Genomic DNA, 56185 nt, shown 5'->3' on the forward strand with positions numbered 1-56185 from the left:
TCCGCGGGGAAGACCTTCTCGATGTCGCGCTGGGCGATCAGGTTCCCCATGGTGGCCCGGCGGTCGCCGGCGAGGATCACCCCGCCGTCGAAGGTGACCGACACGATGGTGGTGCCGTGCGGGGCCTCCAGCGGCTGCAGCCCGGCCGGCAGCGTCCGGCGGCCCGGGAGCAGCTCGGGCTGATGGTCCGCCAGGAATTCGACGAAGGACGACGAACCCGGCGTCAAGAAGGCAGCCGGTAGACGCCCGGTGCCACGAGTGTTGGCTTCCACACGTTCCCTTCCAGATAGTCGGCCCCACGGCGGAGCAGGTCGGGCCGGTCCTTGAACTGCCCCAGTCCGCCATTGCAGTTGAAGCAGAGGATGGCTCGGACCCTACCCGTTTTGTGGTCGTGATCCACATGTTCCGGGCCCGGAGTCAGACAGATCGCACAGAAGCACGGTCGTGATGGGCATGCGCCCTCTAGACCTTGGATTCCATGGTCCTCGGGGTCACTCCCCGCCTTTTTGCACATACGAGCGTACGAAAGACTCGGCGTCGGACTCGAGGATCTCGTCGATGTCGTCGAGTACCGCGTCCACGTCGTCGTCGAGCTTCGCCTTGCGCTCCTTGAGGTCGGAGGCCTCGTTGGCCTCGACCTCGGTCTCTTCGACCTCCTCGGAGGAGCGGTTCGCCCGCTGCTGCCCACCGCCGGTGTCCTTGGTCGCCATGTCCCTCACACCCCGCTCGATCGTGTCCGGTACTGCTGGTCAGACCCTATACACGAGGGGTGACAACCGCCGCGTGTTTTCGATCTGTCACTACAACGACTGGTGCTGTCCCGATGATGCCCATACCGCGGTGCTTCACCCTTCGTAGCCCGCCGTCACCCTCCGGTTACGCCCGAAGCGGACAGATGTTCAATCCGGTCCGCCGCGGTCATCCCCCGGAGAGCACCCGGACCAGCTCCTCGGCCGTGCGGCAGCGGTCCAGCAGGGCCTTGACGTGCTTGCGGGTCCCCCGCAGCGGCTCCAGGGTGGGCACCCGCTGGAGCGAGTCACGGCCCGGGAGGTCGAAGATGACGGAGTCCCAGGAGGCGGCGGCCACATGGTCGGCGTACTGCTCCAGGCAGCGGCCGCGGAAGTAGGCGCGGGTGTCCTCCGGCGGCTTGTGGGCCGCCCGCAGCACGTCCGGCTCGGCCAGCAGCCGCTCCATCCGCCCGCGGTCCACCAGGCGGTTGTAGAGGCCCTTCTCGGCCCGCACGTCGGCGTACTGCAGGTCGACCAGGTGCAGCCGCGGGTTGTCCCAGTCCAGGCCGTCCCGCTGGCGGTAGCCCTCCAGGATCTCCCGCTTGGCGATCCAGTCCAGCTGCCGGGACAGGCTCATCGGGTCCCGCTCCAGCCGGCCCAGCACGTCCTCCCAGCGGTCCAGGATGTCCCGGGTCTGCTCGTCCGCGTCGGCGCCGAAGCGGTCCTCGACGTACTTGCGGGCCAGCTCGCAGTACTCCATCTGGAGCTGTACCGCCGTCAGTTTCCGCCCGCTGCGCAGCGAGAGCAGGTAGCCGAGGTCGGGGTCGTGGGAGACCCGGTGCAGGGTCCGCACCGGCTGGTCGACCACCAGGTCGACCCCGATGAAGCCGTCCTCGATCATCGACAGCACCAGCGCGGTGGTGCCCAGCTTGAGGTAGGTGGAGATCTCGGAGAGGTTGGCGTCGCCGATGATGACGTGCAGCCTGCGGTACTTCTCGGCGTCCGCGTGCGGCTCGTCGCGGGTGTTGATGATGGGCCGTTTGAGCGTGGTCTCCAGGCCGACCTCGACCTCGAAGTAGTCGGCGCGCTGGCTGATCTGGAAGCCGTCGGCCGAGCCGTCCTGGTTGATGCCGACCCGGCCCGCGCCGGTGACCACCTGTCGGGAGACGAAGAAGGGGGTGAGGTGCCTGACGATGTCGGCGAACGGGGTCGACCGCTTCATCAGGTAGTTCTCGTGGGTGCCGTAGGAGGCGCCCTTGTTGTCGGTGTTGTTCTTGTACAGGTGGATCGGGTGGGCGCCGGGGACCGCGAGGGCGCGGTTGGCGGCCTCCTCCATGATCCGCTCGCCGGCCTTGTCCCAGAGCACCGCGTCGCGCGGGTTGGTGACCTCGGGCGAGCTGTACTCGGGGTGCGCGTGGTCCACGTAGAAGCGGGCGCCGTTGGTGAGGATGATGTTGGCCAGGCCGATGTCCTCGTCGGTCAGCTGGCTGGCGTCGGCGTTGTCCCGGGCCAGGTCGAACCCGCGCGCGTCGCGCAGCGGGTTCTCCTCCTCGAAGTCCCACCGCGCCCGCCGGGCCCGGTGCATCGCCGCAGCGTAGGCGTTCACCACCTGCGACGAGGTGAGCATGGCATTGGCGTTGGGGTGCCCCGGGACGGAGATCCCGTACTCCGTCTCGATTCCCATTACGCGCCGTACAGTCATGCGGCCCTCCTTCGAACTGCCGCTGACGACTCACCGCCTGCGGTCGGCCCGGTTCGGTAACCCGAGCCTAGAACTGCTCACTGACAACCGGGAGATCACTCACCGAGGTTGTTCAAACAGGGTCCGGACGCGAACCGTCCGGCTACGGGTGGAGATACTCACCCGCAGCCGGACGGAGGCGGCCTTCGTCCTACAGGTACTGCCCGGTGTTGGCGACAGTGTCGATGGAGCGGCCGGAGTCGGCGCCCTGCTTCCCGGTGACCAGGGTGCGGATGAACACGATCCGCTCGCCCTTCTTGCCGGAGATGCGGGCCCAGTCGTCCGGGTTGGTGGTGTTCGGCAGGTCCTCGTTCTCCTTGAACTCGTCCACGCAGGCGGCGAGCAGGTGGGAGACGCGCAGACCGCGCTGTCCGTGGTCGAGGAAGTCCTTGATGGCCATCTTCTTCGACCGGTCGACGATGTTCTGGATCATCGCGCCGGAGTTGAAGTCCTTGAAGTACAGGACCTCCTTGTCACCGTTGGCGTAGGTGACCTCCAGGAAGCGGTTCTCCTCGGTCTCGGTGTACATCCGCTCGACGACGGCCTGGATCATGGCGTCGACGGTGGCGTCCACCGAGGAGCCGTGCTCCTTGACGTCGTCCGGGTGCAGCGGCAGGGAGCTCCTCAGGTACTTGCTGAAGATGTCCTTGGCCGCCTCGGCGTCCGGGCGCTCGATCTTGATCTTGACGTCGAGCCGTCCGGGCCGCAGGATCGCCGGGTCGATCATGTCCTCGCGGTTGGACGCCCCGATGACGATGACGTTCTCCAGCCCCTCCACGCCGTCGATCTCGGCGAGCAGCTGCGGGACGATAGTGTTCTCCACGTCCGAGCTGACACCGGATCCGCGGGTGCGGAACAGCGACTCCATCTCGTCGAAGAAGACGATGACCGGAGTGCCCTCGCTGGCCTTCTCCCGGGCCCGCTGGAAGACCAGGCGGATCTGCCGCTCGGTCTCGCCGACGTACTTGTTGAGCAGCTCGGGACCCTTGATGTTGAGGAAGTAGCTCTTCCCCTGCGGCTGTCCGGTGACCTCGGCCACCTTCTTGGCCAGGGAGTTGGCCACCGCCTTGGCGATCAGGGTCTTTCCGCAGCCGGGCGGGCCGTAGAGCAGGACGCCCTTGGGCGGGCGCAGCTCGTACTCCTTGAAGAGCTCGGCGTGCAGGTACGGGAGCTCGACGGCGTCGCGGATCATCTCGATCTGCTGGCCGAGGCCGCCGATCTGCTTGTAGTCGATGTCCGGGACCTCTTCGAGGACCAGGTCCTCGACCTCGCTCTTGGGCACGATCTCGTAGACGTAGCCGGAGCGCGGTTCGAGCAGCAGGGCGTCGCCGGGCCTGAGCTTGACGTCGCGCAGCGGTTCGGCGAGCCGGACCACCCGCTCCTCGTCGGTGTGCCCGGTGACCAGGGCGCGCTCGCCGTCCTCGAGGACCTCCTTGAGGGTGACGATGTCGCCGATGCTCTCGAACTCCATCGCGTCGACGATGTTGAGCGCCTCGTTGAGCATCACCTCCTGGCCGCGCGTGAGCTCGTCCAGGGGCAGGCTGGGGCTGACGTTCACCCGCAGCTTGCGGCCGCCGGTGAAGATGTCGGCGGTCCCGTCCTCGTTGGCGGACAGGAAGGTGCCGAAGCCGGCCGGCGGCTGGGCGAGCCGGTCCACCTCCTCCTTGAGGGCCACGATCTGGTCGCGGGCCTCCCTCAGGGTGGAGGCGAGCCGCTCGTTCTGAGCGGTGACTCCGGCCAGGTTGGTCTGCAGTTCGACGACACGCTCTTCGAGGATCCTCGTGTGGCGCGGCGATTCTGCGATCTTGCGGCGCAGGACAGCGATCTCCTGCTCGAGAAAGGAAACCTGACTGAGGGCTTCCTCAGAACCCCGTGCGGGCCTGCCGCCGCGGGTGTAGTCATCGTCGTGGGCTGCCACGGTCCTCACCTCCTCCGGGGGAGCTGAACGTGTCCCGACCCTACCCGGGCCGGGATGCGTTACAACCCCTAGATCAGAAACTCGGAAGGGGTGTGTCTGATCTTCACCCTTGCGCACGTCCCCTCGCTAGTGGGATACCCACTCGGCGACGCCCGGAAGCGACCAGTTGTATTGTCGAGCGGGTCAAGTTCGATCGCGTTGACCGGTCAGGGGTCCAGCTCTGTACCGATGGCGGGAATAACGGGCCGCGGGACCACGGCCCCGCGACCAGGAACGGCGGGCGGTATGTCCTCGCAGGACGAGCCACTTGAGGTGTGGATCGACCAGGATCTCTGCACCGGGGACGGTATCTGTGTGCAGTATGCGCCTGAGGTCTTCGAGCTCGACATCGACGGGCTGGCCTACGTCAAGGGCGAGGACCAGGAGCTGCAGGACGCGCCGGGGGCGACCGTGCCGGTGCCGCTGACGCTGCTTCAGGACGTGGTGGATTCGGCCAAGGAGTGCCCTGGCGACTGCATCCATGTGCGCCGCACCCGGGACCTGGTCGAGGTATACGGGCCTGACGCCGTGTGAGCTAGATCACGTCTGGGCGAGAGGGGTGCTGGCGGTGAGGACGTAGCCGCCGTCGCGGAGCGTCCAGGTGTCGGTGTCGTGCAGGTCGGCGCAGCAGCGGGGGACGTCCTCGGAGGAGTAGCCGTCGACGGTGGCGTGGATGCTGCCGTCGGCGCGGATGCCGGCGCTGCGGACGGTGAGGTTCTGGGTGGGTCTGATCAGCGTGGCGGTGATCCGGGGGCGGCCGTCCGGCCCGAAGCCGAGGACGTAGAGGCCGTCGGGCGGGGTGCCGTTCGGCGCGGCGCAGCGGGCGGCCACGACGGTGACGACGGTCCCGTGGCCGGTGGTGTCGGCGCTGAAGCGCTGGGTGATGCGGTCTGGCAGACCGTCACAGTCCAGCGGCAGCGCGATCCCTGCGGGGTTCGGCGCCTGCGCGGCGGGGACGCTGTGCGGGCCGTCCGCGGTGACCGTGCCGGCATCGGCAGGGCTCACCGCGACGGCGGCAGCGACGACTCCGCCGAGGGCTGCGGCGGTGGCGATCCAGTGGATCGCTGTGGAACGAGTGTGTTCAGCCACGCGCGAATGCTCCCACAACGTGGATCTTCCGATCGCACCGGGTCCATGCACGACCCAAGGGGCGCGGGGCCCGTGCACGAGGCGAGCCATGCACAACCTCAGGGGCGCGGGGCTCTGCTTGATTGACTGCGCGCGCGACCAGCCGTGCAGGAGGTGCATGGTTGGCAGCGCACGCTTTTCAATCAGCAGAGCCCCGCGCCCCTGAGGTCTGCGGTGGTTACTCGTCTGCCTCGTCGGCTGATTCTTCGGCCATTTTGAGGAAGCGGCCCGTCTTGGGGGCCACCGGCGCCTCGACCTCGCCGTAGGCGCCCTTCGCGGGGCGGCGCCGCCGCAGCGGGGGCTCGACGCCGTCGGCGAGGCGGCGGGAGGTCAGCAGGAAGCCGGTGTGGCCGATCATGCGGTGGTCCGGCCGGACGGCCAACCCCTCCACGTGCCAGTTGCGGACCATGGACTCCCAGGACTGCGGCTCGGTGAAGTTGCCGTGCTCCCGCAGCGCCTCCACGGTGCGCGACAGCTGCGTGGTGGTGGCCACGTAGCAGCAGATCACGCCGCCCGGCACGAGGGCCTTGGCGGCCACGTCCAGGCACTCCCAGGGGGCGAGCATGTCCAGGACCATGCGGTCCACCTCGGTCTCCACCAGGTTGTCCTGGAGGTCGCCGAGGGTGAGCTTCCAGGCCGGGTGCGGGCCGCCGAAGTAGCGTTCGACGTTGCCCCTGGCGATCTCGGCGAAGTCGTCGCGGCGCTCGTAGGAGGAGAGCGAGCCGCTGTCCCCCACCGCGCGCAGCAGCGAGCAGCTGAGCGCGCCGGAGCCGACGCCGGCCTCCACGACGCGAGCGCCGGGGAAGATGTCGGCCATGGTGACGATCTGCCCCGCGTCCTTGGGGTAGACCACCGCGGCGCCGCGCGGCATGGAGAGGACGTAGTCGGAGAGCAGGGGGCGCAGCGCGAGGTACTGGGTGTTCCCGGTGGTGCGCACCACGGAGCCCTCGGGGGCTCCGATCAGCTCGTCGTGCGGGAAGGCGCCCTTGTGGGTGTGGAACGCCTTGCCGGATTCGAGCGTGATGGTGTGGAGGCGTCCCTTGGGGTCGGTGAGCTGGACCTGGTCCCCGACCTGGAAGGGCCCGCGGCGGCGGGCGGCGCCGGTCGGTTCTGACATGCGGACCAGTCTAGAGGAGCCGACAGGGGCCGCCGACCATCCGAAGGGCTCAGGCGTTCGAGGGTTCGGGGACCGGTGAGCGGCCCGACATCGCCAGGGCGAACGCCTGCTCGACGTCGACCGCGGCCAGCACGCCCAGCATGGAGCCGTCGGCCTCGACGACCAGGTACTCCGGGGCCGGGTCGGCCCGCAGCCGGTCCAGCAGTTCCTCGCCGACCAGGTCGGCGGGGATCCGCAGGCCCGGTTCCAGCGCGCGGGCCAGGGCGCCCGCCGCGGTCCAGGGGCGGCGGTGCTCCGGGATGCCGCGGACGGCGTTCTCGCGGACCAGGGCGACCGGTTCGCCGGCCCCGTCGACGATCACCAGGCCGCGGGCGCCGACCAGCTCCAGCTGCCGCAGCGCCTCGGCGAGCGGGGTGTCCGCGGCGACCGCCACGGCCGGCCTGGCCAGGCTGCGGGCGCGCAGCTCGGGCAGGTGCTCGCGGAGCCGGGCGACCCGGACGCTGCTGCCCGCGCCGTTCCAGATGATGGCGGCCAGGACCGCGCCCAGCACCGCGTCGGTCAGCACCGAGGCGGTGCTCTCGGAGGCGCCGGTGCGGGAGGCCCAGGCGGGCATGCCGACCAGTACCAGTACGGCGAGCGCCCGGCCGGCCCAGGCGGCGGCGACGGTCCCGGTCATCGGGTTGCCGGTGAGCCGCCAGACCGCCGCCCGCAGTATCCGGCCGCCGTCCAGCGGCAGTCCCGGCAGCAGGTTGAAGACGGCCACCACGAAGTTGCTCAGCATCAGCGCGGCCAGCAGCACCCCGGGGACGGTGTCGGTGCGCACCGCCTGCAGGCCCAGCAGGAACACCCCGCCGAGCACCAGGGAGAGCAGCGGGCCGGCGAAGGCCAGCCAGAACTCGCGTCCGGCGGTCTCGGCCTCCTTCTCGATCTCGGACACCCCGCCGAAGAACTGCAGCTGGATCCGGCGCACCGGCAGCCCCAGCCGCAGCGCGACCACGGTGTGGGCGAGCTCGTGGATCAGCACCGAGGCGTAGAAGGCGACCGCGAAGAACAGGGCGACCAGGTAGCGGGCCCGGCCCAGGCCCGGCAGCACCAGGTCGATCTGTCCGCCGAAGATCCAGGTGATCAGGGCGGCGATGAGGAACCAGGTGGGGGTCACGTAGACCGGCACGCCGAAGGGCCGGCCCATCAGCAGGCCGCCCCTGGGGCGGTCGCCCTTGGCGTCACTCACGTCGGCCCCCTCGTGGTCGAGCATCCGTCCGCCCTCGCGGAGGCTTGTGCCACGCTACGCGGTCGACCCGCCGGAACCGCGCGCGGCATGCGGTCCCACCTCTACCTCTACCCAGTGTCACGTCGCTGTCAGTCCCTGCGCATAGGGTTCGGACATGCACCCGCCCGACTCCGAACCCCCCGCCCGCCCCGTCGTGGCACCGGTGGCCCTCTCGCCCTCGCGGGCGGGGGACTTCATGACCTGCCCGCTGCTGTACCGCCTGCGCGTGATCGACAAGGTCCCCGAGCCGCCGAGCGCCGCGGCGACCCGGGGCACGGTGGTGCACGCCGTGCTGGAGCGGCTGTTCGACGCCCCGGCCGCGCAGCGCACCCCGGAGGCCGCCAGGGCGCTGCTGCGGCCCGAGTGGGAGCGGCTGCTGGAGAAGCGCCCGGAGCTCGGCACCCTCTTCCCGGACGACGCGGACGGCAGTGAGCTGGCCGGCTGGCTGGCCGACGCCGAGAAGCTGGTGGACGGCTGGTTCCGGCTGGAGGACCCGACCCGGCTGGAGCCGGCCGAGCGCGAGCTCTACGTGGAGACCCAGCTGGAGTCCGGGCTGCGGCTGCGCGGCTACATCGACCGGGTGGACGTCGCGCCCACCGGCGAGGTCCGGGTGGTGGACTACAAGACCGGCCGGGCCCCCTCCCGCGACTTCGAGGGCAAGGCCATGTTCCAGATGAAGTTCTACGCCCTGGTGCTGTGGCGGCTGCGCGGGGTGGTGCCGCGCCGGCTGCAGCTGGTCTACCTGGGCGGCGGCGGCCAGGTGGTGACCTACGACCCGGACCCGGCCGACCTGCGGGCCGTGGAGCGCAAGCTGCTGGCGCTGTGGCAGGCCATCCAGCGGGCGCTGGAGACCGGCGAGTGGCCCGCCAACCGGAACCGGCTCTGCGACTGGTGCTCCTTCCAGTCGCTGTGCCCGGCGTTCGGCGGCACTCCCCCGCCGTACCCTTTGCCAGTACTGGATGTTGCGAGTACCGAACGCCCGGCCGTGACGACCCCAGTGCCGCATTCCTGACGGCTGGAACCGATGAGTGGAGCGAGTTGTGGCGATCCGAGTGCTGCTGGTCGACGACCAGCCGCTGCTGCGTACCGGGTTCCGGATGATCCTGGAGGCCGAGGCCGACATCGCGGTGGTCGGCGAGGCCGGTGACGGTCAGCAGGCGCTGGACCAGGTGCGGGCGCTGCAGCCGGACGTGGTGCTGATGGACATCCGGATGCCGCGGATGGACGGGGTGGAGGCGACCCGGCGGATCGCCGGCCCCGGCCGCGACGGCCCGGCCAAGGTGCTGGTGCTGACCACCTTCGACCTGGACGAGTACGTGGTGGAGGCGCTGCGCGCGGGGGCCAGCGGCTTCCTGCTCAAGGACGTGCCCGCCGAGGAGCTGGTGCAGGCGATCCGGGTGGTCGCCGACGGCGCCGCGATGCTGGCCCCGAGCGTGACCCGGCGGCTGCTGGACATGTACGCGGGCCGGCTGCCCTCCGGCGACGAGGCGCCGCCGCAGTCGCTGGCGACGCTGACCGAGCGCGAGGTCGAGGTGCTGAAGCTGGTGGCCCGCGGCCTGTCCAACGCCGAGGTGGCCGGGGAGCTGTTCGTCAGCGAGACCACGGTGAAGACCCATGTCGGCCATGTGCTGACCAAGCTGGGGCTGCGGGACCGGGTCCAGGCCGCGGTGTTCGCCTACGAGAGCGGTCTGGTCCGCCCCGGCAACGGCTGAGAGCCGTTCCGGCGGAGAACGGCCCCGGGGCCCGGTCGGAGGGGGTCCGACCGGGCCCCGGGGCCGTTGCTGTCGCGGATCCGGTCAGCTCTTGCCGATCATCCAGAAACGCATGATCGAGGCGATGTCCAGGGTGAGCGGCACCCCGGTGATGTTGGCCTGGGTGGCGATGTACTGGTTGTCCTGCCACAGCGGGATGTACGCGGCGTCCTCGGCGAACTGCTTCTGGATCTCCTGGAAGGTGTTCGCCGTGGTCTGGTCCGCCCGGTTGGCCTCCTTGAGGCTGAGCGGGTGCAGGTCGTTCATGATCGTCGACGGCGCGTAGTTGTTGCCGAAGGTGTTGTCCTTGCCGACGAACGGCGAGACGAAGTCGTCCGGGTCCGGGTAGTCCGCCTGCCAGCCGGTCAGCGACGCGACCAGCTTGCCGCTGGACCACAGCGGGATCAGGGTGCCCAGGCTGGGCACGGACTTCAGGGTGACCTTGAAGATCCCGCTGGCTTCGAGGTTGCTCTTGATCTGCGCGGCCTCGGCCGGACCGGCCGCGGAGTTGGCGGCGTAGGTCAGGGTGAAGTCGATCGGCAGCTTCACGCCGGACAGCGAGGACTTGACCTGGTCGGCCTTGAGCGGGTCGGTGCCGTACGGGGCCTGCTCGAACGGGCGGGTCTGGTCGCCGATGCCCTGCGGGATGACCGAGTACAGCGGGGTGACCGTGCTCTGGTAGACCTTGTCCGCGATGGCCTGGCGGTCGATGAGCTTGCCGATGGCCTGGCGCACGGCCTGGTTGTTGAACGGGGCCATGCCGACGTTGAGCACCATCATCCGGGTGCTGGAGCCGGTGCCCTGGACCACCTGGATGCCCTTGCCGAGCTGCTGCGCGCCCTGCAGCGCGACGATGTCCGCCGGAGCGAGGTCGCTGCCCGCGTTGAGGTCGATGGAGCCGTCCTCGAGGGCGCTCTTCACCTGGGCCGGGCTGTCGTAGAAGTTCAGCGTCGCACCGGCGTTGAGCTTCTTGGTGGCGCTGTAGGCGCCCTTGTAGTTCGGGTTGAGCACCAGCTTGACCGAGGCCGGCACGGGCTTGCCGTCGCTGCCCGTCTTGGTCTGCACCGACGCGATGGTGTAGATGCCGGAGCCGACTATGCCGGTGCCGTCCAGCAGCTTGGTCCCGGAGTAGGTCTTCGGGTCCACGATCTCGCCCACGCCCGAGGCCAGGCGGTCGGGGAAGGTCGCGTCGGCGGTCTTCAGGTGGAAGGTGACGGTGTCGGTGCCGGTGGTGTCCACCGAAGCGAGGGTGTCGAGCAGCACGCTCACCCCGGAGCCGTTGTCGCCCTTCAACTGGCCGATCTTGAGCACCCGGTCGATGGAGAACTTCACCGCGGCCGCGTCCAGCGGGTCCCCGTTGGAGAACTTCAGGTCCGGCAGCAGCGTGCAGGTGTAGGTCGTGTACGAGGAGTCCGAGAACTTGCAGCTCTTCGCGGCGTCGGGGGACGGTGTGTTGGCCCCCGGCAGGTAGGTCATCAGGCCCTGGTAGACGTTGTAGAACACCGTCCAGGAACCGGCGTCGTAGGCGCCGGCCGGGTCGAGGCTGGTGTAGGAGCTGACCGTCCCCAGGGTGATGGTGGAGTTGACTCCGCCCTTGCTCGACGAGGAGGTGGAGCCGCAGGCGGCGGTGGCCGTCAGGAGGCCGACACAGCCGATCGCCGCAAATCGTTTCGCTGCTGACATGACTTCCTTCGTGTCCTGGCCGACGCTGTGGACGCCGAGCCGGAGGTCGTACGACCGCGCCACTGCCCCATGACGAGGTCGACCGCAGGCTGCAGCAGCGTGGCGTGAGGGGTCCGCGCGCCAGAGCGGGACACCACCGCTCGGGGTGTCGCACGGGTCTCGCGGTGTTCGATCGTCTGTAGCGTGCCATACGACCGCACCGGCTCGCACGGTGCCCTAACCCTGGGTTCCAGGACACGTCGATTTATTGCCTGGACTTCTCCACAGATGTCCGATTTGGCGTTAGCAGCTAGTTACCTTGACTGCCCGTCAAGTTCCGGGACCAGGCTCCGCAGCAGAGCGACGTCCAGCTCCTCCAGCGAGGCCAGTACGGTCCGCCCCGGAGCCTCCTCGATCGGGGTCACCGAGGGCACCGCGACCACCCGACAGCCCGCCGCCTCGCCCGCCCGGATCCCGGTGGGGGCGTCCTCGACCACCACGCAGCGCGCCGGGTCGGCGCCCAGCCGCGCGGCGGCCAGCACATAGGGGTCGGGGAACGGTTTGGTGCGCTCGACCTCGTCCCCGGCCACCGTGAAGGCGAACCGCTCGGGGCCCAGGGTCTTCAGCACCAGGTCGATGATCCGCCGGTGCGACGCGGACACCAGCGCCGCCGGGATGCCCTCGGCGGCCAGCTCGTCCAGCAGTTCCCGCGCGCCGGGCCGCAGCGGCACGCCGCGGCCGACCAGCTCGACGAAACGATCGTTGATCATCTCGCCGAGCCGGTCGGCCGTCAGCGGTGCGCCGCTCACCGCCAGCAGGTAGTCCACCACCCGGCCCATCGGGCCGCCGACGACGACCTCGCGGTCCGCCGCGGTGAGCGTGTGGCCGTACTCGGCCAGCAGCTCCGACTCCGCCTCCCACCAGAAGTCCTCGGTGTCGACCAGGGTCCCGTCCATGTCCAGCAGGACGGCCTGCAGGCCACTGGGACGGCGGGCAAGGACAGCAGAAGCGGCAAAAGTGGTCACCAGCACACAATAGCCACCACTATCGGGCGTTGAAGTACTTCGCCTCCGGGTGGTGGATCACGATGGCGTCGGTCGACTGCTCCGGGTGCAGCTGGAACTCCTCCGAGAGCTCCACCCCGATCCGCTCCGGCCGGAGCAGTTCGGCGATCTTCGCCCGGTCCTCCAGTTCGGGGCAGGCGCCGTAGCCCAGCGAGAAGCGCGCGCCGCGGTACTTCAGCGCGAACATGTCCCGCATCGCCTTGGGGTCCTCCGCGGAGAAGCCCAGCTCGGCGCGGACCCGGGCGTGCCAGTACTCCGCCAGCGCCTCGGCGAGCTGCACCGAGAGGCCGTGCAGCTCCAGGTAGTCCCGGTAGGAGTCGCCGGCGAAGAGCTCGTTGGCGGCCTCGGAGATCCGGTTGCCCATGGTCACCACCTGGAACGCCACCACGTCCTTCTCGCCCGACTCCTCGGGCCGGAAGAAGTCGGCCAGGCAGAGCCGGCGCCCGCGGCGCTGCCGCGGGAAGCCGAACCGGGTCCGCTCCTTGCCGTCCTCGCCCAGCACCACCAGGTCGTTGCCCTGCGAGACCGCCGGGTAGTAGCCGTAGACCACGGCGGCCTCCAGCAGCCCCTCGGTCTGCAGCCGGTCCATCCACATCCGCAGCCGCGGCCGGCCCTCGGTCTCCACCAGCTCCTCGTAGGAGGGACCGCCGGAGCGGGCGGCCTTCAGCCCCCACTGGCCCTTGAACAGCGCGTCCTCGTCCAGCCAGGAGGCGTAGTCGTTGAAGCCGATGCCCTTGACGATCCGGTCGCCCCAGAACGGCGGCACCGGCACCGGGTTGTCCAGCGCCACGTCCGAGCGCTGGGTGGACTCCTCCGGCTCCTCCACCTCGACCTTGGCGTGCCGGCGCTGCTTCAGCTCGGGCAGCACCGCGCCGGGCACCCCGCGCTTGACCCCGATCAGCGCGTCCATCAGCCGCAGGCCCTCGAAGGCGTCCCGGGCGTAGCGCACCTCGCCCTGGTAGATCTCGTGCAGGTCCTGCTCGACGTAGGCCCGGGTCAGTGCCGCGCCGCCGAGGATGACCGGGAAGTCCATGGCCATGCCGCGCTGGTTCAGCTCCTGCAGGTTCTCCTTCATGATCACCGTGGACTTCACCAGCAGCCCGGACATCCCGATCACGTCCGCGCGGTGCTCCTGCGCGGCCTCCAGGATGGTCGAGACCGGCTGCTTGATGCCCAGGTTGACCACGGTGTAGCCGTTGTTGGTCAGGATGATGTCGACCAGGTTCTTGCCGATGTCGTGGACGTCGCCCTTGACGGTGGCCAGCACGATGGTGCCCTTGCCCTCGTCGTCGGACTTCTCCATGTGCGGCTCCAGGTAGGCCACCGCGCCCTTCATCACCTCGGCCGACTGCAGCACGAACGGCAGCTGCATCTGGCCGGAGCCGAACAGCACGCCGACCGTCTTCATGCCCTCCAGCAGCACCTTGTTGACGATCTCCAGGGCCGGCATCACGCCCAGCGCCTCGTCCAGGTCGGCTTCCAGGCCCTTGCGCTCGCCGTCCACGATCCGCCGCTGCAGCCGCTCCTCCAGCGGCAGCGCCGCCAGCTCCTCGGCCTTGCCGGCCCGCACCGAGGCCGCGCTGACGCCCTCGAACAGCTCCAGGAAGCGCTGCAGCGGGTCGTAGGCCGGGCTGTCCGCGGTCTCCGGCCGGCGCCGGTCGTAGACCAGGTCCAGGGCGACCTCGCGCTGCTCCTCCGGGATCCGGGCCATCGGCAGGATCTTCGCCGCGTGCACGATCGCCGAGTCCAGGCCGGCCTCGACGCACTCGTTGAGGAAGACCGAGTTGAGCACCATCCGCGCCGCCGGGTTCAGGCCGAAGGAGATGTTGCTCAGCCCCAGCGTGGTCTGCACCGCCGGGTGACGCCGCTTCAGCTCCCGGATCGCCTCGATCGTCTCGATGCCGTCGCGGCGGGACTCCTCCTGCCCGGTGCCCAGGGTGAAGGCCAGGCAGTCCACCAGGATCGACGACTCGTCGATGCCGAACCGCCGGCCCAGGTCCTCGATCAGCCGCTCGGCCACGGCGACCTTGGTCTCCGCGGTCCGCGCCTGGCCCTCCTCGTCGATGGTCAGCGCGATCAGCGCCGCGCCGTACTCCTGCGCCAGCGCCGCGGTCCGCCCGTACCGGGAGTCGTCCCCGTCGCCGTCCTCGAAGTTCACCGAGTTCAGCACGGCGCGGCCGCCCAGCATCTGCAGCCCGGCCTCCAGCACCTGGGGCTCGGTGGAGTCCAGCACGATCGGCAGGGTCGAGGCGGTGGCCAGCAGCCCGGCCAGCTTCTTCATGTCCTCGACGCCGTCGCGCCCGACGTAGTCGACGCACAGGTCCAGCAGGTGCGCGCCCTCGCGGATCTGCTCGCGGGCGATCTCCACGCACGCCTGCCAGTCCGCCGCCAGCATCGACTCGCGGAACTTCTTGGAACCGTTGGCGTTGGTGCGCTCACCGATGGCCAGGTAGGAGGTGTCCTGACGGAACGGCACCGGCTGGTAGAGCGAGGCGGCCGAGGGCTCCGGCTGCGGGGTCCGCGGGGTGATCTCGCGGCCGCGGACCCGGTCCACCAGCATCCGCAGGTGCTCCGGCGTGGTCCCGCAGCAGCCGCCGACCAGCGACAGGCCGTACTCGCGGACGAAGACCTCCTGCGCGTCCGCGAAGCCCAGCGGCTCCAGCGGGAAGTGCGCGCCGTCCTTGGTCAGCACCGGCAGGCCGGCGTTGGGCATGCAGGACAGCTTGATCTCGGCGTGCCGGGCCAGGTAGCGCAGGTGCTCGCTCATCTCGGCGGGGCCGGTCGAGCAGTTCAGGCCGATGGTGTCGATCCCCAGCGGCTCCAGCGCGGTCAGCGCCGCGCCGATCTCCGAGCCCAGCAGCATGGTGCCGGTGGTCTCCACGGCGACCTGGACGAACAGCGGGACGTCGAGCCCGGCCTCGCGCATGGCCTGCTTGCTGCCCAGCACCGCCGCCTTGATCTGCAGCAGGTCCTGGCTGGTCTCCACCAGCAGCGCGTCGGCGCCGCCGGCCAGCAGTCCGGCCGCGTTCTGCTGGAAGCCCTCCTTGAGCGTGGCGTAGGGCATGTGCCCCAGCGTCGGCAGCTTGGTCCCGGGGCCGATGCTGCCGATCACCCAGCGCGGGCGCTCCTCGGTGGCGAAGGCGTCCGCGACCTCGCGGGCCAGCCGTGCGCCGGCCTCCGACAGTTCGAAGATCCGGTCGGGGATGTCGTACTCCCCCAGCGCCGAGAAGTTCGCCCCGAAGGTGTTGGTCTCCACACAGTCGACGCCCACCGAGAAGTAGGCCTCGTGCACCGACCGCACGATGTCCGGACGGGTCACGTTGAGGACCTCGTTGCACCCCTCCAGCCCCTGGAAGTCCTCCATCGAGGGGTCCTGCGCCTGGAGCATGGTGCCCATCGCGCCGTCGGCCACCACCACCCGGGAGGCGAGCGCTGCTCGCAGGTCGTCTGCGCGGGACTGCTGGGGAATGGTCATCGTTCTTACTCCCTGGGGTGCGACGGCTGTCGACTGGCGCGGGTGACGCGCGGGGCCAGCATAATCCGTCGCCCCCGGATTGCCTTTCCGTTATCCGCCGACCGGACACACCCGGCATTCGAACGGAACCGTAAGAGGCGGGGATGAGTCCGATCTTGCATGGGAGCAAGGGTGTGGGCCCTCCGACTCGTCACGACCGCGCTGCTCGCGCTGGTCGGGTGCGTCCTCGGGGCCGTCGGCGGACTCTGGGTCAACGACCTGGGGTACCCGAGCGCGAGCGCGCGGACCAGACAGGGGGACGCGGTGTGGCTCGGGCATGCCTGGGTCGACGGGCGCAAGGGTCCGGCCGACGTGAGCGCACTGGTCAAGCAGATGGGCGGCGGCGTCCACGACCTTTTCGTCCATACGGGTCCACTGCGGAACGACGGCACCCTTGACCCGGCGCTCTACCCCCAGGCGTCCTGGCTGGTCGCGGCGATGCACAAGGCGGTGCCCGGGATCAGGGTGCAGGCCTGGCTCGGCGACGTGGTGGACTCCGAGGGCCCCGGCCTGGACCTCACCCGCAGCGACCGGATCATCGGCTCCTTCCGGCAGGCGCTGGACGCGGGCTTCGACGGCATCCACATCGACTTCGAACCGGTGCACTCGGGCGACCAGGACTTCCTCGACCTCCTGGAGCAGGCCCATGTGCTGACGGCCGAACGGGACGCGGTGCTGTCGGTCTCGGTCCCGCAGACCGAGCCGGTCCCCGGGATCCACCTGCTGGGCGCGCTCCTGACCGGCCACCCCAAGTGGTGGACCACCGGCTACCTCTCCGAGGTGGCCGACCGGGTCGACCAGGTCGCGGTGATGGCCTACGACAGCGGCCTGCCGCTGCACAGCCTGTTCTCCGGCTACGTCCAGCAGCAGACCAGGCTGGCGCTGCAGTCGGTGCCCAGCTCGGTGGACCTGCTGATCGGCCTCCCGGCGTACCACGAGGACAACGCGGTGCACCACGCCTCGGCCGAGACCGTCGGCGCGGCGCTGCGCGGGGTGCGGCTGGCCGACCACGGGAGGCTCAAGTTCGGCGTGGCGATGTACGTGGACTTCGCGGCCACCGACGCGGACTGGGCCGCCTACCACCGCGACTGGCTGGACCCCTAGCGGCACCGCCCGCGGCACCGGTCCGTGACGCGGGCGAACCGCGTCGCAGACCGGACCGGAGGTTACACGCCGTAGGCTGGGGCACCTATCAAGACGTGCAAGAGCCCGCCGTGCAACGGCGTCTGTGGAGGGAGGCCCTGATGATCGAGCTCGAGGACGTGCCCGAGCTGATCGACCCGGTCATGGTGGCCGCGTTCGAGGGCTGGAACGACGCCGGTGACGCCGCGTCGTCGGCGGTGTCGCACCTGGACGAGATCTGGGACGGGAAGGTGTTCGCCGCGCTGGACGCGGAGGACTACTACGACTTCCAGGTGAACCGGCCGACGGTGTGGATGGACGAGGGGGTGCGCCGGATCACCTGGCCCACCACCCGGCTCTCGGTGGTCCGGGTGACCGAGCCCAAGACCCGGGACATCGTGCTGATCCGCGGGATCGAGCCGAGCATGCGGTGGCGGTCGTTCTGCCAGGAACTGCTGGGCTTCGCCCACGAACTGGGCGTGGAGATGGTGGTGATCCTGGGGGCGCTGCTCGGCGACACCCCGCACACCCGTCCGGTGCCGGTCAGCGGGGTGACCTCGGACGCCGAGCTGGCCCAGAGCCTGGACCTGGAGGAGAGCAAGTACGAGGGGCCCACCGGGATCGTCGGGGTGCTGCAGGAGGCCTGCGCGCACGCGGGCATCCCGGCGGTGACCTTCTGGGCCGCGGTGCCGCACTACGTCGCGCAGCCGCCGAACCCCAAGGCCACGCTGGCGCTGCTGAACCGGCTGGAGGACCTGCTGGACCTGCGGATCCCGCTGGGCGAGCTGCCCGACGACTCCCGGGCCTGGCAGCTGGGGGTGGACCAGCTGGCCGCGGAGGACAGCGAAGTCGCGGAGTACGTGCAGCAGTTGGAGGAGGCCAAGGACACCGCCGAGCTGCCCGAGGCGTCCGGCGACGCCATCGCCCGGGAGTTCGAGCGCTATCTCAAGCGACGGGACAACCAGCCGCCGCGGCACCCCGGGGAGTGACGGTCACGCTTCGCGCCCACCGGATCGGGTGAAGAGGGGGCGGATCGGTCGTTCGACGGGCCAAACGGTCGAAGGAACGGGCGTTCGGTTAACGTTCCGTGAAGATATCGCACGAGCTGGCCGCGGAGCGATGGTCCGATCTGACCTTTTTTCATACTTTCGACCGGCTGGGCGCGCTGAAGCGGAGGAAGGCCGTGGAAATCCCTCCCGTGACACTCTCCTCAGCAGGCACATTGTGGGCTTACCGTATGCGTCATGACCTCCCCTCGCGCCTACGACGGAGTCAGCTACTACGCTCCGTCCTTCGCTTCGGACACGCCGATCTACGACAGCCTGGTGGCTGAGCGGGGCGTCCCGCAGATCGCCCCCATCAATGTGCCTGCGGCCCTGCCGCCCGCCTACGACACCGGCTTCCGCTACGAGCCCGCCCAGCCGGCGATGCCGACGCCGCGGCTCGCCCTGGGCCCCGGGCCGAGCAGCCCCAGCTACGGGCAGCAGCAGTACGCGCAGCCCCAGTACGCACCGCAGCCGCCGGCCCCGCAGCCGTTCGCGCCGCAGCCCTTCCCCGGGCAGCGGTTCGCCCCGCAGCAGGGCATGCCGCAGCAGGCCGTGCCGCAGCAGCGCTACCCGGAGCAGTACGGCGCGCAGCCGCAGCGCCCGGTCGCACCGGTCACCCCGCTGCGCCCGGTGCAGTACCAGGAGTACCCGCAGCAGCGCGGCGGTTTCCAGGGGTTCTGACCGTCCGGGGGGACGTGCAGGTCATGGGGCCGGTCAGCCGTGGGCTGACCGGCCTCCGCTTATGGTTGGACCATGCGTTTGACTGATCTTCGGATCCATCCGGTGAAATCCTTCGCCCCCGTTCCGGTGCGGCAGGTGGAGATCGAGCCCTGGGGGCCGGCCGGGGACCGGCGCTGGATGGTCGTCGACGCGGCGGGGAGGATGGTCTCCCAGCGCGAGGACCCCAGGCTGGGGCAGATCACCGCGACGCTGCCGGAGCCGGGGGTGCTGCAACTGGCCTCGGACGGCCGGGTGCTGCGGCTGTCCGAGCCGGACGGGGCGCTGCTGCCGGTGTCGCTGTTCGGCCTGGGCTTCGAACTGGTGGACGCCGGGGACGAGGCGGCCGCCTGGCTGCGCAAGGTGCTGGGCCGGGAGCTGCGGCTGGTGCACCAGGACCGTCCCGAGCGCAGGCCGATGGAGGTCGTCACCAGCCTGGCGGACGGCTATCCGCTGCTGGTCACCAGCACCGCGTCGCTGGACGCGCTGAACCGGCTGATCGCGCGGGACCACCCGGAGGACCCGGTCAAGGGCGCCCCGGTGCCGATGGGCCGGTTCCGCAGCAACTTCGTGGTCGAGGGCGCGGAGGCCTGGGCGGAGACCGGCTGGCACCGGATCCGGGTCGGCGCGGTGGAGTTCGAGGTGGTCCAGCAGTGCGGGCGCTGCGTGATGACCACGCTGGACCCGGCCACCGGCGAGCGGCGCGGCCCGGAGCCGCTGCGGGCCCTGGGCAGGCACCGCAAGTTCGGCCGCACGCTGGGCTTCGGCATGCAGCTTGCCCCGGTGGGCACCGGGGTGGTCCGGGTGGGGGACGAGGTTGTGGTGCTCGCCGAGGGGCCGGTGCCCGAGCCCGAGCGACCGTTTGCTGTCTGAGTCGTTGAGAGGGGAGAGGGGCGCAGCGGGGTGCCGGAGCAAGTAGCGTGGTCGGGGCGAGGGGGGCGGCGAATCTCCATGGGAGCAGGCGTGGTCAGGGTGACGCTGGACGGGGCTTCCCGGTGGCGCAGGCGCTCCGGGGAGTACTCCACGATGTCCGAGGCCCTGGCGGCCGCCGAGGCCGGTGACACGGTCACCATAGGGCCGGGGGTGTTCCGGGAGAACGTCGTGGTCGACAAGGTGCTGACGGTGCGCGCCGCCGAGGGCCCGGGGACGGTCCGGTTCGAACCGCCGACCGGGACCGCGCTGACCCTGCTGGCCGCGGCGTCGGTGCAGGGGGTGGTGCTGGAGGGCCAGGACGGCTCGGCCCCGGCCGTACTGGTCGGCGGGGACGCGGAACTGACGGACTGCCGGGTGGTGACCAGGTCCTCGGTGGGGATCGAGGTCTACGGCGGGTCGCGCCCCACCGTGCGGCGCTGCACCGTGGACAACCCGGGCGGTCTCGGGGTCCGGGTCGCCGACGAGTCGGTGGCGCTGTTCGAGGAGTGCGAGGTGGTCGCCGCCGGCCAGACCGGTGTGGTGGTCCGGTCCGGCGCCACCGTGCGGCTGGAGCGGTGCCGGGTGCACCACACGGCCGGGGCCGGGCTGGTGCTCACCGGCGACGGCAGCGTGGTGGACGCGGTGGGCTGCGAGTTCTACGAGATCAACGGCAACGGGGTGCAGGCCGAGGACCGGGCGCTGGGGCGGCTGGCGGACTGCTCGGTGCAGCGGGTCACCGACAACGCGCTGGTGCTGGACAGCGAGGCCCGGCTGGAGCTGGCGGACTGCCGGATCCAGGAGGTCCCGGAGAACGGCGCCGATCTGCGCGGCCGCGCCCAGCTGCTGCTGGAGCGCACCACGCTGCGGTCCTTCGGCCGCAACGGCCTGTCGGTGTGGGATCCGGGCACCTCGGTGCGGGCGGTGGGCTGCGAGGTCCGCGACTCCACCGGCGACTACCCGGCGGTCTGGGTCAGCGACGGCGCCCAGGTGTCGCTGACCGACTGCCGGGTGCACGACGTCCCCGACGCCCTGTTCGTGCTGGACCGGGGATCGGCCGCGGAGGTGGTGGAGTGCTCCTTCACCCAGGTGCGGAACACCGCGGTCTCGGTGCGGGACGGCGCCACGGTGCGGCTGGACCAGGTCCGGGTGCAGGACGCCAACACCGGGCTGTGGTTCCGCGACCACGGCAGCGGCGGCCTGCTGACGGGCTGTGAGATCGCGGACGTGACCACCGGGGTGATCGCCACCCGCGGCGCGGACCCGGTGCTGCGGCAGTGCTCGGTGCGCGGCAGCGCCGAGGCGGCGGTCTATGTGTCGGCCGGCGGCCGGGGCACCTTCGAGGACTGCACCGCCACCCACGGCAAGGGCTTCGGCTTCCACGTCATCGACGGCTGCGCCACGGTGCTGACCCGCTGCCGGGCCGAGCAGAACGCCCGGGGCGGCTTCGAGTTCCCCGAGCCGGGCCCGGTCGCCGAGGGCTGCGTCTCCGACGACGCCAAGGCGCCGCCGACCGAGCCGGTGCGGGCCGTCTCCACCGTCTCGGCCTGGGAGGCCGCGGCGCCGGCGGTGCCGGCCGCGCGCAGCGAGGCCCTGGTGGACGCCACCCCGACGATCGCACCGCTGCCGGAGTGCCGCCCCGCCGACGTGGCGCTGGCCGAGCTGGACTCGCTGATCGGCCTGGACACCGTCAAGCAGGAGGTGCGCACCCTGATCGACCTGATCTCGGTGGGGCGGCGCCGCCAACAGGCCGGGCTGAAGGCCCCGTCGCTGCGGCGGCACCTGGTGTTCACCGGCTCCCCCGGCACCGGCAAGACCACGGTGGCCCGGCTCTACGGCGAGATCCTGGCGTCGCTGGGGGTGCTGCAGCGCGGCCACCTGGTCGAGGTGGCCCGGCTGGACCTGGTCGGCGAGCACGTCGGCTCGACCGCGCTGCGGACCTCCGAGGTGTTCCAGCGGTCGCTGGGCGGGGTGCTGTTCATCGACGAGGCCTACGCGCTGGCGCCCGAGGACGGCGGCCGGGACTTCGGCCGGGAGGCCATCGACACCCTGGTCAAGCTGATGGAGGACCACCGCGACGAGGTGGTGGTCATCGTGGCCGGCTACACCGCCGAGATGGAGCGCTTCCTGGCGTCCAACCCCGGCGTGGCGTCCCGCTTCTCACGCACCGTCACCTTCGCCGACTACTCGGCGGCGGAGCTGCTGGAGATCACCCGCAGGCAGGCCACCGAGCACGAGTACGAGCTGGCCGAGGACACCGCGCAGGCCCTGCTGGAGCACTACGCGGTCATCCCCAAGGGGCCCTCCTTCGGCAACGGGCGCACCGCCCGCCAGGTCTTTGAGACCATGGTCGAGCGGCACGCGGTCCGGCTGGCCCAGGTCGCCGAGCTGACCACGGAGCAGCTGCAGCTGCTGCTGCCGGAGGACCTGCCGGTCACAGCTGGGTCAGCAGTGCGTCGCGTTCCTGGATGAAGCGCGGGTCGGCGCGGTAGTCCGAGTGGGCGTTGATCGGGACCGGCAGCGGGTGCTGCTGGTCCCGGTCGAAGACCAGCGGGTCCACGAACGGCGGCGCGTCCACCGGCTGCGCCCCCTCGGGGACGGCCACCCGGACCGGTCCGCCGATGGGGTCGGTGATCCGGAACAGGTTGCGCCAGTAGGGGGCGTCCGCGTGCAGCCGGGACAGGTCCTCCGGGCCGGTGAAGCCGGGGAAGAAGCGGCTGTAGAGCCGGTGCAGCGGGCAGCCGTAGGTGAGCAGGGCGACCCGGGCCCGGGTCGCCGGGTCGAGCTGCCAGACCGCGGCGGCGGCCAGCACCGTGCCCTGGGAGTGGCCGGAGACCACCAGTCGGCGGGTCGGGTCGTCGTCCAGCCAGGTGCGGATGCGCCAGTCCAGGTCGGGGACGGCGCGCTCGGCGTAGCAGGGCGGCGCGAAGGGGTGCGCGGCCCGCGGCCAGAAGGTGCCGATGTCCCAGAACACCCCGACCGTGCGCCGGGTGGTGATCTGCTTGTAGGCGGCTCGGCCGACGGCCACCAGCATCAGCACGAACGCGCCGACCAGCCAGCCGCCCACGGACTGCAGCGTGGTGGCGGCGTAGGAGATCACGGTGGGGTCGCCGTGGGCGGCCAGCGAGGGCGTCCGTCCGGTCGCCAGCGCCCCCGCCACCGAGCCCGCGGCCAGGGCGAAGGCCAGTGCCGCCAGGGTGCCGATCAGCACCGGTCCGGCGTCGGTGAGCCGGGCCTTGGCGAGTGCTCCGGCGATCTGCGCGGTGCGGGTGGCGGCGGCGTCGCCCTCGACGTCGTAGGCGGCGTTCACCTGCGCCTTCAGGGCCGCCTTCTGACGCACCATCCGGACCCCCAGGGTGGCCAGCAGCGGCAGCAGCAGCACCGCCAGCAGCGGCACCCCGCTGCTGTGCCAGACCAGCAGCAGCGGCGGCCCGGGGACGGTGACGCCCAGGGTGCCCTTGCCCATCAGCCACTGGGCCGCCCAGACGGTGGCGCCGGCGGTGAGCAGATTGCCCAGCCCGGCGCCCAGCATCGCGGTGGCCGGGCCGGCGAAGCCGCGCAGCGCCGGACCGTCCGGCCCGCCGAACCGGACGTCGCCGTCGGGCACCGGGCGGAACGGGCCGGGGACGGTGATGTCCTGCCGCTGCTCCGGCAGCGGCTGCTGCTTCCCCTTCAGCAGCCGCACGGCGAGGACCAGCACCACCACCAGCGCCAGCTGGACCAGGCAGAGCACCGCGAACAGCCCGGCGGCGCCGGGCAGCCGTCCGGCCGAGTGCCAGCCGTGCCGGGCCCAGGCGGCGTAGAGCACGGTGAGTCCGAGCAGGGCCAGCGAGGCCCAGTGCAGCGCGCGCATGGCGAGGTCGTCCGGCCGGTCGTCCTGCTCGGACTCGCTGCGGCTGCTGGTCACCAGCGCGGTGACCACCCCGCCGGCCAGCAGCACCAGCAGGGCCAGCAGGATCCAGCCGGGGACGGCCAGCGGTCCGCCGGTGGAGCGGTCGTAGTCCAGCACCGGCAGCAGCAGCGCCAGGTCGGCGGTCAGCAGGCCGGCGGCGACATGGGTCATCCGCAGCCGGCGGACCAGCCGCATGCCGTACCAGAAGCCAGGCATCTCCATCGGCGCGATGTCCTCGCGCTTCCCGGCCGCGGCCGGGCGCTGGGACTCGTAGCTGGTCCAGGTCAGGTGCGAGAGCCACCACAGCACCGCGACCAGGCCCCCGGGGACGGCGCTGGCCAGGGCGAGCCGCCGTCCCGGCTGGCTCCACCAGCCGCCGTGGGCGGCGGAGAGGAAGCCCAGCCAGCTGTGGTGCGCCGCGCAGCCGGCGGTGCCGGCGCACTGCCAGGCGGTCAGGTCCAGCGCGGTCTCGCAGGCGGCGGCGGTGAGCAGCACGGTCAGGCTGACCGCGGAGAGGCGCACCGCCATGTCGTAGAGGCCCTGGGCCCGGGCGGTGCGCGGGGCCGGCGGCCGCATCCAGTGGGCCAGGTTGGCGAACATGAACGGGAGCAGCAGCAGCCACAGGGCGCGCATGGAGCTGCCCGAGGTCAGGCCGGCCCAGGAGTAGGCCTCCTCGACGGCCCCGCCGCGGTAGCGGTCCGGCTCCTCCTCGGCGTGCCGGTCGCTCCAGCGGCGGTAGGTTCCGGCCACGGTGTCGCCGGTGAGCTGGACCAGGTGCGGGTCGGTCAGCATGGCCTCGGGCGTGGTCCCGCCGACGCCGTGGACCAGCAGTTCCAGGGCGATCGCCGGCCCCCCCGGGGCGGCCTGCCGCCGCTGTGCGGGCAGCGCCTGCGCCTGCTGTGCCTGGTCTGTCATGGTCGCCCCCGGGTCGTCCGATTTCCGCTGCCGAGCAGCATCCCGCCAAGTGTGCTGCCCGCGCAGCCGGATGCGCATGCCTGCGGCGCCGACGGCGTGCGAGGATAGCGGGAAAATCACTGGATCGGTGAGGGGCACGGGTGGCCGAGAACAGCAATCTCCTGGCGGAGCAGCGGCGCGCTCTCATCCTGGACGAGGTCAGGCGGCGCGGCGGGGTCCGGGTCAACGAGCTGACCCGGCGGCTGAACGTCTCGGACATGACGGTGCGTCGGGACCTGGACGCGCTGGCCCGCCAGGGCGTGGTGGAGAAGGTGCACGGCGGGGCGGTGCCGGTGCTGGAGGCCAGCACCCACGAGCCGGGCTTCGAGGCCAAGTCGGCGCTGGAGCTCACCGCCAAGGAGGACATCGCCAGGGAGGCCGCCCGGCTGGTGGTCCCGGGCAGTGCCATCGCCCTGTCCGGCGGGACCACCACCTTCGCGCTGGCCCACCACCTGCTCCAGGTCGAGGGGCTGACCGTGGTGACCAACTCGGTCCGGGTCGCCGACGTGTTCGAGAACGCGCTGCGGCACGGTGCCGCGCCGGCCACCGCGGCGACGGTGGTGCTGACCGGCGGGGTGCGCACCCCCTCCGACTCGCTGGTGGGCCCGATCGCCGACCGGGCGATCCGCTCGCTCCACTTCGACCTGCTGTTCCTGGGCAGCCACGGCATCTCGCTGGAGGCCGGCCTGTCCACGCCCAACCTGGCCGAGGCCGAGACCAACCGCAGCTTCGTCGCCTCGGCGCGCCGGGTGGTCGCGGTCGCGGACCACACCAAGTGGGGCACCGTGGGCCTGTCCACCTTCGCCTCGCTGGCCGAGGTGGACACCCTGGTCACCGATGTCGGGCTGCCGCTGGAGATCCGCTCGGCGGTGTCCGAGCAGGTCCGCGAGGTGATCATCGCCGGCGATCTGGTGGCCGAGTCCCAGCCCGAGTGACTTTTTTGACGGCGCGTCAACTAGACTGCTCCCCTTATCTCCTGGGCGATGGGGGGACCATGGCGAAGCGCCTGCGTCCGGTCACGGCGGAGTTCCTGGCGGAGGCACCGAACCGGCTGGTGTCCACCGCGCGGCTGCGGGCCGAGCCCGGCGCGGTGTTCGCGGAGCTGACCGACGACGCCTCGACCTGGCCGCTGTGGTTCCGCGAGGTCCGCTCCGCCGGCTACACCGGCCCGCCCCCGTACGGCGTCGGCGCGGGACGGGCGGTGACGCTGCGCGGCGGCGCCCGCTTCGTGGAGAGCGTGGTCGCCTGGGAGGAGCCGTCGGACGGCGGTCCCGCGCGTTTCGTCTACCGGGTCGAGGAGACCAATGTCCCCGGTGTCCGGGCCTGGGCCGAGGAGTGGCTGCTGACCCCCGCCGCCGGGGGCGGTACCGAGCTGCGCTTCACCATCGCCGTCGACGCCGCCCCGGCGGTCCGCGCCGTCCTGCTGCCGGCCCGGCCGGGCGTGGCCCGTTCGCTGCGCCGCGCCGCCGCCCGGCTCGACGCCCGCTGCGGCGTCCGGGCGGACTGAGCACCGGACCGAGCATCCGGGCCGACTACGCGGACCGGCTACTCCTTCCAGACCCCGCTCTCCAGGAACCCGTCGAGCGCCGCCTGGTAAGGGCGGATGTCGATGGCCTGCTGGGCCAGCCAGTCGTCCGAGTAGTACTTGTCCAGGTAGCGGTCGCCCGGGTCGCAGATCAGGCCGACCACGCTGCCGCGCTCCCCCGCGGCCAGCATCTCGGAGATGATCTTGAAGGCGCTCCACAGCCCGGTCCCGGTGGACCCGCCCGGCTTGCGGCCCATCGCGCCGTCCAGCACCCGGATAGCGGCGATCGAGGCGGCGTCCGGGACCTTCATCATCCGGTCGATCGCCCCGGGGATGAAGCTGGGCTCCATCCTGGGCCGTCCGATGCCCTCGATCCTGGAGCCCTTCTCGCAGGAGACCGAGGAGTCACCGCTCACCCAGCCGTCGAAGAAGCAGGAGTTCTCCGGATCGGCCACGCAGATCCTGGTGTCGGCCTGGGTGTAGTGGACGTAGCGGGCCAGGGTGGCCGAGGTGCCGCCGGTGCCGGCGGTGGCCACGATCCAGGTCGGGACCGGATACCGCTCCAGGCGCAGCTGGGCGTAGATCGACTCGGCGATGTTGTTGTTGCCGCGCCAGTCGGTGGCCCGCTCGGCATAGGTGAACTGGTCCATGTAGTGGCCGCCGGACTCCTCGGCGAGCCGGGCCGACACCTCGTAGATGGTCCGGGTGTCCTCGACCAGGTGGCAGCTGCCGCCCTGGGCCTCGATCAGGCTGATCTTCTCGCAGCTGGTGGTACGCGGCATCACCGCCACGAAGGGCACGCCGATCAGCTTGGCGAAGTACGCCTCGGAGACCGCGGTGGAGCCGCTGGAGGCCTCCACCACCGGCCGTCCGGGCCTGATCCAGCCGTTGCAGAGCGCGTAGAGGAACAGCGAGCGGGCCAGCCGGTGCTTGAGGCTGCCGGTGGGGTGGGTCGACTCGTCCTTGAGGTACAGGTCGATGCCCCACTCCTCGGGGAGCGGGAACCGCAGCAGATGGGTGTCGGCCGATCGGTTGGCGTCCGCCTGGACCTTGCGCACGGCCTCCTTCAGCCAGGCCCGGTATTCGGCGTCGCTCCGGTCCACATCCACGGTCTTCATTCGGCTGCTTTCTTTTCCGGAATTCCCGGTCCACCGGGCGCTCCCGCGCATCGTAGCCGTGGGGCCATTCCCGATTTTTCTTGGAATATGCCATACGGCGGCGCATGTTCCGCAACTCACCGTGCCCGGGCAGTTACGCTGCGACCCACAAGCGTGCAGCATGGACCCGAGGTCGCCCGCGCGTTGCGAATGCCATCGAACGGGGTGATTCTGGACATGTCTCGGAATGTAGCCACGTGGTGACTCTGCGCGGTTGTCTCATCGGGCGTGGAGTCGGTCTCCAGCGAAGCAGGAGGAATCGACGCGTGATGGAGTCTGACAAGCAGTACGAACTGAGGCTCACAGCGGAACCCCAGCGCCTCGCGGTTGTCCGCAGGATCGTCATGGCGCATCTGCGCCACTGGAAGATGGCCGAAGCCGTCGACCTCTGCCTGCTGGGTGTCACCGAACTGCTCGCGAACGTCCACCGGCACGTCGGCCCCGACGCGGAGTGCCTGCTGCGGCTGAGCTGCGGCGCGGACGGTCTGCTGCGCTGCGAGGTCCACGACACGAGCACGGCCCTGCCCCGGGTGCTAGCGCCCGACGAGGAGGAGATCAACGGCCGGGGCCTGGCCCTGGTCGCCGCGCTCAGCGCGGACTGGGGCGCCCAGGTCGAGGAGGCCGGCAAGGTCGTCTGGTTCGCCCTGGAGACCGCTCCGCAGCCCGCGGAGGTTCCGGCCGAGGCACCTGCGCCGGCACCGCTGCGGATCGCCCCGCTGCAGGTGGCCTGGACCGGCCCGACCCCGCCGTCCCGCTCGCTTGCGGCCTGCGCACCGGGCGCCGGCACGTCGATGCCCGAGGGCGGGAAGCAGCGGGGCCGGGAACCGGTCCGGTTGCGGGCCTGAGCCCGCGAGGGTGAGGCTGCGGGTCCGGCGGATCCCCCAGGGGGCCGCCGACGGCCCGCAGCACCTCCGGCGGTGCGCCGGTCACACTCCGTCCCTGGGGGCCGCCTTCTCGAAGGGCGACTCGGGCAGGGCGGTGAGCAGGTCGTAGCGCTCCCGGTACTCGAACTCGTCGATCTGGCCCTCCGCGTAGCGGCGGTTGAGGGTGTCGATCGGCGAGGGCGCCGGGGCCTGCCGCGGCGCGAAGGCGGCGCCGAACTCGGCGCGCGGGCCGCGGAACCGGCGGCCGCCGAAGACGACCTTGCGGACGAACACGATGGCGGTGATCCAGAACAGCGGGACCAGCAGGATCCACGGCCCGGGGCCGCCGTTCCAGCCGTCCGCCAGCAGGGTGGTGTGCATGTCGGGCTCCTCGGTTGCGATCCGTCGGCCGCCGCGGTGCGGCGACCCACTACCGAGAATCGCGCCGAAGGGGGGTCCGCGGCGTCGTGCCGGGGCGGGCACTCGCCCTGCTCCCCCGGGAGTACGCGGGCGGGTTCAGCCCTGCTCCCCCAGCACCGCCAGCGGGTCGTCCAGCAGCGGCGTCCAGGCGAGTTCGGCGGCCCCGGCCAGCTCGGAGCGGTCCAGCGCGGCCGCGGCGATCGGGATCCGCCCGCAGCGCCCCCAGTAGGAGCGCTCGGCCACCACCCGGGCCAGCCGCTCCGGGACGGCCGCCAGCAGCGCGTTGTGGAAGGCGCCGAGGACCACCCGGTCCGGGTTCAGGATGTTGATCACACCGGCGATGCCCAGGCCGAGCCGGTCGACGACATGCTCCACCGCGGCGCGGGCCCGCGGGCGCCCGGCGGCGGCCTCGGCCAGGATCTCGTCCGTCTGCTCGAACAGCGGGCGCGACGGGTCGGCCTCGCGGCCCGCGGCGGCGAGCAGGGCGCTGGGGTCGGCCTCGACGTCCAGGCAGCCCCGGCTGCCGCAGGGGCAGCGGCGCCCGCCCGGGTCCACCAGCACCTGGCCGACCTCCAGGGCCAGCCCGGCGCTGCCGGTGTGCAGCCGTCCCTCCACCACCAGCGCGCCGCCCACGCCCCGGTGGCCCGAGGTGACGTAGAGCAGGTGCCGGGAGCCGCGTCCGGCGCCGTGCCGGTGCTCGGCCAGGGCGGCCAGGTTGGCGTCGTTGGCCACGTCCACCGGCAGGTCCAGCCCGGCGGCGGCGGTCTCCTGCTGGAGCAGGTCGGCCACCGGGGTACCGGACGGCCAGTCCAGGTACATCGCCGCGACCGCGACCCGCTCCGGCAGCGCGACCGGGGTGGGGACGGCCAGGCCCAGGCCGACGCAGCGGCGCGGGTCGGCGGCGATCCGCCGGGCCGCCTCGGCGACCACGGCGTGCAGCACCCGCTCCGGGGTCGCCGGCTGCGGAAGCGGGAAGTCCTCGGGCGTGTCGAGCACTCCGCCGAGGGTGGCCAGGGCGATCGAGAAGCCGTCGGCGTGGATCTGGGCCGCCAGCACCACCGGTCCTGACGGATCGACAGCGAGCCGGTGCGAGGGCCGGCCGCGGGTGCCGCCGGCCGGGCGGGCGTCCACCGTGATCAACCCCAGCGCCTGCAGTTCGGCGGTGACGGCGCCTGCTGTGGCCCGGGTGACACCGAGCTCGCCGGTCAGCACGGAGCGGGTCGGCGCCGCCCCGGTGTGGACGAGGGCGAGCGCCGGACCCAGGGCCGCACGGCCCCGCTCGGGACTTGTGTGAGTTGGCTGCACGCTTCTATTCTGACTTTGTGCCGCAAATAAACAAAACACCTGCCAGTACCTCCGGCACCACCGACACCCCACGGACCACCGGGAACACCGGTGGCGGACGGCTCAGCGCCTGGCCGCCGGTCCGGATCGCGCTCACCGCCTTCTTCGCCCTCGACGGCTTCCTGTTCGCGGGCTGGGTGGTCCGCATCCCCGCCATCAAGTCCGCCGTGCACGCCTCCGCCGGGGAGTTGGGGCTGGCCCTGCTCTGCGTCTCGGTCGGCGCGGTGCTGGTGATGACCTGGGTCGGGCGGCTCTGCCTGCGCTTCGGCAACCACCCGGTGACCGTCGCCTCCGCCGTGGTGCTCTGCGCCTCCGTCGCGCTGCCGCCGCAGGCGCACTCGGTGTGGTCGCTCGGCGGTGTGCTGCTGCTCTTCGGCGCCGGCTACGGAGCGGTGAACGTCGGCATCAACAGCGCCGCCGTCGACCTGGTCGCGGCGGCCCGACGCCCCGTCATGCCCGCCTTCCACGCCGCCTACAGCCTCGGCGGCCTGATCGGCGCGAGCCTGGGCGGGCTGCTCGCGACCCACCTGTCGCCGGCCCGGCACCTCGGCCTGATGGCCGTCTTCGGACTCGCCGTCACCGTCGCGGCGGGGGTGCCACTGGTCCGGCACCGGGTCACCGCCCCGGAGGGTCCGACCGCGGCCGAGCCTTCGGCCGAGTCCGCGCCCACGTCCGCCGCGGTCCGCGGTCCGATGCTGCTGGTGCTGCTGCTGGGCGTGGTCGCGCTCTGCGACGCCTACGGGGAGGGCGCGCTCGCCGACTGGGGCACCCTGCACCTCAGCGCGGACCTGCACGCCACCGCCTCGGTCGCGGCCGGCGGGTTCGCCGCGTACTCGCTGGCGATGACCGCCGGACGGCTCAGCGGCACCCGGCTGGTGGAGCGTTTCGGCCCGACCCGGGTGCTGGTCACCGGCGCCGCGGTGGCCAGCGGCGGGATGCTGGTCGCGGCGCTCAGCCCGTGGCTGCCGCTGGTCCTGGCCGGATTCCTGCTGGTCGGACTGGGTCTGGCCAACATCTTCCCGCTGGCGATCGACCGCGCAGGGGCCCTGAACGGGCCCAAGGGTGTGGCCACGGCGTCGATGCTCGGCTACGGCGGGATGGTGCTGGGGCCGCCGATCATCGGCTTCCTGGCCCAGGGCGTGGGTCTGCCGACGGCGCTGGTCTCCGTAGCGGTGCTGGCCGGGTTGGCCGGGGTGGCGGCACTGGTGGTGCGGCGCGCTGCGGGGGCAGCCGAGGGGTAGCAAGGTGCGGCGGGGTGCATGGCTGGTCGCGCAGTTCCCCGCGCCCCTGCCCCCAGGGGCGCGGGGAACTGCGCGGTCAGCCGACTACGGTCCGCACCTTGCTACCCCACCGGATCCGCCGCACCCGGTTCCTTCGGCAGTCGCAGGTCCCAGCCGATCAGCGCCACCAGTTCCTCATGGGTGATCCCCGCCGGAATCGGCTTGGGGGCCACCGTCCGGATCGGCGGCTGCCAGCCCTCCGCAGGAGTGAAGCGTCGAACGACGCGCGCGGGCGCGCCCGCGACCACGCTGTGGTCCGGCACCTCCCCCCGCACCACCGCGTTGGCCGCGACCACGACATTGCGACCGATCACCGCCCCCGGCAGGATCACCGCACCGGTGCCGATCCAGCTGCCGGAACCGATGGACACCGCCTCGTTCCGCGGCCACTGCTTGCCGATCGGCAGCTCGGGGTCGTCGTAGGAGTGGTTCTCGTCGGTGACGTAGACCCCGGGCCCGGTCCAGACGTCGTCGCCGAAGGTGATCGAGTGGTGGCCGACGATATGGCTGTCCCGGCCGATCACGCAGCCGTTGCCGATCCGCACGATCGGCTCCGGGCCCAGGTCCAGTCCGGGCAGGAAGCCGGCCGACATCGAGACGCCCTCACCGATGATGCAGTGGGTGCCCAGATGGATCCACTGCTCGTTGAAGACCGAACCCAGCGGGAAGGTCAGCCGGGTGCACTCCCCGATGGCGCCGAAGCGCAGCCGCCCGGGGCGGTCGGCGCTGACCGAGCCCGCCTCCTGGATCCACTGCCAGCCCAGGTGCACCAGCGAGGTGGCCGCCCGCCGGGCGCGGGTCCGCGCGGCGGCGACGGTCTTCTCGGCGAAGGACGGCATCAGCATCGGCATGCGGACACGGTAACCGGAGCGACCGCGCTTGATCCTCCCGGGGTTACCCGCGGGTTCGGTCAGCCGTAGAGCGACTCGTGCAGCGGGAGCCAGGTCGCCCCCGCGCAGCGCCGGGCCACCTCGTCCCGCTCCACCCACTCCGCCGCGGCGCACTCCGACCCGGGGTCGGGGCTGACCGGTGTGCCCCGGTGGTCCAGCCGGACCACGTGGAAGGCCATGAACCCCAGCGCCGGGTAGGCGTAGTCGGCCGGCGGGGTTCCGAATATGGTGATCTGCTGCCCGCCGAAGAACTCCACCTGCTCGGGCAGCACCACCAGCCCCGCCTCCTCCGCCAGTTCCCGGATCGCCGCCTGCAACGGCGACTCCCCCGGGTCCAGGTGCCCGCCGGGCACCTCCCAGCCGCGCCCGGGCCGGTCCACCAGGGTCAGCAGGGTCCGCCCGTCGGCGTCCAGGGCCAGCACGAACGCCGTGGAGGCCTGGTACCCCTCCGGCACGGCGGGCGTCCGGACCACGTCCATCCGGTGCGGCAGCGGGATCCAGGGCACGGTCAGCGTCGAGAGCACGGTCGTCGTCATGACCGGCATCCTCGCAGCAGCGGCTGTGCCGACCTCCCGTCGGGTCAACGCCGGGCTCACTCCGCCCAGTTGGGGGGCCGCCGCTCCAGGAAGGCGCGCATGCCCTCGCGGGCCTCGTCGGAGCCGAAGAGCAGCGCGGACTGGGCGACCATGGACTCGCCGTCGCGTGCGAAGGTGCGCAGGACGTCGGCGGTGACCAGGCGCTTGGTCTCGGCCAGGCCCTGCGGGGAGGCCAGCCGCAGCGCTTCCAGCAGCGGCTCCAGCGCCGCCGCGGTGTCGTCGGCGACCTCGGTGAGCAGCCCGATGCGCTGGGCCTCGGCCGAGTCGAAGACCGATCCGGTGAGGTACCAGCGGGCCGCGCCGCGCGGGTCGAGGCGGGGCAGCAGCGCCAGCGAGATCGCGGCGGGGGCCAGTCCGAGGCGCACCTCGGTGAAGGCGAAGGTGCCCTTGGGCCCGGCGACGGCCAGGTCGCAGGCGCCGACCAGACCCAGGCCGCCGGCCCGGACATGGCCGTCCACCTGGGCCAGGACCGGCTTGGGTAGTTCCACGACGGCCCGCATCGCGGCCACCAGGCGACGCGGGTTGGCGGTGGGGTCGCCGTTGGTGGCCTCGGAGAGGTCGGCCCCGGCGCAGAAGGTGCCGCCGGTGTGGGTGAGCACCACGGCCCGGACGGACGGGTCCTTGGCCGCGTCGGCGAGCCCCTGTTCGAGCTCGGCGACCAGGGCGCCGGAGAGGGCGTTGCGGTTGTGCGGCGAGTCCAGGGTGAGGGTCGCGACGGCGCGGTCCACGCGGTAGCGGACCAGCGGCTCGGTGGCGGTCATCGGCTTCTCCTCGGAGGGTGGCGGTACTGCCTGGTGACGTTACCGCGCGTCCGGTCGCAGCCGCCGACCCACCTGCCGCTACCAGATGTAGATGTACTTCCCGTAGCTGTTCTTGGCCGGGTTGACCGTCATGCACTGGCTGCTGTCCGCCGCGTTCTGGGAGACCGTGGTGCTGGGGACCGTGCCGGACTTGGGCAGGGTCTTGGCGTAGTCGGTTCCGGTGCTCCAGTCAGTGCCGATGACCAACGTGAGCTTGGTCGCGGTGCTGGACCCCTTGAGCTCCGCCGACTGGAGTCCCAGCGCCGACGCGACGGCCTGTGCCTCGGCCTTCTGGCCCGAGGGGTAGGTGAGGGTGGTCGCCGTCGCCGTGACGTCGGTGGTGTCCACCGTGGCCTTGCTGAAGCCCTTGCCGTTCAGGTACTTGGTGATCGCCGTGCCGCGGCCGTCGACGGTGCCGCCGTTCCGCACCGCGAGGTCCACCTTCGACTTGTCCACCGCGGCCGCGGCGGCACTCGCACTGGCGGAGGCGCTCGCCGCGGCCTCCTTCGCGGCGGAGGCGCTGGCGGCGGCACTCGCACTCGCCGTCTTGGAGGTGCTGGTCGAGGTGAGCGAGGTGTCGTTGCGGATCATCGAGAAGAGCTTGTACGCCTCGCTGGTGGGCTGGACGTGCGCCGGGTCGGAGGCGATGTAGGAGAACGGCATGGTGGTCATGGTGATGTTCTTGGTGGGCACCTTGTTGATGTCCACCGCGAGCGCCGCCAGCTTGGAGATGCTGGCGATCTCGTTGCTCACCGTGAGCGCCTTGGTGGCGGCCTCGGCGAGCGCGTCCACCTTCAGCGGGTTGGCTATGGTGTTGGCCGACTTCAGCTTGCGTATCAGCGAGTTGAGGTAGAGGTGCTGCGCGTGGGTGCGGCCGATGTCGGTGCCGTCCTCGAAGGCGTGCCGGGTGCGCAGCCACTCCAGGGCCTGCACCCCCTTGATGGTGGTAGTGCCGGCCTTCAGTTTGAGGTGTGACCCGTCGGTGTCCTGGACGTTCTCCTTGGTGCACACCGGGACCCCGCCGACCGCGTCGGCCATCTGCACCACGCCGGAGAAGTCCACGGTGATGTAGTGGTCGATGCTGATGCCGGTCAGCTTCTCCCAGGTGCCGACGGTGCAGCCGGCCCCGCCGTGCTCCATGCTGTCGGTGATGATGTCGTAGCTCGCGGCGTACGACTTGGTCCCGGTGGAGTCCTTGCAGGCGGGAATGGAGACCTTGGTGTCCCTGGGGATGCTCAGCACCGTGGCGTTGCTGCGGTCGGCGGAGACGTGCAGCAGCATCTCGACGTCGGCGTGGCCGTACCCGGTGTCGCCGCAGGCGCCGCCGAGCTTGCAGTCCGCCGCGCTGGAGCGCGAGTCGGTGCCCAGGATCAGGATGTTGATCGGCTTCTGTCCCGCGGCGTTGGCCTTGGGCTTGGCCACCGTCACCGTGCTGGTGTTCAGCGCACCGTGCTGGATGTTCTTGTTCAGGTGCTGGTAGTAGGCGTAGCCCCCGGCCGCACCGACCACCAGCGAGACTCCGAGCACCCCGGAGGTCCAGCGCAGCACCCGGACCGAACGGCGGGCGCGCTTGCGGCGGTTGCCCCGGCGCCCGCGACCGCGGCCGGAGGGCGCGTCCTGGTCGTGCGGGTGCGTTCCTTCGTCGGGGTCGGCCTGGTCGTGCGGGTGCGCTTCGTCGTCGGCGGGGAGGTGAATCGGCATCGGCATGGGAGTCTTTTCGCCGTCGGTGTTCCGGTCCTGGATTTTGTCGGTGAGCAGCGCGACATGGGCACCGCTCCGGAAACCATAGGCGATGAATTGACCCGGGGAAGCTTAGAGTTTCCCGTGATTTCGCTCCCTTTGCCTTTCGAGTGAGATGGCATTGAAATGTAATTCAGCTGGAACTCACAGCTGAATGCCACAGCATCCTGCCGTGACCACCATTGCAACCGTCGCCGCACCGGCCCTCCCGGAACCCCGGGTCCGCCCGCGGTACGCCCGTCCCGCGCTCCTGCTGATCGCCGCCCTCGCGGCGCTGCTGTACAGCTGGGACATCGGCGACTCCGGGTACCACGCCTTCTACGCCGATGCCGTCCGCAGCATGTCGCTGAGCTGGAAGGCGTTCTTCTACGGCTCCTTCGACCCGAGCAGCTCGGTCACCCTGGACAAGCTGCCCGGCTACCTGTGGCCACAGGCCCTGACGGTCCGTCTGCTGGGGTTCCACACCTGGACCCTGCTGCTGCCCCAGGCGGTCGAGGGCGTGCTCTCGGTGCTGGTGCTGCACCGTGCGGTACGGCGCTGGACCGGAGAGGGCGCCGCCCTGGTGGCGGCCGCCGCCTTCGTGGTGACCCCGACGGTGGCCGGGCTCTTCCGTACCGTCACCGAGGACGCCCTGTTCACCCTCCTGCTGCTGCTGGCCGTGGACGCGGTGCAGCGGGCGGCCAGCACCGCTCGGCTGCGCCCGCTGCTGGCAGCAGGGGCCTGGATCGGTCTCGGCTTCCAGGCGAAGATGATCGAGGCCTGGGTGGCGCTGCCGGTGTTCGGCCTGGTCTACCTGGTGTGCGCGCCGACCCGGCTGCGCCGGCGGCTGCTGCACACCGCGGCGGCCGGGGTACTGGCACTCGCCGTGTCGCTGTCCTGGATGACCGCGGTCAGCCTGACCCCGGCCGCCGACCGGCCGTACGTGGACGGGACCACCGACAACTCGGTGTTCAGCATGGTCGTGGGCTACAACTTCCTCAGCCGCTTCGGCGGCCTCGGCGTGAACGCGGCCAGCACCGGCAGCGTCACCGCCGGCGTCGGCCACGACGCGGGCTCGACCGCGACCGGCACATCGGCCGGCACCAGCGGCGCGGCCCGCACCGGGACCCGGGCGAAGGCCGGTACCGCGGACCGGACCGAGCGGGTCGCGGCCGCGTCCCAGGACCGGTCCGGCTGGTCCAAACTGTTCGTCAAACCCCTCGGCTCACAGGTCGGTTGGCTCTACCCGTCAGCGCTGGCGGGTCTGGTCCTGGGCCTGTGGCGGCGGCGCGGGCGGCCGCGCACCGACCGGCAGCGCTCCGGCCACCTGCTCTGGGGCGGCCTGGCCGGCGTCTTCCTGCTGGTGTTCAGCGCCGGCGCGGTCGACGGCCACACCTACTACCTGGGGGTGGTCGCCGCGCCGCTCGCCGCGCTCACCGGCGCCGGGTCCACGCTGCTGCGGCGCGCCCACCGGGCCGGCGGACGGGCCGCGCTGGCGCTGCCCGTGACCGTGGCGGCCGGCCTCGCCTGGGCCTTCGCGGTCTCCCGGGAGTACCCCGGCTTTCTGCCCTGGGCCTGGCCGTCCGCGCTGGCCCTGGGCCTGCTGTCGGCCGTGCTGCTGCTGTGGGAGCGGCTGCGTCCGGCGACGCTGCGGCCGGCGGCGGCCCGCCGGATCGCCGCCCTGGGCCTGGCCGCGGCGCTCGCGGCCACCCTGGTCAGCCCCGCCGCCTGGTCGGCCAGCGTGCTCTCGCACCGCTACGGGCACTCCTGGCTGGGCACCGTCGGGGCGCCCGCGCTGAAGTCCACCGGAGCGCACGCCACCAGCGGCAGCGGCGTCTCCGCCACGCTGACCAGGAGGCAGCGCGAGCTCTACGCCTATCTGACCGCGCACCGGGACGGCGCCGAGTACCTGATGGCCGTGGAGAGCTGGCAGCAGGCCACCCCCTACATCCTCGCCGAGGGCGCCTCCGTGCTGGCCGTCGGCGGGTACACCGGCCTGGCCCCCACGCCCACCGCCGCGCAGTTGGCCTCGCTGGTGGCCGAGGGCAAGGTCCGCTACGTCCTACTGCGGCACAGCGGCCACCGGACCGCTCCGCGAGCCTCCGTCAGCACCTGGGTGCATACGAACTGCACCCTGGTCCCGGCCGCCGGTTACGGCGGGAGGTCCACAGGGGGCTCAACGGATCTGTACAGCTGTTCAAACCATTTCTAGGCGGATCCACAGAATCGGAAATGCCCCTGCCAGCCGTTCTTAATAGTTTATAAAGAATGGATCCATACCTTCAGGGACATGCCGATGATCAATCCGCCGCGGCGCGTCTCCGTACTGGCCGACTCGGACAGCCGCTGGAAGTGGGGGGCCGCCCTGGCCCGAAGAATCGCCCCCGAGGCGACGCTGGACGCCTACTTCCTGAACGGTCGGGCCACGCCCACCGAACGGCAGCTGGCCGAGGTCGGCGTCGTCCCCGACTCCTCCTGCGAGGTGACCGTCGCCGAGTTCCTCGCCGACCCCCGGGTCGCCGAGGCGGACGTGCTGATCCTCGCCCTGGTCGGCGGGGGCGCACAGGCACTGCTGCACGGAACGGCGCGGGCCTGGTCCGCGCTGCCCAGCCGACCCGTTGTCATCACCGGCTACGTCGGAGTCGTCTACGAGAAGCTCACCGACGGACTGCTGCTGCGGGCCGGCTCCGACATCGTGCTCGCCAACACCACCGCGGACGCCGAGCGCTTCCGCGAGGTGCTGGCTGGGGTCGGCGCCGACCCGGGGAGCGTGGTGGAGACCGCCCTGCCGTTCCTCGGCGGCGAGCAGTACGTGCCTGCCCCGGATTCACGCCGTTTCACCGTGTGCTTCGCAGCGCAGCCGTCGGCTCCGCGCAGCAGATCGGCCCGGCGGGCGCTGCTGGAGCGCGCCGCCCAGCACGCCCGGCGCTACCCGGACCGCGACGTTCTGGTGAAACTGCGCAGCCTACCCGGCGAGCAGACCACCCATGTCGAAGACTTTCCTTACCAACGGCTGCTGCACGAGCTCACCATCCCTGCCCCGTTCAACCTCGACCTGGTGTACGGGCACATGAGCGACGTACTGGACCGCACCGACCTGCTGGTCACGGTCAGCTCCACGGCCGCGCTGGAGTCGCTGCACCGCTCCATACCCACGGCCGTGCTCACCGACTTCGGCGTCCGCGAGCCGCTGGGCAACCACTACTTCATCGGCTCCGGCTGCCTCACCTCCTGGGACGAGCTGGACGCCGGGATCGTCCCGGTCCCCGACCAGCAGTGGCTGCGGCGGCACGGGGTGATCGCCGACCAGCCCTACCTGGCCCTGCAGCAGCGGATCAGCGAGCTCCGCAGCCTCCCCGAGATGCCCTCGCTGGTGCCCTACTACTCCGAGTCGCGCGCCAGCGGCTACCAGCCGGCGCTGCTGCGCCGCTACGGCCTGGATCCCAAGGGCGCACCGCTGGTCGAGGCGCCGCCACCGGACGCCCGCTCCGGAGCGCTCACCCGAATCGTCCGCCGCACCGTCCGCCGTTCCGCCCGCCGCTGCTACCGGCTGGGTGCCCAGCGGGTGGCGCCCGTCATCCGCCGCTGGGGGCAGCTGTGACCCTTGACCAGCCCGAGAACCATCCTGCCGAGAACCATCCTGCCGAGAACCGTCCCGCCGACGTGCCCGACGGCCGTCCCGACGTCCTGGTCGTCATCCCCGCCCGCGGCGGCTCCAAGGGCGTCCCGGGGAAGAACCTGGCGCCGGTCGGCGGGGAGCCGCTGGTGGCCCGCGCGGTCCAGGCCTCGCTGCTTGCCCGCCGCACCACCCGGGTGGTGGTCTCCACCGACGACGCCGGGATCATGCGGGCGGCCGGCGCCGCCGGGGCCGAGGTGGTCCGGCGTCCGGCCGACATCGCCGGGGACACCTCCAGCAGCGAGAGCGCGGTGCTGCACGTCCTGGACGAGCTCGCCCGCAGGGAGGGCCTGGACCCGGAGGTGGTGGTGCTGGTCCAGTGCACCAGCCCGTTCCTGACGCCGGAGGAGATCGACGGCGTGGTCGCGGCCGTGCTGGACGACGGCGCCGACTCGGCGCTGACCGCCGCGCCGTTCCACGGCTTCCTCTGGCGCACCGACGGCCGGGGCGCTCCCTCCAGCCACGGCGTCAACCACGACCACGCCCACCGGCCCAGACGGCAGGACCGCCCCGAGGACCTGCTGGAGACCGGCGCCGCCTACGCGATGCGGGCCAGGGGCTTCCGGGCCGCCGGGCACCGCTTCTTCGGCAACGTCGCGCTGGTGCGCACCGATCCGGCCCGGGTGCTGGAGATCGACGAACCGGACGACCTGGTCCGGGCGCAGGCACTGGCCCCGCTGTTCGTCGACCCGGCCGCCCTCGAACCGGCGCTCCCGGAGCCGCTCGCCCCGGTGCGGCTGCCCGGCCGCGAGGACATCGACGCCGTGGTGCTGGACTTCGACGGCACCCAGACCGACGACCGGGTCTGGATCGACGCGGACGGCCGGGAGACCGTGGCCGTGCACCGCGGCGACGGCCTGGGCGTGGCCCGGCTGGTCCGCGCCGGGCTGACCGTGCTGATCCTCTCCACCGAGGCCAACCCGGTGGTGTCGACCCGGGCCCGCAAGCTCAATGTCCCGGTCCTGCAGGGCATCGCCCGCAAGGACCACGCCCTCGCCCTGTGGGCCGAGACCCATTCGATCGACCTCAGGAGGGTCCTCTACCTGGGCAACGACGTGAACGACCTGTCCTGCTTCAGCCTTGTCGGCTGGCCCACCGCCGTCGCCGACGCCCAACCAGAAGTGCTGGACCGCGCCCGCACCGTGACGGAACGTCGCGGCGGCCACGGCGCAGTCCGCGAAATAGCCTCCTGGCTCCTTGGAAAGGAACTCCTCCACCCATGATCACCAACCGCACCGACGCCAAGCCGGTCGAGACCAAGCTCGCGGACACCACCCGGCTGCGCCCCCTCGGCGACAAGCTGGCCGGCCCCGGACAGCCCGTCTACGTCGTCGGCGAGATCGGCATCAACCACAACGGCGAGCTGGACAACGCCTTCGCGCTGATCGACGCCGCCGCCGACGCCGGCTGCGACGCGGTCAAGTTCCAGAAGCGCACCCCGGAGATCTGCACCCCGCGCGACCAGTGGGACATCGAGCGGGACACCCCCTGGGGCCGGATGACCTACATCGACTACCGGCACCGGGTGGAGTTCGGCGAGGACGAGTACCGCGCCATCGACGCGCACTGCAAGAAGCGCGGCATCGCCTGGTTCGCCTCCCCCTGGGACGTCCCCAGCGTGGACTTCCTGGAGCAGTTCGACCAGCCCGCGTTCAAGGTCGCCTCGGCCAGCCTCACCGACGACGAGCTGCTGCGCCGGCTGCGCGAGACCGGCCGAACGATCATCATCTCCACCGGGATGTCGACGCCCCGTCAGATCCGGCACGCGGTCGAGGTGCTGGGCAGCGAGCGCATCCTGATGTGCCACACCACCAGCACCTACCCGGCCCCCACCGACCAGCTCAACCTGCGGATGCTGGAGACCCTGCGCCGCGAGTACCCCAACGTGCCGATCGGCTACTCCGGCCACGAGATCGGCCTGCAGACCACCCTCGCCGCGGTCGCGCTCGGCGCCGTCTTCGTCGAGCGGCACATCACCCTGGACCGCGCCATGTGGGGCTCGGACCAGAGCGCCTCGGTGGAGCCCGGCGGCCTGGAGCGCCTGGTGCGTGACATCCGCGTGGTCGAGGCGGCCCTGGGCGACGGCGTCAAGAAGGTCTACGACGCCGAGCGCGCCGCCATGGCCAAGCTGCGCCGGGTGCCGGGCAACCTCAGCGCCCTGCCCCAGCAGCGCGGCAACGAGGACAGCACCGGCCCGCAGACCGCAGAGTCGGCAGTCGCGTCGTGACCCCACCCGCGCTCGCGCTGGTGGAGAGCCCGGCCCAGCTGCTGAACGTGCTGGAGTGGGCTCTCGGTGACCGCCGCGGGGCGGACGAGGGGCCGGTGGCCGTCGCCGTGCTGCTGCCCCAGGACGAGCCGACCCGGCGTCAGCTCGCCGCCGTGTCCGGTCTGGCCCGCTCCGCCGGGCTCCGGGTGAGTGCGTACGAGGTGCGCGGCAGTGCCGCCGCCCTGGCCGGCTGCTGCGCCCTGCTGGCGCCGCGGCTGGCTGGGGCCCGCCGGCTGATCCTGGGCGACCCCTTCTCCCGGCTGGTGCAGCTGCTGCTGCCGCTGTCGCCGGCCAGGGAGCTGGTCCTGGTCGACGACGGCACGGCGACCCTGGAGCTGTCCGAACTGCTGCTGGCCGGGCGCCCGCTGGTCCGCTGGCACCGCAGCGGGGCGGCCCGGGCCTCCGGCGCCGCCGACCGGACCACCCGCCGGCTGCTGCCGCGCCGGGGGCACCGGTTGGAGCTCTTCACCGCCATGAGCGGCCCGCTGGAGCTCCCCCCGGGCACGGCGACGAGCTCCAACCAGTACAGCTGGGCGCGCGAACGGTTCGGCCCGCCCACCGTGCTCCCGCTGGTGGACCTGGCCGGCTGCTCGCTGGTCGAGACCGGTCTGATCACCGCCGCGCGTTACGTCGAGGGGGTGGCCCAACTGGCCCGCCGGCTCGGCGTCTCCCGCTACCTGGCGCACCGCCGGGAGGAGCCGGAGAAGCTGCGGCAGCTGGAGCTGGCGGCTGAGCTGGAGATCGTCCAGCCCCGGCTGCCACTGGAACTGGCCGTACTGACCGAGCCGGTCGGCGGCACGGTGCTCAGCTTCCCGTCCACGATCCTGCACACCCTGCCCAGGATCCTGCGGGGCCACCCGGTCGAGATCACCGCCTGCGAGGAGATCCGCGGCTGGCTGCGCCCCGACGCCCCGGCGCACGCCTCGGCCTTCCTGCACCGGGTCACCGGACTCACCGCAGTAGACACCGCAGCGGTCAGGAGGCCGCACTGATATGAGCAGCCAGACTCTCGACGCGGGCCCGGCCCGTCCCGAGCGGCTCGTCGAGCCGAGCTCCGCCGAGGTCGCCGCCCGGTACGGGCTGACCGTCCCCGGGCAGCGGCCCCCGTTCTGGTCCTATGTGCGCTCGCTGGTGGCCTACCGGCACTTCACCTTCGCCTACGCCCGGGCCCGGGTCGCCAGCGTCTACTCCTCGGCCCGGCTGGGACCGCTGTGGAACGTGCTGACGCCGCTGCTCCACATCGGGGTCTACTACCTGGTGTTCGGCTGGATGCTGGACCGCAAGGCCGGCTCCGGCGAGAGCTACATCGGCTTCCTCTCCATCGGCGTGTTCGTCTTCAGCTACACCCGCGAGGCCTTCGCGGTCGGCACCAAGTCGGTGGCCGACCGGATGACGCTGATCCGCGCGCTGTCCTTCCCCCGGGCGCTGCTACCGCTGGCCACCGTGGTGCAGCAGCTCATCATCCTGGGCTTCTCGCTGGGCATCGTGGCCTGGATCCTGGTCGCCGTGGGCCAGATCCCGTCGACCCGGTGGCTGCAGATCCTGCCCGCCCTGGTCCTGCAGACCCTGTTCAACGTCGGTGCGGCCCTGGTCATGGCCAGGATCGGCGCGGTCCTGCGGGACATGCGCGAGCTGGTCCCCTGGGTGCTCCGGGTGTGGATGTACACCTGCGGCGTGATGTACAGCCTCAACAAGCTGACGGCGCACGCCCCGCACTGGGTCCGACTGATGCTGGAGTTCAACCCCGGCGCCATCTACATCGAACTGTCCCGCCACGCCCTCCTCGACGGCTACGGCCAGACCACCCCGCACGCCTGGTCCGCAGGCCTGTTCTGGTCCCTGCTCTCCCTGGGCACAGGCCTGGTCTTCTTCTGGCGCGCCGAACACCGCTACGGCCGCGGCTAGCACGCTCCGTGGGTCGTCCAGCTTGGCAGGTGGTTCAGCGGCTGGTCCGGGTCGGGACGGGCCAGTCCGTGGGCAGGGTGTAGTGCCAGCCTGGGTGCCAGGGAGACGGTGCTTTGAGCAGGTCCCCCAGCGGTGCTCCGGTGAGTAGATGCTCCAGCGCCCAGCGGTTGGCCGAGTGGGCGATCACCAGGATTGTGCTGTTGTTCCAATCGGCAGCGAGGTCGTGGAGGAAGGCAGCGGTGGCCGTGACGACCTGACGGTAGCTCTGGCCCCGGGGGAACGGGGTGTCGATGCGCTGCATTCGCTGGGCGGCGACGAGGGAGGCCGGGCTTCCGTTGTGGTCACCGTAGTTGCACTCGCGCAGTCGGATGTCCTGGTGGACAGGGGGTCGGCCGTCCGGAAACGCAATCCCGGCTGTCTGGACGGCGCGGTGCAGATCGGAGGTGAACACGGCTGCGAAGCCGTCGCCCGGCCGGCGCCTGCCAAGTTCCCGGGCCTGGCAGCGGCCCAGCTCCGAGAGCTCGCCGGGGAGCCAGCCGGTGGCGATGCCGGCCTCGTTGTCGATGGTGGTGGCGTGTGTCTCGTAGACGATCTCGACTGCCATCCCGCCCCCCGCTGACCGCGCCACACAACCTTTGGCTCGTGGTCAACCAGACCGACTCTAGCCCAGGGGCATCGGGAGCTCCGGGATCTCGCCGCGTAGTCCGAGCAGAGCTGCTCGGTTGAGCGCACGCAGCCCGGACAGGTCGTCGAGGAACAGCATGACCACCCGCCCCTCTCCCCCCTCCCAGTGGCAGTGGGTAAGCGAGGGGTGCGTGATCGGACCGTCCAAGACGATGACGGCGCTGTGCGCCGACTCGCCACGGTGGAAGGACAGGCGGAACCGCTCCTGTGAGAGCTCGGTCACTGCGGTCAGGACGGCTTTCATTGCGCCACCAAGTAGAGGGGTGAGCTGCTGTCGAGGACTTTAGGGGTGACCCTATGGCAGCTGCCGATTTTCGGCGCGGGGGTCAGCCCAGCCAGCCCGGGCGGACCAGGCCTGACTCGTAGGCGAGGACGACCAGTTGGGCGCGGTCGCGGGCGCCGAGTTTCACCATGGCGCGGCTGACGTGGGTTTTGGCGGTGAGTGGGCTGACGACCAGTCGGCCGGCGATCTCCTCGTTGGAGAGGCCCAGGCCGACCAGGGCGACCACCTCGCGCTCGCGTTCCGTCAGCCGGGCCAGGGCGGTGGAGCGTTCCGGCTCCTTGGAGCGGGCGGCGAACTCCGAGATCAGCCGGCGGGTCACCCCCGGTGACAGCAGACCGTCGCCGCCGTGCACCGCCCGTACCGCGCGGACCAGTTCGGCCGGCTCGGTGTCCTTGACCAGGAACCCGGCCGCGCCGGCCCGCAGCGCCTCGAACACGTACTCGTCCAGTTCGAAGGTGGTCAGCACGACCACCTTGATCCGGGCCAGCGCCGGATCGCCGGTGATCGTCCGGGTCGCGGCCAGCCCGTCCTGCCCGGGCATCCGGATGTCCATCAGCACCACGTCCGGCCGCAGTTCACCGGCCAGCCGGACGGCGGCGAGGCCGTCGTCGGCCTCGGCGACCACCTCGATGTCGGGCTGGGCGTCCAGCAGCGAGCGGAAGCCGGCCCGGACCAGCACCTGGTCGTCGGCGAGCAGTACGCGGATCATGGCAGCTCCTGGGCGGTGGAGGGCCGGTCGGCCCGGTGCAGCGGCAGTTCGGCGTGGACGCGGAAGCCGGTTCCGGACGGGGCGGCGCTGACGCTGCCGCCCAGCGCGGCGACCCGTTCCCGCATCCCGGTGAGCCCGCTGCCGGACCCTCCGGCGCGGGGCCCGCCGGTGGCCGAGAGCGGTCCCGGGTCCTGGACGTCCAGGGTCAGCGCCTCGTCCGCGAAGACGAGACCGACCTGCGCGGTGCGGGCCGAGGAGTGCCGGATGACATTGGTCAGCGCCTCCTGGACGATGCGGAAGGCGGCCAGCTCGACGCCCTGCGGCAGCGCCCTGCGGGTGCCGGTGGTGTGCAGCGCGACGTCGAGGCCGGCGGAACGGGCCTGGGCGACCAGCTCGTCCAGGCGGTCCAGGCCGGGCGCCGGGGTGCGCGGGGCGGCGTCGTCCCGGCCCGGGGTGCGCAGCGTGCCGAGCACCTGGCGGACCTCGCCCAGCGCCTCCTTGCTGGTCTGCTTGATCGTGGTGAGCGCGGTCCTGGCCTGCTCCGGATCGCCGTCCAGCAGTTCCAGCGCCACCCCGGCCTGGATGTTGATCAGCGAGATGCTGTGCGCCAGCACGTCGTGCAGCTCGCGGGCGATGGCGAGGCGCTGCTCGTCGGCGACCCGCTGTTCGCGCTCGGCCCGGACCTGGCGCCGCTGCTCGCGCTGCTCGACCCGGCTGCGGACCACCTCGGCGGCCAGCACCACCAGCAGCAGCCAGGCGATCGTGCCCAGTTCCCTGGCCCAGTCGCGGGCGTCGTTCCAGTGCAGGTCCCCGGTGGCCAGAGTCAGCGTCAGATGGGCGAGGTAGAGTCCGGCGACCGAGATCCAGGCGGCCCTGCGGTGGCCGGTGAGGATCGCGTTGACGAAGCCGACCACCACGCTGAGGAAGATCGGCCCGTACGGGTAGCCGACCAGCAGGTAGACCACCACGACGGCGGCGGTCCCGACGCAGGCGGCGACCGGCAGCCGGTTGCGCAGCAGCAGGATCGCCGGGCCGAGCAGCAGCAGCACGAAGCCGAAGGGGTCGAGCTGGTGCGCCTGCGGCTGGCCGTGCTGGGCCGCGCGGGTGCCGACCACCTGGATCAGGGCCAGCCCGATGCTGCTGAACACCAGCGCGCGGGAGGGCAGCGGGCGCCCGCCGGCGCCGCGCCGCAAGGGCTCCCTGCCCTCCCGGCGCTCCCTGCGGGCTCGGGGATGGTCCATGCCGTCACGGTAGGTCATCATCGGGCCCGGCGGCGTCACCCCGGGGCGGACAGCCGTGCTACTCCCCGGGGAGTACGCGGACGGCGCTCAGGACCGGGTGAGCAGGTCGATGGTCGAGCGGCCGAGGCCCTGCGAGCGGGCCAGCCCGGCGAAGGTGGTGTGGCCCTGGGTGACCCGGGCGAAGGCCCGCCAGGCCGGGCGCAGCCCCAGCGCGGCGAAGTGGAAGGCCCGCGGGCGGCTCTCGAAGGCGGTCATCAGCTTGCGGCCGATGCGCATCTCCTCGCCCAGGTCCGCCTTGATGGCGAAGGCGTAGTTGAGCGCCTGCCGGCGCACCTCCACCGGGTCCGGGGCGGCGGCGAGCCTCGCGGCCCACTGCCCGGCCAGCCGTCCGGAGCGCAGCGCGTAGGAGATGCCCTCGCGGGTCCACGGCTCCAGCAGTCCGGCCGCGTCGCCGGCGACCAGGACCCGGCCCTTGGCCAGCGGCGAGTCCTCGGAGCGGCAGCGGGTCAGGTGGCCGGACTCGATCGAGGGGGTGAAGCCGGCCAGGCCCAGCCGGGCGATGAACTCCTTGAGGTAGGCACGGGTCTCGGCACCCTGGCCCCGGGCGGCGATGACGCCCACGGTGAGGCTGTCCCCCTTGGGGAAGACCCAGCCGTACGAGCCGGGGACGGCGCCGCCCCAGTCCAGCAGCACCCGGCCGCGCCAGGCCGCGGCGACCGAGTCCGGGACCGGGATCTCGGCCTCCAGGCCCAGGTCGACCTGGTCGAAGCTGACGCCCACGTGCGCGCCGATGCGTCCGGCGCTGCCGTCGGCGCCGACCACGGCCAGGGCCCGCACGGTACGGCCGTCCTGGAGGGTGAGCACCACGCCCTCGTCGCCGTTCTCCTGCACGCCGCTGACGGCCACTCCGGTGGCCAGCACCGCACCGGCCTTCTCCGCGCACTGCACCAGCCGCTGGTCGAACTCGTCCCGGTTGACCAGCCCGAACAGCATCTTCTTGGAGCGGCGGGTGCGCTGGAAGCGGCCGTCAAGGGCGAAGGTGATGGCGTGGACGCGGTCCTTGAGCGGCAGCACGAAGCCGGGCGGCAGCGCGTCCCTGGAGGGGCCGATGATGCCGCCGCCGCAGGTCTTGTAGCGGGGCGGGGCGGCCTTGTCGATCAGCAGCACCCGCGGCGACCCGCCGTTCGCAGCGGTGGACGACGCGGCCTCGTAGGCGGCGGAGGCGCCGGCCGGACCCGCGCCGACGACCACGACGTCCCACACCCCGCCGAGCTCGCCGCTGCCCTGGTCGCCGTGGCCCTGCTCATCGGTGTCGAGCTGGGAGCCGCTCGGAACGCCGGGAGCCGACGTGTCGGTGCTGGGGGCCTGGTCGCCGCTGGGGCGCTGCGTCTGCGTCACACTTCCTCATATTAGAGGGCGTCGCCGTGAGCACCCGCACCCGCCGGTCGCGCCTGGTCCGGACGGGTCGTCAGCCGGACGGCCAGTGCCACCGCCGCGGCTCCGACGGCCGCTCCGGCGCCGCCGCCGAAGGACGCGGCGGCGACCAGCTCCGCCGGGGCGAGCCGGCCGCCGGACCTCGGCAGCTCCCGCGCGGTCCGGTGCACCGCGCCGAGGACGGTGCTCGCCGCGACGGCGGCGACCGCAACCCTTCTGACGCCGGGTCGCAGGGTGATCCGGCGCGGCTGCGGCAGCTCCCGGCGCCGCAGCGCCGCGCTCCCGGAGGCGGCGATCAGGCCCAGGCCGACGGCGGAGGTGCCCCACTGCAGCGCGTGGTAGACCGGCATCCCGCCGACCGTCCGGCGCAGCGCAGGGAACCGCCGGACCCCGGCCCGGCCGTGGTGGGTGAAGGCGTCCCAGCCGACGTGGCTGAACGCGCCCAGCGCCGCCGAGGCGGCGAACCAGGCGGCGTCGGCGGGTTGGCAGGAGCCGAACCGCCCGGGCGCCGGCTTGCGGCTGGGGGCGGTGAGCGCGTCGGCACGGTCGGCCCAGGGGTCGGGCAGCAGCGCGACCAGCGGTTCGCGCAGCAGCCCGTGCCAGCCGACGACCAGCCCGGCGGCGATGGCCACGTCCAGGGTGGGCACCGCCCACGCGCGGTGGGCGGTGCCGCCGAGGCCGTAACTGCCGGGCAGCAGGCTCTCCAGGAAGAAGGGCACGTCCGGTGCCAGCGATCCGGCGACCATGGCCGAGGCGATCAGCGGCCCGCGGCCGCGGCCGTCGGCGATGAGGGGGAGGACGGCTGCGGGGTGGCTGAGGGTGAAGGGCACGGGGCCATCCTGCCGGGCCCGGCCCCCTTCGGCACAACGGCACGCGGTCCGGCCAGGGCGCCCAGCAGGGTCCCGGCGAGGGCCAGCGCCATGCCGGTGAGCTGGACCGGTGTCAGCCGCTGGTCCAGCAGGGCCCAGCCGATGACGGCCGCTGCGAGCGGGCTGAGCAGGCCGAGGAAGGCGACCGAGGGGGCGTCCAGCCTGGCGATGCCGCGGAACCAGAGCCAGTAGGCCAGCGCGGTGTTGGCGGTGGCCAGGTAGGCGTAGCCGAGCAGTGCCGTGCCGCCCAGCGCCGGGACCGGGCCCTCGACCGCGAGGGCGACCGGGAGCAGCAGCAGGCCGCCGGCGGTGAGCTGCCAGCCGGTGAAGGGGAGCGCGCCGACGCCCTCGGGACGGCCCCAGCGCTTGGCCAGGACGGTGCCGGTGGCCATGCAGGCGGCTCCGCCGAGGCCGGCCAGCACCCCGACCGCGTCCAGCCTGGCGGTGGCCTGGAGCACCACCAGCGCCACCCCGAACAGGCCGGTGACACCGCCCAGCAGGGCGCGGCGGCTGGGCAGCTGCCCGAGCAGCGGGATCGCCAGCGCCGCGGTGAGCAGCGGCTGCACCGCGCCGAGGACGGCGGCGATGCCGCCGGGCAGGCGGTAGGCGGCCAGGAACAGCAGGGCGAAGAAGACCCCGATGTTGAGCGCACCGAGGACCCCGGCACGCCACCACCAGGAGCCGTGCGGCAGCCGGCGGGTGGCCAGGAGCAGCAGCAGTCCGGCCGGGAGCGCGCGCAGGGTGGCGGCCAGCAGCGGACGGTCCGGCGGGAGCAGCTGGGTGGTGACCGCGTAGGTGGAGCCCCAGGCCAGCGGGGCCAGCGCGGTGACGGCGAGGGTGCCGACGGCGGTGGTTCGGGGCATGACTGCGACTCCTCGGGTCGGTGCGGCTCGGTGCGGCTCGGTGACGGGTGGTCAATCCGACGGATGGTCGGACCGACGGATGGTCAGACCGCGGTGGTGGCGACGGCCCGCCCGCGCGCGGCGACGGTCCGTCCGGGGTGGAAGCCGACGGCGTCGGCCGGGAGGGTGCGCTCCAGTCGCAGCAGCAGGGCGCCGCCCAGCAGCGCCGCCGCGGCGACCACCAGCCAGGGCAGCCGCCCGTCGACGGTGACCAGCAGGGTGAACAGGGTGGGCGCCAGCACATTGGCCAGCGACCAGGAGAGCTGGTAGGCGGCCAGGTAGCGGCCGCGCAGCGGCGCCGGCGCGGCGGCCTGGGACAGCGCGCCGGCGGCCGGGCTGTGCACCAGCTCGCCGGCGGTCGCCACCACCACGGCCGCCAGCAGACCCGCCATCAGCAGCGGGACGCTGTGCGGACGGAGGGTGCCCAGCACGGCCTGTCCCAGGAAGGCGACTGCGAACAGCACCGCCCCGGTGGCGGCGGCCCGGTTGCGGGTGGCGAAGCGGCGGCGGGCGAAGGCGGCGACCGGGACGCCGAGGGTGGCGCAGAGCGCGGTGTTCACCGCGAAGGTGATCCCGGTGAGGCCCTGCGGCAGGTGCAGCCAGCCGGTGGCGAAGACCGGCAGCAGCACGCTGAGCGAGGCGTAGCCGAGGGCCAGCAGCAGATTGGCGAGGGTGAGCCCGAGGAACGGGCGGTCCCCGGCGACCAGCCGGTAGCCGCCGCTGCGGTCGCCCCGACCGCCGGCGCCCGGCGCGCGGACCGGGGTGCACACCGGCGTACGCGCGGCCAGCAGCGCGGCGACCAGGAAGCTGGCGGCGTTCAGCCAGGCGGCGGCGAGGTAGCCGGAACCGCCGGCGGTGGCGATCAGCAGCGAGGCGACCAGGGTGCCCGCGCCGAGGCCGGCGTTGCTGAGGCTGCGGGTCAGCGCCTGCATCCGCTCCCGGTCGGCGCCGTCCACCAGCTCGGCGAGCCTGGCCTGCTGGGCGGCCGGGAAGGCCCGGGTGCCGACCGCGGTGACCAGCGCCACCGCGGCGAAGGCGACCATCCCGTGGGCCAGCGGGTAGCAGGCGAAGCCGGCTCCGCGCAGGACGTACAGCGAGAGCTGCATCCGACGGGCGCCGAACCGGTCGACGGCGGCGCCGGCCAGCGGCAGCGCGACCATGCCGACCAGCCCGGTGCCGGTGAGCACCAGGCCGATCAGCGGCAGCGGCAGCCCGGTGACATGGCGGAAGAAGACCAGGCTGAACGGGACGTACATACCGGAGCCGAGCGCGTCGACGGCGATCCCGGCGACGAGGGCGCGTTCACCGGGGAAGCGGGGGCGCAGCGAGGGCATCGGATCTCCTTGGTTAGCTCGACGGTGATTAGCTTAGCATTAAGCTACTTAGGAGCAAGTCACTTCCGACCAAGCGACCCTCTGGCACAATCGGTGCATGGACAGCGAGGCAGCCGACCGCGACCGGGTGGACGCGATCATCGACCAGTGGGCCGCCGTCCGGCCCGACCTGCGGACCGACGCCATGGCGGTCTTCGGCCGGATCAACCGGATCGCGGCCGGCATGGGCCGCCGGATGGACACCGCCTACGCCCGATACGGCATCAGTCGGGGCGAGTTCGACGTACTGGCGACGCTGCGCCGCGCCGGCGAGCCCTACACCCTCTCCCCGCGCGAGCTCACCGCCACGCTGATGCTCACCACTGGGGGCATGACCGGGCGGCTGGACAAGCTGGAGCAGGCCGGCCTGGTCCGCCGCAACCCTGACCCCAGCGACCGCAGGGGCCTCCGGGTCTCGCTGACCCTCCCCGGGCTGCGGGTGATCGACGAAGCGGTCGGCACCGGCCTGGAGGTGCAGACCGCCGCGCTGGCCGCGCTGGATCCGGCCGACGCCGCCGAACTCGACCGGCTGCTGCGGCTGCTGCTGCCCGCCAGCGAGGACTAGGGACCGTACGTCGGGGCAGACACCCGACGCGGTCCGTCCGCGACACCCCGTCAGGATGCGGAGGCCTTCGCCCGATGAGCGACTTCACCTATCCCGAGGTGGGAGCGACCCTGGAGGGCCCGCCCCTGCCCACCGGCTACGCCCTGCTGGCGCACCGCACCCCGCTGGGCGCCGGACCCGAGGCCTTCGCCGCCGCCGGCGAGGCCGTGCTGAGCTGGCGGCTGCACCGCGCCGCGGGCGTCGGCATCGACGCCACCGCCGAGCGGGCCGCGCCCGGTGTCCGGGTCAGGGTGGTGCTCGGAGTCGGCCGGGTCGGGCTGACCGCTCCCTGCGAGGTGGTGTGGACCCTGGAGGAGCCCACCAGGGCCGGCTTCGGCTACGGCACCCTGGACGGCCATCCGGAGCGCGGCGAGGAGTGCTTCCTGGTGGAACTCGCCGACGACGGAGCGGTCTGGTTCACCGTCACCGCCTTCAGCCGCCCGGCCGCCTGGTACGCCCGCGCGGCCGGACCGCTGGTACCGCTCTTCCAGCACCTCTACGCCCGGCGCCTGGGCGCGGTGCTGCGCCGGATCGCCGAACGCGCGGAGCGGAAGTAACGCCGGGCGGAAGTAACGGGGAGCGGAAGTAACGCGGTCGGCCCGCGGAGCCAAGTAGGGGTGTAGACAGTCCGTCAGCTCCTATACCGTTCCGAGGAGATGCTTGTGCCCCCGGATCCGTCCCCGGCACCACCCGTGCACGACCCCGACGGTTTCTCCGCCTTCTACGCCGCGCACTTCGACGCGGTGCTGGGCTTCGTGACCAGGCGCACCGACGACCCGCACCTGGCCGCCGACCTCACCTCGGACATCTTCCTGACCGCGCTCGAACACGCCGCCGACTACGACCCACGCCGCGGCGCACCCATCGCCTGGCTCTACGGCATCGCCCGCAACGTCCTGGCCGCGCACTTCCGCGGCACCGCGCGCGAGTCCCGGGCGGTCGCCAGGATCAACGGCCGCCGACTGCTGGACGACGAGGACATCGCCGCACTGGAGGAACGGATCGACGCCTCCCGGGCGGCCCGGCAACTGGTCGCGGCCCACGCCGCACTGTCCGAACCGCTGCGCGCCGTCCTCGACCTGGTCGCGGTGGACGGCCTCACCCCGGTCGAGGCCGCGCAGGTCCTCGACATCACCCCCACCGCCGTCCGGGTCCGGCTGCACCGGGCCCGGAGGCTGCTGCGGCACGAGGCCGCGACCCTGCCCCTGCTCTCCCCCGAGCCCTCCCCCGACCACGCTCTGGAGGCCGCACCGTGAACACCCCGACGCACTTCCGGCAGCGCCTCGACGCCGAACTCCGGGAACGGGCCGCCCAGCTCTCCGCCAAGTCGGCACCGGCCCCGGCCCGGCGGTTCCGCCCGCCGCGCCGGATGCTGATGGTCGCGGCCACCGCGGCAGCGGCGGTGGCCGTGGCGCTGGCCGTCCCGCTCTCCACCGGCGACGGCACAAACGGTGCTTTCGCGGTGACGCCACACCCCGACGGCACAGTGAGCGTCCAGCTGTTCGACCCCAAGGCCATCGGCGACTTCCAGGCGGCCCTGCGCAAGCTGGGCATCCCGGCCACGGCGATGGTGACCACGCCGGGATGCACCACAAAACTGTCGGGGACCGCCGGACCTCTGGACAACGTGCTGCTCGGCCCGGAGCACACCTACCCCGAGCGCATGCTGATCCGCCCGAGCGCCATCCCGCACGGAGAGACCCTCCTGTTCGCAGTGAGCGAGGTCCCCATCTACGCGATTGCCGGCCACGGATATGTTCCCTCGGGCCAGAGCGGCGTCGCCTTCGAGTTCCGCCTCGTGTCCAAGGTGCCCTTGTGCGTCGCGCCGATCCAGGCGTACAGCGTTCCTCAGGACCGCTCCGGTCCCCGGGCGGGTTCCACCGCATCCAAGTAGCCGACGACGCCCTCCGCGCGGCAGCGCAGGGCCGCTTCCAGGCGGTCGCGCTTGTTGGCCGGGAGCAGCGCCGCCCACTCCTCGCGGGCTATGAAGCGCCAGCCGCGCAGCTCGTCCTCGGGCAGCGCGAGCCGCTCGCGCTGCTCGGCGTCGAGCGTCCCGCCGTCGAAGACCAGCCGCAGGCCGCCCGAGCGCGGACCCCGGTGCGGCTCCCAGTCGGTGAGCAGCAGCCGCAGCCGCGCGGCCGGGACGGCGAGGCCCAGTTCCTCGGCGATCTCGCGCACCGCCGCGGTCCGGGGCGACTCGCCGTCCTCGACCACCCCGCCGGGGAACTCCCACCCGGGTTTGTAGACCGGGTCGACCAGCAGCACCCGCTCGTCCTGGTCGAAGAACAGCACCGCCGCGGCCACCGTGTCGCGGCTGCCGCCGACCTGCTCGACGATCCGGCAGCGGGCGGCGCCCGACCGCACCAGCCCGGCGATCCGCTCGGCCGCCTGACGCGGCGTCAGCACCGTGGTGTCCACGGTCACCGCGTCCTGCTCCAGCCAGGGTCTCCCGCGCCGGTAGTCCTCCAGGTGGTCCAGCCGCCACTGCAGGGCCTGCCGTTCGGCCCGGTCACCCTCGATCCGCTTCCGCAGGATCGTTTCCTCGGCGTGCAGCAGCAGATGGTGCACCGGGATGCGCCGCGCGGCCAGCGCACCGAAGATCTCGTCGCGGTAGTCCTGCCGCAGCAGGGTCATCGGCACGATCAGCGTCCCCGGATGCTGCGCCAGCAGCGCGGCCGCGACATCCGGGACCAGACTGCGCCAGGCCGGCAGGTCCTGGAAGTCGGAGACCGCCGCGAAGTCCTCCTCGGGCAGCAGGTGGCGCAGGTAGACGGCCACCGTCTCCGGGTCGAACACCGTGCTGTCGGGGAGGAGTTCCTGCAGCTCCCGTGCCGTACTGGTCTTCCCCGCCCCGAATGTGCCGTTGACCCAGACGATCACTCTGCCCCCGTTCGTCGACTGCTCGGTGCATGGTACGCAGAGGCCACGGGCGGCCGTCGAGGGTGCCGGTGGTCAGAGCCAGCCGTCCAGCCCCAGTTCCTGGGCGGCCGCCGCGGCCGCGCCGACCAGGCCCGCGTCGGTGCCCAACTCGGCCGGGCGCAGCTCCAGGTGCCGGACGAAGGGCAGCGTCGCGTAGTCGTGCAGGGCCTCCCGCAGCGGCGCGAACAGGGTCTCGCCGGACTTGGCGACCCCGCCCCCGATGACCACCACGTCCAGCTCGACCAGGGTGGCGGTGGCCGCGATCCCGGCCGCCAGGGCCTGGGCGGCCCGCGCGAAGGCGGCCAGCGCGATCGGGTCGCCCTCGGCCGCCGAGGCGGCGACGGCCCCGGCCGACGCGTCGTCACCGCGCGGCTGCCAGCCGTCCCGCAGCGCGCGCCGGGCGATGGAGGTCCCCGAGGCGATGATCTCCACGCAGCCGCGCGAACCGCAGGGGCACGGGTCGCCGTCCAGGTCGACGCTTATGTGGCCGATGTGCCCGGCGTTGCCGCTGGGGCCGGGGTAGAGCGCGCCGTCGAGGACCAGTCCGCCGCCGACGCCGGTGGACACCACCATGCACAGGGCGTTGCGGAACCCCCGGGCCGCGCCCTGCCAGTGCTCGGCCGCGGTCATCGCCGGGCCGTCGCCGGTGAGCACCACCGGAAGGTCGTCGGCCAGGTGCTCACGCACCGCGTCCACCAGTGGAAAGCCGCGCCAGGCCGGGATGTTGACCGGGCTGACCGCGCCCTTGGGGGCGTCCACCGGTCCGGCGCTGCCGATGCCGACGCAGCGCACCGCGGACCACTGGGGGGCGGCGGCCAGTTCGTCGAGCACCTCGGTGACCGCGGCCAGCACCCGCGCCGCGTCCTCCTTGGCGGGGGTCGGCCGCTGGCACTGGGCGAGCATCCGCCCGCCGCGGTCCACCAGAGCGCCTGCGATCTTCGTTCCGCCGATGTCGACGGCTGCCACCATCTCGTCCATGCCGGGAAGTCTCTGCGGACGCGACGGCGTTTGTCCAGTTCAGCCCAGCCGGGTCAGCCCAGCTTCGCCTTGAGGACCTTGCCCATGGCGTTCCGCGGCAGCTCCTCCACCAGCACCACCCGGCGCGGCCGCTTGTGCACCGAGAGCCGCTCGGCGACGAAGGCCGTCAACTGCTCCCCCGTCACCGGCCCGTCCGGAATCACATAGGCGACGACCACCTGCCCCAGGTCGGGATCGGGCGCGCCGACCACCGCGGCGTCGGCGACGGCCGGGTGGTCCCGCAGCGCCGCCTCGACCTCGCCGGCGCCGATCCGGAAGCCGCCGCTCTTGATCAGGTCCACCGAGGCACGGCCGACGATCCGGTGGAAACCGTCCGGACCGATCACGGCCACGTCGCCGGTGCGGAACCAGCCGTCGGCGGTGCGCGACTCCGCGTCGGCGTCGGGTCGGCCGAGATAGCCGTCACTCAGCATCGGTCCGCGGACCTGCAGCTCGCCCAGCGTCTCGCCGTCGTACGGCACCGGTCCGCCGTCCTCGGCCACCAACCGGGTGCGCACCCCGGCCAGCGGCAGCCCCACGCTGCCGGGACGGCGCTCGCCGTCGGCCCGGGTGCTCAGGGTGATCAGCGTCTCGGTCATGCCGTAGCGCTCGACCGGGGCGTGCCCGCTGAGCGCCCGCAACCGCTCGAAGACGGTCACCGGCAGCGGCGCGCTGCCGGACACCAGCAGCCGGGCCCCGGCCAGCGCCTTGGCACTCGGCTCGTCACCGGCCACCCGCGACCACACCGTGGGCACCCCGAAGTACAGCGAGCCGCCGGCCTCCGCGTACGCCTGCGGGGTGGGACGGCCGGTGTGCACCAGCCGTCCCCCGGTGCGCAGCGGGCCGAGCACGCCCAGGATCAGACCGTGCACATGGAACAGCGGCAGCCCGTGGACCAGGGTGTCCTCGGGCGTCCAGGCCCAGGCCTCGGCCAGGGCGTCCAGCCCGGCGGCGACGGCGCCGCGGCCGAGGACCACGCCCTTGGGCGCGCCGGTGGTGCCGGAGGTGTAGAGCACGAACGCCGCACCGTCGGCGGGCTCCGCGGGCGCGTCGCCGCGCTCGGCCGGATCCACCGTCAGCACCCGCGCCCCGTACGCCTCCACAGCGCGGTCGGCGGCGGCCACGGCGAGCAGCGGC

General features: G+C 72.4%; 52 protein-coding genes (2 of these 52 running past the window's edge). 22 read left to right on the forward strand and 30 right to left on the reverse strand.

Annotated features, from left to right (window positions below; all coding sequences use genetic code 11):
• The 5 genes from prcB to arc all read right to left on the reverse strand — a co-directional run.
• Positions 1-272: the 5' end (the start) of a proteasome subunit beta gene (gene prcB / locus ABUW04_RS35835; protein ID WP_380568574.1), read on the reverse strand. The gene continues 574 nt to the left of window position 1, outside the view; only the first 272 of its 846 coding nucleotides appear in the window; it begins with the start codon at positions 270-272; the stop codon falls past the left edge of the window.
• Positions 224-514, reverse strand: a complete 291-nt coding sequence (locus ABUW04_RS35840) for an endonuclease VII domain-containing protein (protein ID WP_380568575.1) — start codon at positions 512-514, stop codon at positions 224-226. The genes prcB and ABUW04_RS35840 overlap by 49 nt, the downstream gene beginning before the upstream one ends.
• The gene (locus ABUW04_RS35845; protein WP_182451671.1) at positions 492-710 is read right to left on the reverse strand and encodes a ubiquitin-like protein Pup; all 219 of its coding nucleotides are present in this window, start codon (positions 708-710) and stop codon (positions 492-494) included. The genes ABUW04_RS35840 and ABUW04_RS35845 overlap by 23 nt, the downstream gene beginning before the upstream one ends.
• 208 nt (positions 711-918) lie before the next feature.
• On the reverse strand, positions 919-2430 hold the full coding sequence (dop, locus tag ABUW04_RS35850) for a depupylase/deamidase Dop (RefSeq protein WP_030260899.1): 1512 nt from the start codon (positions 2428-2430) through the stop codon (positions 919-921).
• A 190-nt stretch (positions 2431-2620) separates the two neighbouring features.
• Positions 2621-4387, reverse strand: a complete 1767-nt coding sequence (gene arc / locus ABUW04_RS35855; protein ID WP_030260897.1) for a proteasome ATPase — start codon at positions 4385-4387, stop codon at positions 2621-2623.
• Positions 4388-4672: 285 nt separating this feature from the next.
• Here arc and ABUW04_RS35860 point away from each other — a divergent pair, with 285 nt between their 5' ends.
• Entirely contained in the window at positions 4673-4960 is a 288-nt protein-coding gene (locus ABUW04_RS35860) for a ferredoxin (protein WP_030260895.1), read from the forward strand.
• Positions 4961-4966: 6 nt separating this feature from the next.
• On the opposite strand, the gene ABUW04_RS35865 is transcribed toward ABUW04_RS35860, so the two are convergent.
• From ABUW04_RS35865 to ABUW04_RS35875, 3 genes are all read right to left on the reverse strand, one after another.
• Positions 4967-5515 carry a hypothetical protein gene (locus ABUW04_RS35865; protein WP_380568576.1) on the reverse strand — a complete coding sequence of 183 codons (549 nt, stop codon included), beginning with the start codon at positions 5513-5515 and terminating at the stop codon, positions 4967-4969.
• A 217-nt stretch (positions 5516-5732) separates the two neighbouring features.
• Entirely contained in the window at positions 5733-6671 is a 939-nt protein-coding gene (locus tag ABUW04_RS35870; RefSeq protein ID WP_051726142.1) for a tRNA (adenine-N1)-methyltransferase, read from the reverse strand.
• Between the two features lie 49 nt (positions 6672-6720).
• A complete protein-coding gene (locus tag ABUW04_RS35875; RefSeq protein ID WP_380568577.1) occupies positions 6721-7926 on the reverse strand; it encodes a site-2 protease family protein in 1206 nt (401 codons plus the stop codon).
• A gap of 130 nt (positions 7927-8056) precedes the next feature.
• On the opposite strand from ABUW04_RS35875, the gene ABUW04_RS35880 reads away from it, so the two are divergent.
• Both ABUW04_RS35880 and ABUW04_RS35885 read left to right on the forward strand, forming a co-directional pair.
• The gene (locus tag ABUW04_RS35880) at positions 8057-8953 is read left to right on the forward strand and encodes a RecB family exonuclease (RefSeq protein ID WP_030260884.1); all 897 of its coding nucleotides are present in this window, start codon (positions 8057-8059) and stop codon (positions 8951-8953) included.
• 28 nt (positions 8954-8981) lie between these two features.
• Positions 8982-9653, forward strand: a complete 672-nt coding sequence (locus ABUW04_RS35885; RefSeq protein ID WP_030260881.1) for a response regulator — start codon at positions 8982-8984, stop codon at positions 9651-9653.
• A gap of 84 nt (positions 9654-9737) precedes the next feature.
• Here ABUW04_RS35885 and ABUW04_RS35890 read toward each other — a convergent pair whose 3' ends face one another.
• The 3 genes from ABUW04_RS35890 to metH all read right to left on the reverse strand — a co-directional run bounded on the left by ABUW04_RS35890 (position 9738) and on the right by metH (position 15893).
• Positions 9738-11375 carry an ABC transporter substrate-binding protein gene (locus ABUW04_RS35890; protein WP_380568578.1) on the reverse strand — a complete coding sequence of 546 codons (1638 nt, stop codon included), beginning with the start codon at positions 11373-11375 and terminating at the stop codon, positions 9738-9740.
• 293 nt (positions 11376-11668) lie between these two features.
• Positions 11669-12382 (reverse strand): HAD family hydrolase, encoded by a 714-nt coding sequence (locus tag ABUW04_RS35895; RefSeq protein WP_380568609.1) that lies wholly within the window; start codon positions 12380-12382, stop codon positions 11669-11671.
• A 16-nt stretch (positions 12383-12398) separates the two neighbouring features.
• Positions 12399-15893, reverse strand: coding sequence for a methionine synthase (metH, locus tag ABUW04_RS35900; protein ID WP_380568579.1), 3495 nt, complete (start codon positions 15891-15893; stop codon positions 12399-12401).
• A 159-nt stretch (positions 15894-16052) separates the two neighbouring features.
• On the opposite strand from metH, the gene ABUW04_RS35905 reads away from it, so the two are divergent.
• The 5 genes from ABUW04_RS35905 to ABUW04_RS35925 all read left to right on the forward strand — a co-directional run bounded on the left by ABUW04_RS35905 (position 16053) and on the right by ABUW04_RS35925 (position 22198).
• On the forward strand, positions 16053-17036 hold the full coding sequence (locus ABUW04_RS35905; protein ID WP_380568580.1) for a hypothetical protein: 984 nt from the start codon (positions 16053-16055) through the stop codon (positions 17034-17036).
• A gap of 140 nt (positions 17037-17176) precedes the next feature.
• Entirely contained in the window at positions 17177-18043 is an 867-nt protein-coding gene (locus ABUW04_RS35910) for a PAC2 family protein (protein WP_030260871.1), read from the forward strand.
• Positions 18044-18298: 255 nt separating this feature from the next.
• Positions 18299-18781 carry a DUF6643 family protein gene (locus ABUW04_RS35915; protein WP_030260868.1) on the forward strand — a complete coding sequence of 161 codons (483 nt, stop codon included), beginning with the start codon at positions 18299-18301 and terminating at the stop codon, positions 18779-18781.
• Between the two features lie 72 nt (positions 18782-18853).
• On the forward strand, positions 18854-19690 hold the full coding sequence (locus ABUW04_RS35920; protein WP_380568581.1) for an MOSC domain-containing protein: 837 nt from the start codon (positions 18854-18856) through the stop codon (positions 19688-19690).
• Between the two features lie 78 nt (positions 19691-19768).
• Positions 19769-22198 (forward strand): right-handed parallel beta-helix repeat-containing protein, encoded by a 2430-nt coding sequence (locus ABUW04_RS35925; RefSeq protein WP_380568582.1) that lies wholly within the window; start codon positions 19769-19771, stop codon positions 22196-22198.
• On the opposite strand, the gene ABUW04_RS35930 is transcribed toward ABUW04_RS35925, so the two are convergent.
• Positions 22161-24533, reverse strand: coding sequence for a hypothetical protein (locus tag ABUW04_RS35930; protein ID WP_380568583.1), 2373 nt, complete (start codon positions 24531-24533; stop codon positions 22161-22163). The two genes, ABUW04_RS35925 and ABUW04_RS35930, sit on opposite strands and share 38 nt — an antisense overlap.
• Positions 24534-24673: 140 nt before the next feature.
• On the opposite strand from ABUW04_RS35930, the gene ABUW04_RS35935 reads away from it, so the two are divergent.
• Positions 24674-25507 carry a DeoR/GlpR family DNA-binding transcription regulator gene (locus ABUW04_RS35935; RefSeq protein ID WP_030260858.1) on the forward strand — a complete coding sequence of 278 codons (834 nt, stop codon included), beginning with the start codon at positions 24674-24676 and terminating at the stop codon, positions 25505-25507.
• A 59-nt stretch (positions 25508-25566) separates the two neighbouring features.
• Positions 25567-26079, forward strand: a complete 513-nt coding sequence (locus ABUW04_RS35940) for an SRPBCC family protein (RefSeq protein ID WP_030260855.1) — start codon at positions 25567-25569, stop codon at positions 26077-26079.
• A 38-nt stretch (positions 26080-26117) separates the two neighbouring features.
• On the opposite strand, the gene ABUW04_RS35945 is transcribed toward ABUW04_RS35940, so the two are convergent.
• Positions 26118-27215: a PLP-dependent cysteine synthase family protein gene (locus ABUW04_RS35945; protein ID WP_380568584.1), complete on the reverse strand. Its 1098-nt coding sequence runs from the start codon at positions 27213-27215 to the stop codon at positions 26118-26120.
• Between the two features lie 308 nt (positions 27216-27523).
• Here ABUW04_RS35945 and ABUW04_RS35950 point away from each other — a divergent pair, with 308 nt between their 5' ends.
• A complete protein-coding gene (locus ABUW04_RS35950) occupies positions 27524-28099 on the forward strand; it encodes an ATP-binding protein (protein WP_380568585.1) in 576 nt (191 codons plus the stop codon).
• Between the two features lie 81 nt (positions 28100-28180).
• Here ABUW04_RS35950 and ABUW04_RS35955 read toward each other — a convergent pair whose 3' ends face one another.
• Together ABUW04_RS35955 and ABUW04_RS35960 are read right to left on the reverse strand one after the other, a co-directional pair.
• On the reverse strand, positions 28181-28498 hold the full coding sequence (locus ABUW04_RS35955; RefSeq protein ID WP_030260848.1) for an SHOCT domain-containing protein: 318 nt from the start codon (positions 28496-28498) through the stop codon (positions 28181-28183).
• A 135-nt stretch (positions 28499-28633) separates the two neighbouring features.
• Complete coding sequence (locus ABUW04_RS35960) at positions 28634-29842, reverse strand: ROK family protein (protein WP_380568586.1); 1209 nt, start codon at positions 29840-29842, stop codon at positions 28634-28636.
• Positions 29843-29859: 17 nt separating this feature from the next.
• Between ABUW04_RS35960 and ABUW04_RS35965 the strand changes: the two genes are divergently transcribed.
• Entirely contained in the window at positions 29860-31122 is a 1263-nt protein-coding gene (locus ABUW04_RS35965; RefSeq protein WP_380568587.1) for an MFS transporter, read from the forward strand.
• 101 nt (positions 31123-31223) lie between these two features.
• Here ABUW04_RS35965 and ABUW04_RS35970 read toward each other — a convergent pair whose 3' ends face one another.
• The 4 genes from ABUW04_RS35970 to ABUW04_RS35985 all read right to left on the reverse strand — a co-directional run bounded on the left by ABUW04_RS35970 (position 31224) and on the right by ABUW04_RS35985 (position 35154).
• Positions 31224-32006 (reverse strand): acyltransferase, encoded by a 783-nt coding sequence (locus ABUW04_RS35970; protein ID WP_380568611.1) that lies wholly within the window; start codon positions 32004-32006, stop codon positions 31224-31226.
• A gap of 65 nt (positions 32007-32071) precedes the next feature.
• Positions 32072-32587 (reverse strand): NUDIX hydrolase, encoded by a 516-nt coding sequence (locus ABUW04_RS35975; protein WP_380568588.1) that lies wholly within the window; start codon positions 32585-32587, stop codon positions 32072-32074.
• A gap of 56 nt (positions 32588-32643) precedes the next feature.
• Entirely contained in the window at positions 32644-33408 is a 765-nt protein-coding gene (locus ABUW04_RS35980) for an enoyl-CoA hydratase family protein (protein ID WP_380568589.1), read from the reverse strand.
• A gap of 78 nt (positions 33409-33486) precedes the next feature.
• Positions 33487-35154 carry an LCP family protein gene (locus ABUW04_RS35985; RefSeq protein WP_051726138.1) on the reverse strand — a complete coding sequence of 556 codons (1668 nt, stop codon included), beginning with the start codon at positions 35152-35154 and terminating at the stop codon, positions 33487-33489.
• A 205-nt stretch (positions 35155-35359) separates the two neighbouring features.
• On the opposite strand from ABUW04_RS35985, the gene ABUW04_RS35990 reads away from it, so the two are divergent.
• From ABUW04_RS35990 to ABUW04_RS36015, 6 genes are all read left to right on the forward strand, one after another.
• Positions 35360-37378, forward strand: coding sequence for an ArnT family glycosyltransferase (locus tag ABUW04_RS35990; RefSeq protein WP_380568590.1), 2019 nt, complete (start codon positions 35360-35362; stop codon positions 37376-37378).
• 78 nt (positions 37379-37456) lie between these two features.
• Complete coding sequence (locus ABUW04_RS35995; RefSeq protein WP_030260829.1) at positions 37457-38767, forward strand: DUF6716 putative glycosyltransferase; 1311 nt, start codon at positions 37457-37459, stop codon at positions 38765-38767.
• A 62-nt stretch (positions 38768-38829) separates the two neighbouring features.
• The gene (locus ABUW04_RS36000; protein ID WP_380568612.1) at positions 38830-40065 is read left to right on the forward strand and encodes a cytidylyltransferase domain-containing protein; all 1236 of its coding nucleotides are present in this window, start codon (positions 38830-38832) and stop codon (positions 40063-40065) included.
• Positions 40062-41069 (forward strand): N-acetylneuraminate synthase family protein, encoded by a 1008-nt coding sequence (locus ABUW04_RS36005; protein WP_051726136.1) that lies wholly within the window; start codon positions 40062-40064, stop codon positions 41067-41069. Before ABUW04_RS36000 ends, ABUW04_RS36005 begins: the two co-directional genes overlap by 4 nt.
• The gene (locus tag ABUW04_RS36010; protein ID WP_380568591.1) at positions 41066-42100 is read left to right on the forward strand and encodes a hypothetical protein; all 1035 of its coding nucleotides are present in this window, start codon (positions 41066-41068) and stop codon (positions 42098-42100) included. The genes ABUW04_RS36005 and ABUW04_RS36010 overlap by 4 nt, the downstream gene beginning before the upstream one ends.
• 1 nt (position 42101) lies before the next feature.
• Positions 42102-43013: an ABC transporter permease gene (locus ABUW04_RS36015; protein WP_030260814.1), complete on the forward strand. Its 912-nt coding sequence runs from the start codon at positions 42102-42104 to the stop codon at positions 43011-43013.
• Positions 43014-43047: 34 nt separating this feature from the next.
• On the opposite strand, the gene ABUW04_RS36020 is transcribed toward ABUW04_RS36015, so the two are convergent.
• From ABUW04_RS36020 to ABUW04_RS36055, 8 genes are all read right to left on the reverse strand, one after another.
• Positions 43048-43617 carry a histidine phosphatase family protein gene (locus ABUW04_RS36020; RefSeq protein WP_380568592.1) on the reverse strand — a complete coding sequence of 190 codons (570 nt, stop codon included), beginning with the start codon at positions 43615-43617 and terminating at the stop codon, positions 43048-43050.
• Positions 43618-43674: 57 nt separating this feature from the next.
• On the reverse strand, positions 43675-43920 hold the full coding sequence (locus tag ABUW04_RS36025) for a hypothetical protein (RefSeq protein WP_380568593.1): 246 nt from the start codon (positions 43918-43920) through the stop codon (positions 43675-43677).
• Positions 43921-44023: 103 nt separating this feature from the next.
• Positions 44024-44689, reverse strand: coding sequence for a response regulator (locus ABUW04_RS36030; protein ID WP_380568594.1), 666 nt, complete (start codon positions 44687-44689; stop codon positions 44024-44026).
• On the reverse strand, positions 44686-45930 hold the full coding sequence (locus tag ABUW04_RS36035) for a sensor histidine kinase (RefSeq protein WP_051726156.1): 1245 nt from the start codon (positions 45928-45930) through the stop codon (positions 44686-44688). Before ABUW04_RS36035 ends, ABUW04_RS36030 begins: the two co-directional genes overlap by 4 nt.
• An 87-nt stretch (positions 45931-46017) precedes the next feature.
• Positions 46018-47328 (reverse strand): geranylgeranyl reductase family protein, encoded by a 1311-nt coding sequence (locus ABUW04_RS36040; RefSeq protein WP_380568595.1) that lies wholly within the window; start codon positions 47326-47328, stop codon positions 46018-46020.
• An 11-nt stretch (positions 47329-47339) separates the two neighbouring features.
• Positions 47340-48194 (reverse strand): DUF4184 family protein, encoded by an 855-nt coding sequence (locus ABUW04_RS36045; protein ID WP_380568596.1) that lies wholly within the window; start codon positions 48192-48194, stop codon positions 47340-47342.
• Positions 48122-49096 (reverse strand): EamA family transporter, encoded by a 975-nt coding sequence (locus ABUW04_RS36050; RefSeq protein WP_037597015.1) that lies wholly within the window; start codon positions 49094-49096, stop codon positions 48122-48124. The genes ABUW04_RS36045 and ABUW04_RS36050 overlap by 73 nt, the downstream gene beginning before the upstream one ends.
• A gap of 83 nt (positions 49097-49179) precedes the next feature.
• Positions 49180-50469 (reverse strand): MFS transporter, encoded by a 1290-nt coding sequence (locus ABUW04_RS36055; protein WP_380568597.1) that lies wholly within the window; start codon positions 50467-50469, stop codon positions 49180-49182.
• A gap of 97 nt (positions 50470-50566) precedes the next feature.
• On the opposite strand from ABUW04_RS36055, the gene ABUW04_RS36060 reads away from it, so the two are divergent.
• The 4 genes from ABUW04_RS36060 to ABUW04_RS36075 all read left to right on the forward strand — a co-directional run bounded on the left by ABUW04_RS36060 (position 50567) and on the right by ABUW04_RS36075 (position 53006).
• Positions 50567-51073, forward strand: a complete 507-nt coding sequence (locus tag ABUW04_RS36060; RefSeq protein ID WP_030260796.1) for a MarR family winged helix-turn-helix transcriptional regulator — start codon at positions 50567-50569, stop codon at positions 51071-51073.
• 74 nt (positions 51074-51147) lie between these two features.
• Positions 51148-51669 carry a DUF1990 family protein gene (locus tag ABUW04_RS36065; RefSeq protein ID WP_030260794.1) on the forward strand — a complete coding sequence of 174 codons (522 nt, stop codon included), beginning with the start codon at positions 51148-51150 and terminating at the stop codon, positions 51667-51669.
• 99 nt (positions 51670-51768) lie between these two features.
• Positions 51769-52368: an RNA polymerase sigma factor gene (locus tag ABUW04_RS36070; protein ID WP_380568598.1), complete on the forward strand. Its 600-nt coding sequence runs from the start codon at positions 51769-51771 to the stop codon at positions 52366-52368.
• Entirely contained in the window at positions 52365-53006 is a 642-nt protein-coding gene (locus ABUW04_RS36075; RefSeq protein WP_380568599.1) for a hypothetical protein, read from the forward strand. The genes ABUW04_RS36070 and ABUW04_RS36075 overlap by 4 nt, the downstream gene beginning before the upstream one ends.
• Here ABUW04_RS36075 and ABUW04_RS36080 read toward each other — a convergent pair.
• The 3 genes from ABUW04_RS36080 to ABUW04_RS36090 form a co-directional block, all read right to left on the reverse strand.
• Positions 52961-53992 carry an NUDIX hydrolase gene (locus ABUW04_RS36080; RefSeq protein ID WP_380568600.1) on the reverse strand — a complete coding sequence of 344 codons (1032 nt, stop codon included), beginning with the start codon at positions 53990-53992 and terminating at the stop codon, positions 52961-52963. The genes ABUW04_RS36075 and ABUW04_RS36080 overlap by 46 nt on opposite strands.
• A gap of 72 nt (positions 53993-54064) precedes the next feature.
• Positions 54065-55009 (reverse strand): ROK family protein, encoded by a 945-nt coding sequence (locus ABUW04_RS36085; RefSeq protein WP_030260785.1) that lies wholly within the window; start codon positions 55007-55009, stop codon positions 54065-54067.
• 53 nt (positions 55010-55062) lie between these two features.
• Positions 55063-56185 carry the 3' portion of an acyl-CoA synthetase gene (locus tag ABUW04_RS36090; RefSeq protein WP_380568601.1) on the reverse strand. 275 nt of this gene lie beyond the right edge of the window, so 1123 of the gene's 1398 nt are visible here — the last part of the coding sequence; its start codon lies beyond the right edge, outside the window — the gene reads right to left on this strand; its stop codon occupies positions 55063-55065.

This window comes from Streptacidiphilus jeojiensis (assembly GCF_042510965.1).
GTDB lineage: Bacteria > Actinomycetota > Actinomycetes > Streptomycetales > Streptomycetaceae > Streptacidiphilus > Streptacidiphilus jeojiensis.

Coding starts and splice junctions, on each gene's coding strand:
- ABUW04_RS35860 (WP_030260895.1), top strand. CDS start 4,673: ATGTCCTCGCAGGACGAGCCACTTGAGGTGTGGATCGACCAGGATCTC.
- ABUW04_RS35980 (WP_380568589.1), bottom strand. CDS start 33,408: ATGACCGCCACCGAGCCGCTGGTCCGCTACCGCGTGGACCGCGCCGTC.
- ABUW04_RS36060 (WP_030260796.1), top strand. CDS start 50,567: ATGGACAGCGAGGCAGCCGACCGCGACCGGGTGGACGCGATCATCGAC.
- ABUW04_RS35925 (WP_380568582.1), top strand. CDS start 19,769: ATGGGAGCAGGCGTGGTCAGGGTGACGCTGGACGGGGCTTCCCGGTGG.
- ABUW04_RS35845 (WP_182451671.1), bottom strand. CDS start 710: ATGGCGACCAAGGACACCGGCGGTGGGCAGCAGCGGGCGAACCGCTCC.
- ABUW04_RS35970 (WP_380568611.1), bottom strand. CDS start 32,006: ATGCTGATGCCGTCCTTCGCCGAGAAGACCGTCGCCGCCGCGCGGACC.
- ABUW04_RS35940 (WP_030260855.1), top strand. CDS start 25,567: ATGGCGAAGCGCCTGCGTCCGGTCACGGCGGAGTTCCTGGCGGAGGCA.
- ABUW04_RS35880 (WP_030260884.1), top strand. CDS start 8,057: ATGCACCCGCCCGACTCCGAACCCCCCGCCCGCCCCGTCGTGGCACCG.
- ABUW04_RS35945 (WP_380568584.1), bottom strand. CDS start 27,215: ATGAAGACCGTGGATGTGGACCGGAGCGACGCCGAATACCGGGCCTGG.
- ABUW04_RS36085 (WP_030260785.1), bottom strand. CDS start 55,009: ATGGACGAGATGGTGGCAGCCGTCGACATCGGCGGAACGAAGATCGCA.
- ABUW04_RS35875 (WP_380568577.1), bottom strand. CDS start 7,926: ATGCTCGACCACGAGGGGGCCGACGTGAGTGACGCCAAGGGCGACCGC.
- ABUW04_RS35930 (WP_380568583.1), bottom strand. CDS start 24,533: ATGACAGACCAGGCACAGCAGGCGCAGGCGCTGCCCGCACAGCGGCGG.
- ABUW04_RS36015 (WP_030260814.1), top strand. CDS start 42,102: ATGAGCAGCCAGACTCTCGACGCGGGCCCGGCCCGTCCCGAGCGGCTC.
- ABUW04_RS36035 (WP_051726156.1), bottom strand. CDS start 45,930: ATGGACCATCCCCGAGCCCGCAGGGAGCGCCGGGAGGGCAGGGAGCCC.
- metH (WP_380568579.1), bottom strand. CDS start 15,893: ATGACCATTCCCCAGCAGTCCCGCGCAGACGACCTGCGAGCAGCGCTC.
- ABUW04_RS35905 (WP_380568580.1), top strand. CDS start 16,053: ATGGGAGCAAGGGTGTGGGCCCTCCGACTCGTCACGACCGCGCTGCTC.
- ABUW04_RS35995 (WP_030260829.1), top strand. CDS start 37,457: ATGCCGATGATCAATCCGCCGCGGCGCGTCTCCGTACTGGCCGACTCG.
- ABUW04_RS36020 (WP_380568592.1), bottom strand. CDS start 43,617: ATGGCAGTCGAGATCGTCTACGAGACACACGCCACCACCATCGACAAC.
- ABUW04_RS35955 (WP_030260848.1), bottom strand. CDS start 28,498: ATGCACACCACCCTGCTGGCGGACGGCTGGAACGGCGGCCCCGGGCCG.
- ABUW04_RS35920 (WP_380568581.1), top strand. CDS start 18,854: ATGCGTTTGACTGATCTTCGGATCCATCCGGTGAAATCCTTCGCCCCC.
- ABUW04_RS35890 (WP_380568578.1), bottom strand. CDS start 11,375: ATGTCAGCAGCGAAACGATTTGCGGCGATCGGCTGTGTCGGCCTCCTG.
- ABUW04_RS35910 (WP_030260871.1), top strand. CDS start 17,177: ATGATCGAGCTCGAGGACGTGCCCGAGCTGATCGACCCGGTCATGGTG.
- ABUW04_RS35870 (WP_051726142.1), bottom strand. CDS start 6,671: ATGTCAGAACCGACCGGCGCCGCCCGCCGCCGCGGGCCCTTCCAGGTC.
- ABUW04_RS36065 (WP_030260794.1), top strand. CDS start 51,148: ATGAGCGACTTCACCTATCCCGAGGTGGGAGCGACCCTGGAGGGCCCG.
- ABUW04_RS35985 (WP_051726138.1), bottom strand. CDS start 35,154: ATGCCGATGCCGATTCACCTCCCCGCCGACGACGAAGCGCACCCGCAC.
- ABUW04_RS36050 (WP_037597015.1), bottom strand. CDS start 49,096: ATGCCCCGAACCACCGCCGTCGGCACCCTCGCCGTCACCGCGCTGGCC.
- ABUW04_RS36005 (WP_051726136.1), top strand. CDS start 40,062: ATGATCACCAACCGCACCGACGCCAAGCCGGTCGAGACCAAGCTCGCG.
- ABUW04_RS35915 (WP_030260868.1), top strand. CDS start 18,299: ATGACCTCCCCTCGCGCCTACGACGGAGTCAGCTACTACGCTCCGTCC.
- ABUW04_RS35950 (WP_380568585.1), top strand. CDS start 27,524: ATGGAGTCTGACAAGCAGTACGAACTGAGGCTCACAGCGGAACCCCAG.
- ABUW04_RS36030 (WP_380568594.1), bottom strand. CDS start 44,689: ATGATCCGCGTACTGCTCGCCGACGACCAGGTGCTGGTCCGGGCCGGC.
- dop (WP_030260899.1), bottom strand. CDS start 2,430: ATGACTGTACGGCGCGTAATGGGAATCGAGACGGAGTACGGGATCTCC.
- ABUW04_RS36070 (WP_380568598.1), top strand. CDS start 51,769: ATGCTTGTGCCCCCGGATCCGTCCCCGGCACCACCCGTGCACGACCCC.
- ABUW04_RS36055 (WP_380568597.1), bottom strand. CDS start 50,469: ATGCCCTCGCTGCGCCCCCGCTTCCCCGGTGAACGCGCCCTCGTCGCC.
- ABUW04_RS35975 (WP_380568588.1), bottom strand. CDS start 32,587: ATGACGACGACCGTGCTCTCGACGCTGACCGTGCCCTGGATCCCGCTG.
- ABUW04_RS35840 (WP_380568575.1), bottom strand. CDS start 514: ATGTGCAAAAAGGCGGGGAGTGACCCCGAGGACCATGGAATCCAAGGT.